This window comes from Microbacterium sp. CH1 (genome assembly GCF_001595495.1).
In the GTDB taxonomy this organism is placed as follows: domain Bacteria; phylum Actinomycetota; class Actinomycetes; order Actinomycetales; family Microbacteriaceae; genus Microbacterium.
The window spans coordinates 393,543-449,464 of the sequence record NZ_LOSO01000015.1; the positions used below are offsets into that span (position 1 = coordinate 393,543).

Genomic DNA, 55,922 nt, shown 5'->3' on the forward strand with positions numbered 1-55,922 from the left:
CGGTGGGGCCGACGACGGGAGAGCGGGGGCCGACCGGACCGTTCCGGCGTCGACCGGTGCGTCGACCGGTGCCATGGCGGCCGCCGTGGGCACCGCCTCCGCACCAGGAGGCGTCGCCGCGGGGGAGGCGGAGTCGATGGCGGGCAGAGGGAGCGCGTCGGTGCCGGAGGTGGCAGGACCCGCCGGAGACGCAGTCGCCGGAGTCTGCTCTCCCTCGGGCGGCGTCGGAACCGCCGTCGGGCCGGCGTCCGGCGGAACGACAGTCGGGATCGCGGGCGGCGCGACCACCGACCCCGAGGGCGACGGGGCCGGGAGCGGAAGCGGCGTGACGACGGCACCGTCGGCGGGAACGGCCGCGGTGCCGTCGCTCCCGGTGGCCGCGTCGGTCGCGGGGTCCTCGGGCGACGCGGGGCCGGCCGGCTCCGTCTCCCGCGCGGCATCGCGCACGGCGTCGGCGAAGGCGGCGGCTCCGGGGGCGCCGCCGCGGCCGGCCGGGGCTGCGGAGCGCGGAGGGCGCACGTCCAGCGCGGCGAGGAGGTCGAGAGCGGTCATGCCGAGCCCTCCGTCCGGGAGCGGGAGGCGATCTCGTCCAGCTCCGCCTGCTCGGCGTGCAGGTCGGCGGCGCGTACCGCCTCGGCGTGGCCGTCCGCGAGACGCTCGAGGCCGCGCAGCGTGCGCCGAGCGTCGGCGTGCGCGGACCGCGCCTCCGCGACCGTCTCCTGCTGGAGGGCGGACAGCGTCGTGAGGTCGGCCAGCAGCGCGCGGCCGGAGACCCGGGCCGCCGCGAGCGCCGCGAGCGCACGCACGTCCACGGCCTCCGTGTCCGTGCCGGCCAGGTGCGCGCGCAGGGCCCGGTCCCTGGCCTCGGTGTGCTGCGCGTCGATCACCGCGCGCGACAGACGCTGCGCGGCGGCGCGTTCCTGGATCTCCCGGACGCGCAGGAGACCGGCGAGCGAGAACCCTCTGCTCATGAGACCCCCTCGAAGGCGGAGACGAGGCTCTCCAGCCGGGCCCAGGAGTCGTCGATCGCGCTCGTCTCGTCGAGCGGCTGGGTGAGGAACGCCGAGATCGGCCGTTCGTGGGCGATCGCCGCGTCGATACGGGCGTCGGCGCCGGCGTGGTAGGCGCCGATGTCGATGAGGTCGTTCGCCCGGCGTCGGGCCGCGAGCACGGCGCGGAGGGTGGCCGCCTGTCCGCGGCGCTCCCGGCTCGTGATCTTGCCGGCCACGCGGGACACGGACCCGAGGACGTCGATGGCGGGGTGGTGACCGGCGAGGGCGAGGGCGCGGTCGAGCACGACGTGGCCGTCGAGGATGGAGCGGACGGCGTCGGCGATCGGCTCGTTGTGGTCGTCGCCGTCGACGAGCACGGTGTAGATGCCCGTGATGGAGCCGGTGCGGTCGGTGCCGGCGCGTTCCAGCAGTCCGGCGAGGAGCGAGAAGGTGGAGGGCGGGTAGCCGCGGGTGGCCGGCGGCTCGCCCGCGGAGAGCCCGATCTCGCGCTGGGCCATGGCGACGCGGGTCAGCGAGTCCATCATGAGGATCGCGTGCGCCCCGTCGTCGCGGAAGGCCTCCGCGATCCGGGTGGCGGTGAAGGCGGCGCGGATGCGGGCCATCGCCGGCTGGTCGGAAGTGGAGACGACGACGACCGAGCGGGCGAGTCCCTCCGGGCCCAGGTCGTCCTCGATGAACTCGCGCACCTCGCGGCCCCGCTCGCCGACGAGGGCGATGACGGTGACCTCGGCCTCGGTGCCGCGGGCGATCATCGACAGCAGCGACGACTTGCCCACGCCCGATCCCGCGAAGAGCCCGACGCGCTGACCGCGGCCGACGCTGACGAGGGTGTCGAGCGCGCGCACGCCGAGGGGGAGCGGGGTGTCGATGCGATCGCGCTCCATGATCGAGGGGGTGTCGTGATCCAGGCTCACCTGCGGCGCCGCGAGCGGACCCTTGCCGTCGATGGGACGCCCGAGGCCGTCCAGGACCCGGCCCAGCAGCGCGCGTCCGGTGGGAACGCGCACCGGGCCGCCCCGGCCGCGCACCGGGGCGCCGACGGTGAGTCCGGCGACCGGGGCGAGCGGCATGCAGCGCAGCCCGTCTTCGCCCGTCGCCACGACCTCGGCGTCGATGCCGTCGAGCGTCACCACGTCCCCGATGGCGCCGTCGAGCCCGCGCACCTGCACGCTGAGTCCGCGCACCTGGGAGACCTCGCCGATGCGCTCCGGCCGCGCCGCCTCGAGCACCGCCGCCCAGGAGCTCACGACGTGCCCTCCGCGAGGGCGCGGCGCGCACGCTCGAACGCCGTCCCGACCCGCGCGTCGATGACGCCGTGCGCGAGCACGGCCACGGCGTCGCCGCGGGCGAGGGTGTCGTCGGCGACGAGCGGGAACGCGGCGAGGTCGTCTCCCGTCTCGGCGGCGAGGAGCCGGAGATCCTCCGGATGGACGCGGAGGCTGCGCACTGCGGCCGGCGCGGTCGCGCTCAGGGCGCGGCGGGCCGCAGCGGCCGCCGCGGCGCCCGCATCGCTCAGCTCTGCCGCGAGGAGGAGCTCCGCGAGGTCGATCGCGTGGGAGAGCACCTGCGTCGTCGCGGCGGCCTCCAGCTCCGCCTCCCGCTCCGCCAAGGAGCGTGCCGCGGCGTGCAGGGCCGCCACCGCGGCGGCCATCTCCTCGGCGCGATGGCGCTCCCGCTCCGCCTGCTCGGCCGCGGCGGCGCGGTGCGCGGCTTCGGCGTCGGCCGTGCCCGCCCGGAAGCCCGCGGCGTGGCCCTCGGCGTACCCGCGGCGGCGCGCGCGCTCCTGCTCCCCGCGGTGGTCCGAGCCGCCGAGCCGGGGGAACGCGGCGGGGGCGAAGGCGTCAGTAGACATACTCGTCCTCGTCGGCCCGCTGCACGGTGATGTCTCCGGCGGCCTCCAGCGCCCGGATCGTGCGGACGATCTCGGCCCGCGCCTCCTCGACCTGGGAGACGCGCACGGGGCCCAGCGTCCTGGCCTCCTCGTCGAGGTTCTCGCGGTTGCGCTCGGACACGTTGCGGCGGATGAGATCGACGATCGGCTGCTGGGCGCCCTTGAGGGCCAGCGCCAGCGACCGGATGTCCATGCCCCGCAGCACGCGCTGGGTGTCCCGGTCGTCGAGCTTGACGATGTCCGCGAACGTGAACATGCGCGAGCGGATGTCCTCCGCGAGGGCGCTGTCGCGGTCCTCGATGCTCGCCAGCAGGGCCTTCTCGATGGTGGCCCCCGAGCGGCCGATGATCTCCACGAGCGGCTCGACGCCGCCGAGCACCTCGGGGCTGTCCCGCGACGCGAGGCTGCCGGTCCGCGCTTTGAGGGCGTCGGCGACGATGGCGATGGCCTCCTGGGAGGCGGTGCCCATGGTGGCGATGGCCTGCGCGACGTCGGTCCGGGCGGGGTCGGGCAGCGCGGCGAGCACGGCGGCGGCCTGATCGGCGGGGAGGTGCGCGAGCACGAGTGCGACGGTCTGCGGCAGCTCGCCGTCCAGGAGCGTGGCGAGATGGGCGGCGTCGGCGGAGGCGAGGAAGTCGAACGAGGCGCTCATCGACGTGGAGCCGACGCGGCCGAGCACGGCGGCCGCCCGCTCCGACCCGAAGGAGGCCTCCAGGAGCCCGGCGGCGATGTCGCGCCCGCCGCGGGCGGGAGGCAGGTGCCCGGCCGCGATGCGATGGAACTGTCCCAGCGCCTGGGCGGTCGTCTCCGCGTCGAGGTCCTGAAGCCCGATGATCTCGGCGGCGACGGCCTCGGCCTCGGTCTCCGAGAGGTGCTTCATGACCTCGACGGCCTGCGCGCGGTCGAGGTTCATGAGGACGATGGCGGCCGTCTGCCGATCGGTGAGTCCGCTCATGCCCGTGACCTGTCGTCGATGAGCGTGCGCAGCAGCTCGGCCGTGCGCTGCGGGTCCTGCCGGGTGAGGGCGTCGATCTCGGCACGGCGGCGCTCGAGGCTGATCTGCGCGGGCTCGGGCTCGGGGTCCGGGTCGAGATCCGGCACCGGCTCGAGGAAGGCGAGCGGGGTGGTCGGAGCCTCCAGCACGGCCGTCGGCGCGTCGGCGGAGAGCGCGGCGAGCTCGGCGGGCCGGTCACCGAAGAGCTGGTCGAACTCCTCCACGCCCGCCGCCTTCCGTCGGGACCGGATGATCAGCGCGGCGATCGCGGCGATGAGCGGGATGGCGATGGCGGCGGCGATGATGACGGTGTTCAGGAGCGCGGCCTGACGGGCGCCCTCTTCGGCCTCCTTCGCCGCCTGCAGCGCGGCCTGGGCGGCCTCGGCGTCCGTCTGGCTGAACGCGACGAGCTCGACGGCGAGTTCGTCGCCGCGGGTGCGGTCGATGCCGGCCGCGGTGGCGACGAGGTCGCTGAGCTGCGCGGAGCTGAGGTCTCCGCCCGCGCCGGCGTCCACGGCGACCGACACCGACTGTCGCAGCAGGTTTCCGGCGGGGGTGGACGTGCTCTCCGTTGCCTTGTTCACCGCGTTGGTGCGCGTCTCCTCGGAGGACCGGTAGGTGCCGTCTCCGTTCCCGTTCGGCACGGCGATGTTGTCCGGACCCAGGACCCCGGCCTCGGAGGTGGAGCCGTTGCTGTTCTGCTCGCGGACCTCTTCGGTGAGAGGTGGTGCGCCCTCGGCCGGCGTGTACGTCTCCTCGACGCGTTCGTTCACCGAGCGGTCGATCTCGGCGACCACCGTCACGGTCGCGTTGCCCGGGCCGACCACGGTGTCCAGCATCTGCTGCACGCTCGCGGCCACGCGGGCCTCGTAGTCGCTCGCCTGCTGATCGAGGCCGCCGGTGGCCCCGCCGCCCACGGTCGACAGCGTCCGCCCGGTCTGGTCCACGACGGCCACGTTCTCCGGCTTCATGCCGCTGACGGCGGCCGAGGTCAGGTGCACGATGGCCTCGACCTGCTTCTGGTCGAGCGTCGTGCGTCCGGCGGTCTCCACGAACACGGAGGCCGTCGCGTCGACGGTCTCCGACACGAAGACGCTCTCCTCGGGGATCGCGAGCTGCACGGAGGCTGCGGAGACGCCGTCGATCGCGGAGATCGTGGCGGCGAGCTCGCCCTCGATCGCGCGCTTGTAGGTGACCGACTGCTGGAACTCGCTCGTGGTGACGCCCATGTCGTCGAGCAGCGAGTACCCGGCCGATCCGGCGCTCGGCAGCCCGGCGGACGCGGCGGCGAGCCGCTGGTCGTAGACGTCCTTCTCGGGGACGAGCACGGTGGCGCCGCCGTCGGCGAGCTCGTAGGGGACGGAGGCGGAGCGCAGCTGCTCCACCACGGCGTTCGCGTCCGTGGCGTTCAGCCCCGAGAACAGCGGCGTGTACGTGGGGCGGGTGAGCCAGCTGGACAGGGCGATGATGCCGAGCGCGAGCACGGCGATGCCGATGATGGCGATGGTCCGCTGCGCGAGCGAGAATCCGGCGATCACCCGCCGCATCCGCTGGAACGCCCCGGTCACTGCCGGGGGCATCAGGCCTGCATCCGCATGATCTCGTTGAACGCGTCGACGCCCTTGTTGCGGACGGCGGCGACGAGTTCGAGGGTGACCGCGGCGCGCGACGAGGCGATCATCGCGGCGTGGATGTCGTCGAGGTCGCCGGTCACGGCGGCGACCTTCAAGGTGTCGGACTCGGACTGCAGCGAGCGCAGCTCGTCGATGGCTCCGGTGACGCTGTTCGCGAAGGCCGTGTCGTCGCCGGTCTTGGCGCCCGTCACGGGCGAGGTGGTCATGCCGAGGGACGAGGCGACGGCCTCGATGCCGGCGACGGCGCTCACGCGTTCCGTCCGATCTGCAGCGCGGCCTCGTAGGAGGTGCGGGCACGGTCCACGATGGCCGCGCTCGCCTGGTATCCGCGCTGCGCGAGGATCAGCTGGCTCATCTGGTCTCCCAGGTCGATGTCGGGGTAGCGCACGTAGCCGTCGGCGTCGGCGAGCGGATGGTCGGGCTGGTGCACGAGCCTGCCCTCGGCGTCGCCCTGGACGGTCCCGGCGACGTAGACCCCGGGGGACTGGTCGCTGGTCTGCGCGAGGATGTAGCGCGCCCGGAACGCCGCGCCGTCGGTCGACGTCGCGGTGTTGATGTTGGCGATGTTGTCGCTGATGGCGTCGAGCCACTTCCGGTGCACGGTCAGTCCCGTGCCGGCGATCCCGATGGCGTCGAAGGTCATGACGTCCTCATCGCGGTGCGCATCGAGGAGAACGAGCCGTTCACGGCCTGCGTCGCGAACTGATAGCGGAGCATGGTGTCGATGCTGGACAGGGTCTCGGTGTCGAGGTTCACGTTGTTGCCGTTCAGCCGCGTCGGCTCGAGCGATGTCCCGACCGTGGCGGACACGTCCCCGTCACCGGCGGCGATCGAGTCGGCGAGCGCGGCCTCGAACTGCACGCGCTTGGCGTGGTAGTCGGGGGTGTTGATGTTGGCGATGTTGTCGGCGATGGCTCGCTGGCGCAGCGAGAGGCCGTTCAGCGCACTGGTCAGTGCGGTGATGGTCACAGAGTCGAACACGAACCGGCTCCCCGTGTGTGGGTGAAGTGGCCGTTCCCTGGCCGAGTCTTGCGAGCCATCCGTGCTCTCGGGAGACTGTCGGCCGTCCGTGCGGTTTCGTTAGGAGGGTTCCTCACCCGTCCACGTCGAGGTAGGCGGGGGCATCGGGAGAGCGGGGCGCCGGCACCCGCCGCACGGCACCGAGGTGCTGCCGCAGCCCCTCGAGCTCGGAGCGGGCGCGCTCCATGGCGGCGTGCTGCCGGTCGATCACCGCGCGGGCGCGATCGGCCAGGTGCGGAGGGAGCGGGGAGGACGGCGGCGCCCAGGGGATGATGTCGTGCACCTCGACGGCTCCCGCCGGCGCGGCCAGGATCCGGTCGGCGTCCGCTTCGAGCCGGTCGAGCAGAGCGGCCCAGTCCTCGTCCGTCATGCGCGGCCCTCCGCGACGGCCAGGGCGGCGGCGTGCCAGGCGTCGCGCAGCGGCACGACGAGTTCGCGGCAGGCATGCGTGCGCTCCGGATCGCGGCCGATGTTGGCGCCGATCAGCGTCTGCGAGAGGAAGACGTACAGCGAGCGCAGCCCGGCGCTGCCGCTCCAGTCGTCGGTGAGGGACGACGACAGCTCGGCCACGATCGCCTGCGCGTGCTGGAGCTGGGTGTTGGCCTCGGTCCAGTCGGCCGCCCGCTGCGCCGTCTCGGCGCGCTCGATGTCGAGCAGGAGCCGGTCGTAGAGCATCGTGACCAGGCGCTCCGGCGGGGCGGACAGGATGGCGTCCTCGCGGTACCGCTGCTGGGCACGCAGGGCGGCGTTCATGCTCACGAGTCCGACCCGGAGCGGCTGCTCGGCAGCGCGTTGATCTGGGAGGCGAGGTACGACGACTGCGACTGCATCTGCGACAGCATCACCTCGAGGCGCGCGTACGTGCGCTCCAGCGACGCCTTGCGCTGCGCGAGGCGCACGTCCCAGCGCTCCATCTGCTCGCCGAGGCTCTTGACCTCGCTCTCCTGTCCCGTGATCCGCGAGGTGAGCAGCCCGTCGTACTTGTCCGAGTACGAGGTCGCCGTCTGCTCCACGCGTGCCGCGACCGCGGAGAAGAGCGCGCCGACGGCCGCGGGGTCCTTCGCCAGCGCCTCGGAGAACTTCTCCTCGTCGAACGTGAGCTTGCCGTACATGTCGGTCGAGATGCCGATCGTGGAGGGCGAGACGCCGTCCACGGGGTGTTGCACGGCGTCGGCGAGGGCCGTTCGCAGACCGCGGATGGTGCTGTCGCCGGTGAAGACGCCGAGCGTGGTCTTCTCGCCCTGTCCCGCGGCGACCGTCGCCTTCGAGCCGTTGTCGATGCGGGTGAAGATGTCGGTGAGGAGGGCGATGAACTCGCCGGAGGCCTTGGTCCTGGCCTCGCCGTCGACGGCGACGGTGACCGTGACAGGGGTCGTCGAGACGGTGGAGACCGTGACGTCGACGCCCTCGAAGAGATCGGTGAAGGTGTTGCCGGAAGAGGTGATGACCTGTTCGGCCGCCGTGCCGGCCCAGAGGCGCAGCTGCGCATCCGTGCCCGTGGCGATGACGGCGGCGCCCGGCTCCGTGGACACGTCCGTGGCGGTGCCGGCGGCCACCGCGGCGAGGTCGCCCGCGTAGACGCGGAAGCGACCCGCCTCTCCGGACTCCTCGGCCCGGAGCTGCAGGCGGTAGACGGGGGTGCCGTCGGCATCCTTGCCGGCGGGGACGGCCGTGGCGAGGACACCGGTGTCGGCGTCGTTGATGGCCTGGGCGATGTCCTGCATCGACGTCGAGTCGGCCTGCACCTGGACGCGCTTCCCCGTGGCGTCCTCGAGCGTCAGGACGGGCGGGTCGGCGGGCCAGCGGCTCGCGGACGCGGAGACCACCGTGTGCGCCTGGGCGAGACGATCGACGACGATGTCGGTCGACACGGGCGCCGCGCCGGTGCGCAGGGCGACCTTCACCGACTCGGACGACGCGCTGCCGGTGAAGCGGTCGAGACCGCCGGGCGCTGCGGCCTTCTCAGCGGCGGCGGCGAGGTTCTGCACGGCCGTGTTGAGGGTGCGCAGCTGCGTCATGACGACGTTCTTGTCGTCGATCTTGGCCTTGAGCAGCGTGCGGGGGATGGCGTGCACGTCCATGAGGGCCTTGATGACCTCGGTGGTCTTGAGCCCCGACACGAGGCCGTCGAGCGAGAGCGACATGCGGCTTCCCTTCTGTGTGCGGCGGGGCCCGGGCGACGGCCGAAGCCGTCACCCGGACCCCCGGAGTGATTCCGTGCGGCGGCGCGGATCAGCGCAGCAGCTGGAGCACGCCCTGGTTGGCCTGGTTGGCCTGGGCCAGCATGGCCGTTCCCGCCTGCGACAGGATGTTCGCCGACGTGAACTTGACCATCTCGGACGCCATGTCGGTGTCGCGGATGCGGCTCTCGGCGGCGGCGAGGTTCTCGGCCGACACGTTGAGGCTGTTGATGGTCGACTCGAAGCGGTTCTGCAGCGCACCGTAGCCGGCACGTGCGGTCGAGACCGCCTGGATCTGCGTGTCGATGCCGGCGAGCGCCGCACCGTACGACGCCGCGTCCGTCATGCCGGCCGCGAGGGTGTCGATCGCCGCACCGAGGCCGTCGAAGTCGGTCAGCTTGACCGAGATCTGGTCCTCGGCGGCGACCGCGCCCGCACCCACCTGGAACGTCAGCGTCGTGCCGCCCGAGAGCAGCTTGATGCCGTTGAAGTTCGTGCTGTCGGCGATCCGGGTGAGCTCGTCGGCCAGGGCGCCGATCTCGGTCTGGATGGCCTCGCGCGACTTCGCGTTGTTCGAGTCGTTCGCGCCCTGGTTGGTCAGGTCGCGCACGCGCTGCAGGATGGAGTGCACCTCGGTCAGGGCGCCTTCTGCGGTCTGGATGACCGAGATGCCGTCCTGGGCGTTGCGGGCCGCGACGTTCAGGCCGTTGACCTGCGAGCGCAGGCCCTCGGAGATCGCGAGGCCGGCGGCGTCGTCCGCAGCGCGGTTGATGCGCAGACCGCTCGAGAGCTTCTCGAGCGACTTCGACAGGTCGTTCTGCGTGTTGGACAGGTTGCGGTAGGCGTTGAGCGCGCCCACGTTGGTGTTGATCTGCATACCCATGAGGGTTTCCTCCGTGATGTGTTGTGCAGGAGACCATCCGTGGTCTCCTGCCCTCACCTATCGGCGGAGGATGCGGACGCGTTAGGCGGGGGCGGCGGCGCGGAAGACGTCGCCGATCCGGACGCCGGCGGCCTCGGCGATGCGGCCGAAGTAGGCGTCGCGGGCGGCGGGCGAGACGCGGGTGGTGGTCGTGGTCTCGGTGCCGCCCTCGGCGAAGTAGCGATCCAGGGCATCGCGGAGCAGGCGCACGGCCTCCGCCCGCTGCTGCGAGACGGCTGAGTGGGTGACGCCCAGCTCCTCGGCGATCTCCTTGACGGGGCGCTCCTCGACGTAGACGGCCACGACGATGCGCCGCATGCGCTCGGGCAGGGCGCCGATGGCGTGCTCGAGCACCTCTCGTCGCTCGCCGACCAGCGCAGACTCCTCCGGCAGGGGGATGTCGGCGACGAGGTCCCGGGTGGCGGGGTCGTCGAGCGGGGCGACGGTGCGCGCGGCGTCGGCGAGGGCCTCCACGACCGCCTCCTTGGGGGAGCCCATGGCGGTGGCGATCTCGGTGGCGGTCGCCGTGCGACCGAGGGCGGCGGTGAGGGTGTCGCGCACGGCGACGGTCTCCTTGATGCGCTTGCGGATGCCGCGGGACGCCCAGTCCATGGCGCGCATCTCGTCGGCGAACGCGCCGAGGATGCGGCGGCGGGCGTATGCGCCGAAAGGGACGCCGAGCGCGGGGTCATAGGCGTCGGCGGCGGTCACGAGGGCGAGCGCGCCGACGGCGGCGAGCTCTTCGCGGGGGATATGGGTAGCCCGAGCATGGGTGTCTGCAGCGAGGTAGCCGACCAGGGGGAGGTTGGCCTCGACGAGGCGGTTGCGCTCAGCGCGCGACGACATGGGGGATGATCCACCTCTCTGGATGCACTCCGGAAGCTCCATGGCGAGGGGTAGATGGTCATATCACAAGGTCCGGGATATGTCCATGGGGAGCACTAACCGCCGCCAGTCCACATAGTAACCTTAGGGGCGCGGTGGCCGATAGAGATTTATGAACCGTTAACAGGCGGGCCGGTCGCACCTGCGTGGGGCGGGGGATCGCTGGGGACAAGGGGATCATGGGAGCCAACGAACTATCGATGCAGCTGTGGCGCGAGCGCGAGCTGCTCGAGATGCTGCTTTTCAAGCTCGACGAGCAACAGCTGCTGCTCGCCGCCGGCCGGTCGCACTGGATCCAGTTCGCGGCCAGGGAGATCGATCAGGTGCTCGACCGCCTGCGCGCCGCGAGCCTGGCCAGGGCCGTCGAGGTCGCCGGCGTCGCCGAGGAGTGGGGGGCTCCTCAGGACGCCACGATCGGCCAGCTCATCGAGCACGCCCCGGACGGGGCCTGGGGCGACGTCTTCACCGACCACATGCGCGCGCTCGTGAAGCTGACGGCGGAGGTCGAGCAGATGCGCGACGCCGCCGCGGAGCAGCTCAGCGGAGTGCTCCGCGCCACCCAGGAGACCATCGCCGCTCTCGGCCAGGAGAGCGGCGAATACACCACCCGCGGCGACCGCGCCCGCGAGGACGCCGCCCGCATCATCGACACCGAGATGTGACCGAGAGGGATTCATGTCGACCTTCAGTGGACTGACCACCGCCGCCAGCGGCCTCGCCGCCGCCCGGCGGGGCATGGATGTGGTGGGGCAGAACATCGCCAACCAGAAGACCGAGGGGTACACGCGGCAGCGCGTCGAGACGTCCTCGATCGCCGCCGTCGCGCAGACGGGGCGCTTCAGCATGGGCGCGCTCCCTGGACACGGCGTCTCCATCGACGGGGTGTCCCGCCTCGGCGACGCGCTGCTCGACGCCCGCGTCCGCGACACCCTCGGCGCCTCCGGTTACTGGGCCACCCGCGCGCTCGCCGCGACGACCGCCGAGTCGGCGCTCGCGGAGCCGACGGACAAGGGCCTCGCGAACCGGCTGACGAACTTCTGGGCGGGGTGGCAGGATCTCGCCAACACTCCCGACTCGGGGGCCGCGGCCGCGAGCATCCTGGAGTCGGCGAAGGAGCTCGCCGCCCACATCTCCGGCGGCTATCGCACCGTCGCCGCGCAGTGGACGGCCGCACGCGGAACGGCCGAGCGCACCGTCAGCCAGGTCAACGCCGCGGCCGACCAGATCGCGGTGCTGAACACCGAGATCCGCGATGCTCTGGCCTCGGGCCGCTCGGCCAACGAGCTCACCGACCGCCGCAACCTGCTCGCCGAGGACGTGGCCCGGCTCGCCGGCGGCACCGCGACGGTGGAGGCGGACGGCACGCTCACGGTCCGCCTCGGCGGCAACGCCCTGGTCTCCGGGGGCGACGCGCGTCGCCTCGCCCTGACCGGTGCGGCGACGATCGACGGCGCACCTCGCGTCGGCGTGGTCTGGGAGTCGGTGCCGGATCTTCCCCTCGTGCTCGACGGCGGAGAGCTCGGCGGCTCGCTCGCGGTGCTCGCCCCGGCCGCCGACGGCGGGATGCTGGCACAGCTCGCCGCCACGTACGACCGGGTGGCCACGGCGCTCGCGGAGTCGCTCAACGCGCAGCACCGCGCCGGTGTCACGACGTCCGGACAAGCCGGGGGCGACTTCTTCACGCTGCCGGCGACCGGCTCCGCCGCGCTCGGGCTGCAGGTGGCCGTCACCTCGGCGGCCGACCTGGCCCTCGCCGCCCGCGGAGCAGGCTCCAAGGACGCGACCAACGCCGACCTCATCTCCCAGATCGGGCAGCGGGCGACCTCTCCGGATGCGCTGTGGACCGACCAGGTGACGCGCTTCGGCGTCGCCACTGCGGCCGATGTGCAGCGTGCGAAGGTGTCGGATGCGGCGGCGGTCGGCGCCGCCGGCGCCCAGCAGTCGGTCGCGGCCGTGGACGGCGACGAGGAGACGATCAGCCTCCTCACCTACCAGACCGCCTATCAGGCGGCGGCCCGCGTGCTCACCGCCGTCGACGAGGCCCTCGACGTCCTCATCAACCGCACGGGCGTCGTCGGACGCTGACCGGAGGAGCCCCATGATCTCTCGCGTGACCCAGACCACGATGACGCAGACGGCGATGCGCCAGCTGCAGTCCAACCTGTCGGAGCTCGCCCGTCTGCAGGAGCAGGCCACGTCGCAGAAGGCGTTCGCCGCGCCCTCGGACGATCCGGCCGCCGCCGCAGCCGCCCTCGCCCTGCACGCCGAGCAGCGGCGCACCGAGCAGTATGCGCGCAACATCGACGACGGCCTGGCGTGGGTGACCGCGGCCGACACGGCGATCACCTCGAGCACCTCGCTGCTCTCACGGGTACGGGACCTCACCGCGCAGGGAGCGAACGACGGGGCGCTGGACGCCGCGGCGAAGGAGGCCCTCGCGGTGGAGCTGGAGGGCATCCGCGATGAGCTGCTCTCGCAGGCGAACACCCGGCTGCTCGGGCGGTCCGTGTTCGCGGGTACCTCGGACACGGCGGCCTTCGCCGCCGACTACTCGTACAGCGGTGTCGCCGGCTCCGAGGTCACGCGACGTGTGTCCGATGCGGCAGCCGTCCGCGTCGACACCGACGGGGCGGCGGTGTTCGGCACGGGCGACGACTCGGTGTTCGCCCTCGTCGACCGCATCGTCGCCGACCTCCGCTCCGGCACCAACGTCGGGCCACGGCTCGCGGAGATCGACGACCGCCGCACGGCGATGCTGGGCGTGCAGGGCGCGGTCGGCACCAGGCAGGCTCAGATCGAACGCGCCAAGGAGGCGGCAGTGCAGAATTCCGTGTCCCTCGAGTCCCGCCGCGCCGCGGTCGAGGACGTCGACTCGGTCGAGGTGCTCATCCGCCTGCAGGCGCAGGAGCTCGTGTACCGCTCGGCGCTCGCGGTGAACGCGCGCGTGCTGCAGCCGTCGCTGATGGACTTCCTGCGATGACCGCCGCGCTCACCTTCACGGCCCCGCCGCCCGGACTGTCCCCCCATGTGGACTTCGCCCTCGCACCGGTCGAGGGCGCGGACGGGCTCTTCGCGATGCGGGCGGTCGAGGACGACGCCCTGCGGCTCTACCTGGTCGACCCGAACACCGTCCTCACGGAGTACGCGCCGACCCTCACGGACGCGCAGGTCGCCGATCTCGCTCTCTCCTCGGCGGACGACGCCTTTGTGCTCGTGGTCGCCCACCCCGCCGCCGAGGGCGTCAGCGTCAACCTGCTGGCGCCGGTCGTCGTGAACCGGGCGACGGGAGCGGCGACGCAGGTCATCCTCGAAGGCCAGGACTACCCCGTGCGGGCGCCGCTGGGCTGACCCGCGCAGGGGCCGCGGCACCGGGCGTGACGGGCGGGGTGACGACTACCCTGGAGAGGTGATCCTCGCCGTCGACACCTCCCTTGGCACCGCCGTCGCCCTCATCGACCCGGACGGGACGCGTCGTGCCGAGGCCGGTACCGCCGACCCGCTGGGCCACGCCGAGGTGATCGGCGACCTGGTGCGCGACGTGCTCCGCGAGGGCGGGTCCGACGGCATCACGCACGTCGTGGCCGGAATGGGCCCCGGCCCGTTCACCGGGCTGCGCATCGGCATCGCGACCGCGCGGGCGTTCGCCCTCGGCCGCGGTGTCCCGGTCGTCCCGGTCCCGAGCCACACGGCGGCCGCTCTCACGATCCAGGCCACCGTGACCGGGCCGTTCGCCGTGGTCACCGACGCCCGCCGCCGCGAGGTCGCCGTCACCGTGTTCGACGGGCAGGACGAGGACGGGATCCCGCGCACGATCGCCGACACGGTGCTCGTGCGCGCCGCCGACGCCGACGAGCATCTCGCGGGCCTCCGCCGGGTGGACGTGGCGACCTTGTCCGCGGTCGACCTCGCCCGGGTGGGGGCGCGGGCGCTCGCCGCCGGCCGGGCGCTCGCCGCCGACGAACCGCTCTACCTGCGGCATCCGGACGTCACCCTGCCCGGTGCCCCGAAGAAGGTGGGCGCATGACCCTCCGGGACGCGCGGCCGGACGACCTCGACGCGATCATGGCCATCGAGCAGCGCTCGTTCCCGACCGACGCGTGGAGCCGGGAGACCATGGCGAGCGAGCTGGCGAGCCCGCACGGGCGGTACCTCGTCGACGAGCTGGACGGGGCGATCGTCGGCTACGGCGGGGTCCGAGCCCTGCAGGGCGGCGCGGACGCCGACATCCAGACCATCGCCCTCCTCGCCGAGGTCCGGGGGCAGGGACGCGGGCGCGCGCTGCTGCGTGCCCTGCTGCGGACGGCTGCCGCCCGGGGCGCGCACGAGGTGTTCCTCGAGGTGCGCGCCGACAACCCGGCGGCCGAGGGGCTGTACCGCGCGGAGGGCTTCGAGGAGATCGGCAGGCGCCCCCGTTACTATCAGCCGGACGACGTCGACGCGATCGTGATGCGTCTGGACCTGCGCCGCCACCCGGCGCCCGCCGATACGCCGGAGGAGGCGACCGCATGAGTGAGCCCCTGGTGCTCGGCATCGAGACGAGCTGCGACGAGACCGGCATCGGCATCGTGCGGGGGCGCACGCTGCTGTCCAACACGATCGCCTCCAGCATGGACGAGCACGCCCGGTACGGCGGCGTCGTACCGGAGGTCGCCGCCCGCGCGCACCTCGAGGCCCTGCAGCCGGCCATCGACGCCGCCCTCGCCGAGGCCGACGTCCGTCTCGCCGACCTCGATGCGGTGGCGGTGACGAGCGGCCCCGGCCTCGCCGGAGCGCTCATGGTCGGCGTGGGAGCGGCGAAGGGACTCGCCGTCGCCCTCGACAAGCCGCTGTATGCGGTCAACCACCTCGTGGGTCACATCGCGGCCGACATCCTCACCCCGGATGCGGCGCCGCTGGAGTACCCGACGATCGCGCTGCTGGTCTCCGGCGGCCACACGTCCCTGCTCCACGTGCGCGACCTCACGACCGATGTCGAGCTGCTCGGCGAGACCGTGGATGACGCCGCGGGCGAGGCGTTCGACAAGGTCGCCCGACTGCTGTCCCTGCCGTATCCCGGCGGCCCCGAGATCGACCGGGCCGCCGTCGGCGGAGCCCCGGACGCGATCCGCTTCCCGCGCGGGCTCTCGCGTGCCTCCGACCTCGCGAAGCATCGCTACGACTTCTCGTTCTCCGGGCTGAAGACCGCTGTCGCCCGCTGGGTCGAGCGCTTCGAGGCGGAGAACGCCGCCGCGGGCGCCGACGCGCGCGAGCTGCCGATCGCCGACGTCGCCGCGAGCTTCCGGGAGGCCGTCGTCGACGTCCTCGTCACCAAGGCGCTCAACGCCTGCGCCGACCTCGGGGTGCCGCGGCTGCTCCTGGGTGGCGGTGTGATCGCGAACCGCCGGCTCCGCGAGGTCGCGCTGTCCAGGGCCGCCGAGGCCGGGGTCACCGTGCGCATCCCGCCGCTGTCCCTCTGCACGGACAACGGCGCCATGATCGCCGCGCTCGCCGCCGAGCTCATCGCATCGGGGCGTCCCGCCTCGACGCTCGGCTTCGGCGCGGACTCGACGCTGCCGGTCACGGAGATCCAGGTCGCGGAGGCGGTGCCGGCGTGACCGGGCTCGCGCAGGAACCGGAACCCGACGGGGCCGCGCCCCGTGCGCGGGTCGAGCGCGCGAGCGGGCAGGTCGAGCGCCCGGCCGGGACCGCGCGCCTTCCCGGAGCTCCTCGGGAGGGCTATACGAAGCTCCCGACGGGTCCGGTGGGCATCGAGCCGGTGGTCGTCAGCGGGCCCGACCTCGACCACGGGGAGGAGGACGCGTGGGAGCCGGCGTCCGAGCCCGAGCCCGTGCCCGTGGACGACACGCGGCTGGCGCCGTGGGCGCTGCTTGCGGCGATCGTCGCGCTCGGCGCATCGTTCTTCGTGGGCTGGGGGATCCCGGTCGCGGTCGTCGCGGTGATCGCGGCCATCATGTCGCTGCGTCGCCCCGTCGAGAACCGCGCGATCGCCCGCTGGGCGCTCGTGCTGGGGCTGTGCGCGACCGTGTACAGCCTCGGATGGCTGGTCTGGGCGGGGATGCAGTTCGAGAGACTCGGCTAGGCGGGATGGTCATGACGGACGACGACGATGTCGAGGAGCGCAGGACCCTGCAGCGCAAGGCCTTCGGCCCCGGCGGAGGCCTCACGGACGCGGAGGCCGCGCGCCTGCGACAGCTCGACGATGCTCGGCGGCGTCCGTCTCCGGGACCGAGCACGCCCTCCCGGGAGTCCGTCGCCACCGTCCAGGACGACGGCGAGACTCCGACAGGAGACGACGCTCCCGTGGTGCCGGACGAAGAGCCCACGGACGGCGCCGCCCGGACCGACGGCCCGGCCCTGAGGGAGGCGCGGGCTCGTTCGCGCGGGATGCTCGTGCTCGCCGCGGTCGTCATGGTCCTCCTCGGGGTCGGCATCGGGTGGCTCGCCTTCGGCCGGACCGGCGGTGCCGCCGTCGCGCTCAGCGCCGAGCAGCAGGGATGGCAGTCCGAGCTCGTCGCCTCCGGGACGTACGACCCCGGATCGGTGCGCGCCGTCGCGGCGGAGGAGGGCGCGGTCATCTGGATGGCGACGAAGAACGGCGGAGCGAGCGTCTGCCTGGTCCTCGGATCGGCGGAGAGCACGACGCCGAGCTGCAATCGGCGCGAAGACGTCCAGAAGGAAGGGCTGTGGGGCGAGGTGACGACGCACCGTGACGAGGACATCACGAGGCAGGTCTCGGCGCAGCTCCTTCTCACTCGCGACGGGGAGCCCGCGGTGAGCGTCGGCGTCTCGGAGTTCGGGTCGGACCGCGGCAGCGGCATCACCTACGCGACCGAGGAAGAGACCCGCACCGCCCGACGCCTGGCGGAGGAGGGGTTCGACCCGAACTCGATTTGGATCGTCGGATACGACGGCGACGTCCCCGTGTGGACGGCGTCTGCGCAGGGGGTGGGGCGGCATTGCCTCGTCTACGACGGGTCGACGTCCGACGCGCCGATGGCCTGCGAGGAGAGTGAGACTCTGCAGGAGCACGAGGGGCGGCTGCGACTGCAGGTGACCGATGCGGAGACCGGGGGAGTGACGACCTACGAGCTGCCGACCGGAGCCGGACTGCCGTCGTTCACGATCATCCGAGAAGGGAGCGACGTCGGTGCGGGAGGAGACTGACCGACCGCAGTCCGGAGCCGACGACGCGGAGCGCAGGGCACTGGAGCGTGCGGCATACGGCCGTGACGGCGGGCTCGACGCTGCCGCGGCCCTCCGGCTGCAGGAGCTCCAGGCGGAGCGTCGCCGCGCAGCCCTGTCCGCGTCCGAGGAACCGGCGACGTCCGCATCCCCGGACCCCGGCGGTGGGAAGGAGGTCGCGGACGCTCTCCCGGCGCCGGAGGGCGAGCCGGTCGCGGAAGACGCCGCGCCGGAGAATCCGGAGGACGTCTCGGCGTCCGAGGCACCGGCCGCGAACCGCCGCGGTCTCGCGAAGGTACTCGTGGCGTCGGCGGCTCTCCTCGCGATCGGCGTGGGGGCCGGGTGGGCGCTGTTCGCCCCGCGGTCGGACGCGTTCCCTCTGACGGAGGCGCAGGAGGACCGGCGGACCGAACTCGCCGACTCGGGCTACGACCCCGGATCCGTCCGCCCTGTGGGGGAGGCGGAGGGGGCTCTCGCCTGGTTCGCCACGCAGGACGCCGGGGAGACGCGGTGTCTGATCCTCGATGCCGGCGCCGACTCCGCGTTTACGTGTCTGCCGAAGGGAGAAGTGGCCCCGGGCCTCTACGCCTCGATCGCCGTGCCCGGGCCGGCGGCAGCCGACGAGGGAGATGCCTACGCCGTGGACAGCATCACCGCGACCATGCTGTTCTCCACCACGGAAGAGCCGATGGTGAGCATCCAGCGCTGGGGGCAGTCCTCGGCACTGGTCGACCAGTTCGGTGCCGAGGACCGCCCCAGGGCGAAGGAGCTGATCGACGACGGTTACACGCTCGGTCTCACGCTCCTCGGGTCCTTCCGGGGGCAGCCGGTCTGGCTCGGTGACCGCGCGTCGGAGGAAGGCCCCACTCAGCGATGCCTCATCGTCGACGTCGACGGTTCACGGCAGTGCGCGGCGATGTCGGAGGCGATCGAGACAGGCCTCGGCGTGCAGGTCGTGGACACCGAGCAGACATCGGGAGAGGTCCTCTCCGTCTCCGTTCTGGAAGTGGCGTTCACCCGCAGGCAGGTGCCCTACCTCACCGTGACGACCGCATCGACCGCGGCGAGGACGCTTTCCGGCGACTCCTACCTCGTGACCACCGGGCCGCCCGGGGATCCGATCCGCGTCGACATCCCGGGCCGCGACCCGCAGGGCTGACGGGCACTCAGTCCGCGGCGGGCACCCGGTCGGCGAGGATCGCGCGGCGCTGATCGCCGAACCGGGCGAGGATCAGGGTCGCCTCGGCGTCGCCGCGCAGGGTCAGCTTGCGCCGGAAGGCCGCTGGATCGACGTCCACCCCGCGCTTCTTGATCTCGATGCGGCCGATGCCGTGGGCCTTCAGGGCCGCGTTGATCGTCTTCGGCGTGATCGGCAGCGCCTCCCGGACGCGGAAGGACTGCACGAACGGGCTCGTCAGGGCGGCGTCGGAGGTCAGGTACGCGATGCGCGGATCGAGCATCCCCGCGTCGAGGCTGCGGGCGACGTCGCCGATGAGCCGGGCCCGGATGACGGCCCCGTCCGGCTCGTGGAGGAAGGCCCCGAGCGCACGGACCGGAGCATCCTCGGCATCCGCGGATCCGGTGAGCTCGTGCGAGCGCTCGCCGCGGATGACGAGGGCGGAGCGCCGCACCCCTTCCCTCGCGAGCTCGCGCGACCACACCACGAGCTCGACCACGCTCCCGTCGGCGCTGACCCACTGCGTCTCCGCGTCCGCGGGCAGGGCGTCGCGGTCGTGGGCGGGGCCGAGCTTGATCCCGGTGGGGCGCTGCGCGGCGACGGCGAACGCCCAGTCGAGCGACGGCGAGTAGTCGTCGGCGGAGACGCGCCGGGTCTCGCTGTGCCCGGAGGTGCGGCGGGCGGGGTCCATCCAGATCGCCTGGCCGGGGATCGGTTCTCCGAGCGCTTCCTCCGCGGTCGCGTGGCGCACCGTGGCGTCGTCGCCGAACGGGGCGAGGTTGTAGGCGGCGAGGGCCGCGGTCACCTCGTCGGCATCCACGGCGTGCACCGCCAGTCCGGCGCCGGCGAATGCGAGGGCGTCGCCGCCGATCCCGCAGCCGAGGTCGGCGACACTCGTGAGGCCGGCCCGGCGGATCCGCTGGGCGTGGCGGGCGGCCACCCCGAGGCGGGTGGCCTGCTCGAGGCCCGCGCGGGTGAACAGCATGCGGGCGGCGAAGGGGCCGAACTTCGCCGTGGCCTTGGCTCGCAGGTGCGCCTGGCCGACGACGGCGGAGACGAGGTCGGGGGAGTGTCCGGCGGCCCGCAGTCGGGAGACCGCGGTCGCCGCCTCGGCGGTGGAGGTGACCGGCCCGAGCGCATCGAGCAGCTCGAGGCCGGCAGGGGTCAGCAGGGCGCGCAGCTCGGACATCTCCACCCTCCCACCCTAGGACGCGGTCGCCGCCGGATCGGGGTTGGCACTCGCATTGCATGAGTGCCAGCCGACCGCCTACACTGGCATTAGCACTCTCGGGTTGAGAGTGCGAACGAGTCTTTCGTGTCAGCGTCAAGAAAGAAGAGGTAGACCGTGTCGGTTTCCATCAAGCCGCTCGAGGACCGCATCGTCATCAAGCAGGTCGAGGCCGAGCAGACCACCGCGAGTGGCCTGGTCATCCCCGACACCGCCAAGGAGAAGCCCCAGGAGGGCGAGGTCGTGGCGGTCGGCCCCGGCCGTATCGACGACAACGGCAACCGCGTTCCGCTCGACGTCGCCGTCGGCGACCGCGTGCTCTACAGCAAGTACGGCGGCACCGAGGTGAAGTTCGGCGCGGACGAGTTCCTCGTCCTGTCGGCTCGCGACGTCCTGGCGGTCGTCGTCCGCTGATCGCACACCCGGTTCCCTCCGCTCGCCGGACGGAACCCGGTCCGGAGAGGGCCCGGATGCTTCGGCATCCGGGCCCTCTTCTGCGCCCCGGACGGCGCGTCGCCCGGCGGCGCAGGCATAGGGTTGTGCGGTGACTGTTGAGACGACCCGCGCCACCCGGACGGCGGGCGTCGCCTACGCCGGCAGCGCGTATCTGCTGTGGGGCGTCCTGCCGCTCTACTTCCTCCTCCTGCAGCCCACCGGTCCCTGGGAGGTCGTGGCCTGGCGGGTGCTGCTCTCCTTCGTCTTTTGCCTCCTGCTGCTCACGGTCATGAGGGGATGGGCCGCCTTCCTCGCCATCGTCCGGAGTCCGCGGCTGCTGGGGTGGACGGCCCTGGCCGGCCTTCTCATCTACGTCAACTGGCAGGTCTTCGTCCTCGGCACGCTGAGCGGGAACGTGGTGGAGACGGCGCTCGGCTACTTCATCAACCCGATCACGACGGTTCTGCTCGGCGTCTTCGTGCTCAAGGAGCGCCTCCGCCGGCTGCAGTGGGCGGCCGTCGGGATCGCGGCCATCGCGGTCGTGGTTATCGTCGTGGCGTACGGCCACGTCCCCTGGATCGCCTTGACGCTCACGGCCTCCTTCGGCCTGTACGGGCTCCTCAAGAAGAAGATCGGCCCCGCCGTCGACGCGGTCAGCGGGCTGACGCTCGAGTCGTTCTGGCTGATCCCCATCGCGGTGGTGCAGCTTGTGATCGTGGCGACGACGCCGGCCGGTTTGACCATGGGGACTGCGGGCTGGCCGCATGCCGTGCTGCTCGCGTTCGCGGGAGTGGCGACGGCCGTGCCCCTGCTGCTGTTCGCGGCCGGCACGCGTCGCGTCGATCTCACCGTCATCGGCATGCTGCAGTTCCTCACCCCGATCCTGCAGTTCGTGATCGGGGTCGTCGTGCTGCACGAGCCGATGCCGCCGGAGCGCTGGATCGGGTTCGTCCTGGTGTGGATCGCGATCGGGGTCTTCGTCGTCGATCTGCTGCTCGCCGCGCGGCGCGGCCGGCGGGACACCCCCGCGGCGGTGCCCTGATCCCGCCCGCCCACAGGCGGAAACAGCGGTCCTGGATCGTTAACGCACCGAGATACTTGCCCCTCCTGCGCGCGGGGTGCACGCCCTAGTGTTAGAGCACCCGACTGTGGTCACCGTCCACGTTCGTTTACGCAAGGGAGCATCATGAACGCACTGAAGGGCTCGCGCAGCGCGAGGATCTTCGCCGGGATCGCGCTGGTCAGCGCCTCCGCCCTCATCATCGCGGGCTGCAGCAGCACGCCGGACGCGGAGCCGTCGGACGGGGGTGGCGACAAGCCCGCCGCCGACCTGACGCTCAAGCTCGGCTCACTGCTGCCCGCCACCGGTACGCTCGCGTTCCTGGGCGCGCCGATGGAGGCCGGCGTCCAGCTCGCCGTGGACCAGATCAACGAGGCCGACGCGGGCATCACGATCGACCTCAGCACGGCCGACGAGGGCGACCTCGACAACAAGGCCTACGAGACCTCCATCACCAACCTGCGCAACGACGGCATCACCGCCATGATCGGCGCGGCGTCCTCCAGCGTCACCAAGCTCATCCTCGACGGCAACGCGGGCGCGGACATCCTGACGGTGTCCCCGTCCAACACCTCGCCGGACTTCACGGGCATCAACCCGATGTACTTCCGCACCGCCCCGAGCGACAACCTCCAGGGCGAGGTCCTCGGCAACGAGATCGCCGAGGACGGCCACAAGACGCTGGGCATCATCTACCAGAACGACCCCTACGGCACGGGTCTGTTCGAGGCGATCAAGGCCACGTTCGAGAGCACCGGCGGCGAGGTCGTCGCCGACGCCTCGTACAACCAGGGCGACGGTCAGTTCAACGCGCAGGTCTCGGAGATCGCTGCGGCCAATCCGGATGCGGTCGCCGTGGTCTCCTACGACCAGTTCGCGACCATCGCTCCGCTGCTCGGCAACGCCGGGGTGGACACGGGCTCGCTGTACCTCGTCGACGGCAACCTCAAGGACTGGGGTACCGACATCCCGATCAGCCTCGAGGGCTCGAAGGGCACCCGCGCCGGCGCCGAGCTTCCGCAGGACTTCCTCGACCAGCTGAACGCGGTCTGGACGGCCGAGGGCAACGACCCGATCGACGCCGTGACGTACTCGTCCGAGGCCTACGACGCGGTGGTGCTGATCGCTCTGGCCGCGCTGAAGGCCGGCTCGGTCGAAGGCCCGGACATCGCCGCGGAGATGATCACCGTCTCCGGTGGTGACGGCGACGGCGAGAAGTGCGACAACTTCGCCGACTGCGCCGCGATCATCAACGACGGCGGCACGCCGGACTACGACGGCCTCTCCGGTGAGATCACGTTCGACGAGAACAACGACCCGAAGGGCGCTGCCATCGGCGTCTACGAGTTCGACTCCGAGAACGTCACCTCGCGCATCAAGTAACGCAGCGACGACGAGGGCCCCGGATGCGTCGGCATCCGGGGCCCTCGTCGTTCCTGGGCCGTGTCTCAGGCCGCGTCGGTCCCGAGGGTGCCGAGGTAGAGGCCGATGACCTTCGGGTCGTTCAGCAGCTCCCGGCCGGTGCCCTCGTAGGCGTCCTTGCCCTGGTCGAGCACGTAGCCGCGGTCGCAGATCTGCAGGCACCGCCGGGCGTTCTGCTCGACCATGATCGTCGTGACGCCCGCCTTGTTGATGTCGGAGACGCGGATGAAGGCGTCGTCCTGCCGCACGGGGGAGAGGCCGGCGGACGGCTCGTCGAGCAGCAGCACCGAGGGGTCCATCATGAGCGCGCGGGACATGGCCACCATCTGCCGCTCACCGCCGGAGAGCGAGCCGGCACGCTGCTTCAGGCGTTTGCCGATCTCGGCGAAGATGCTGCTGACGAACTCGAGCCGCTCCGCGAAGATCTTCGGGTTCTGGTAGAGGCCCATCTCCAGGTTCTCCTGGATGGTGAGCGACGGGAACACGTTGTTCGTCTGCGGCACGAAGGCCACACCGCGGCGCACGAGCTTGTCGGCCTTGAGGCCGACGATGCTCTCGCCCTTGACCGTGATGTCGCCCTCGCGGACGTTCACCATGCCGAAGATCGCCTTGAGGAGGGTCGACTTCCCGGCGCCGTTCGGGCCGATGATGCCGATGAGCTCACCCTGGCGGGCGACGAGGTTCGCGCCGTTGAGGATGTTGACTCCCGGAAGGTAGCCGGCGTGCACGTCCTTGAGCTCGACGACGACATCATCGGGCCGGGCGGCGCTTTCGGCGGGGGTTGCGGTGCTCATGCCTTGTCCTCCTCGGCGGCGTCCTCGGCCTCGACCTCGGCCTCGACCTCCGTCTCGATCTGCTCGCGGATGCGCTCCGCATCGGCGTCGGAGATCACCGGGAGACGGCCGGTGACGGCACCGAGGTCCACGTCCTGATGCGCACCGAGGTAGGCGTCCACGACCGCGGGGTCCTCCATGACGGTCTCCGGCGGCCCCTCGGCCACCACACGCCCCTCAGCCATCACGACCACCCAGTCGGCGATGTGACGGACCATGTGCATGTCGTGCTCCACGAAGAGCACGGTCATCCCGAGGTCCTTGAGGTCGAGGATGTGATCGAGGAGCGACTGGGTGAGGGCGGGGTTCACCCCGGCCATCGGCTCGTCGAGCATGACGAGGCTCGGGTCGCTCATGAGGGCCCTGGCCATCTCCAGCAGCTTGCGCTGACCGCCGGAGAGCGACGCTGCGAAGTCCTGCTCCTTGGCGTCGAGCTTGAAGCGCACGAGGAGTTCGTGCGCGCGCTGCTCGATCTCCTGCTCCTGCTTCCGCCAGAGGAAGGGGAACAGGCCCGCCCAGAAGCCCTCGCCGCGCTGGTCCTTCGCGCCGAGCTTCATGTTCTCCAGCACGGTCAGCAGCGACAACGACTTGGTGAGCTGGAAGGTGCGCACCTGTCCCATCCGGGCGACCTTGAACGACGGGATGCCGGACAGGTTCTTGCCGTCGTAGGACCACGTCCCGCTGTTGGGCTTGTCGAAGCCGCACAGGAGGTTGAACAGCGTGGTCTTGCCGGCACCGTTGGGGCCGATGAGCGCCGTGATGGCGCCGCGGGGGATCTCGAGGTGATCGACGTCGACCGCGGTCAGGCCGCCGAAGCGCCGCTGCACGGCGTCCACGACGAGGATCGGGTCGACCTTCTTGACTCCGGGGGCGGCAGGACCCGCGGCGAGGCCGGTGGTCTTCGCGCGGGGAGCGCTCTTCGCGGGCGTGACGGCCGCGTCGTTCTCACTTGACAAAGGTCATCTCCCTCTTGTTCCCCAGGATGCCCTGCGGGCGGAACACGACGATCAGCATCAGCACGATGCCGATGAGGATGTAGCGCACCACGTCGGCCTGAGCGCTCGTCATGGGCAGGTAGCCGGCCGTGGCCATCGCGGGGAGGAGCGCGCCGAGGAAGGCGAACACCACCCAGAAGAGCACGGCGCCGAGCGTCGGGCCGAACACCGTGGCCGCGCCGCCGAGGAGCAGGATCGTCCACAGGAAGAACGTCAGCGACGTGGAGTAGCTGCCGGGGATGACCGCCGACGGCAGGACGAAGACGATGCCGCCCAGCGCACCGATCACGCCACCGACCACGAGGGCCTGCATCTTGTAGGCGAAGACGTTCTTGCCGAGCGAGCGCACGGCGTCCTCATCCTCGCGGATGCCCTTGAGCACCCGGCCCCACGGGCTGCGCATGAGCGCCCAGACCACGAGGATCGTCAGAGCGAGGGTGAGCAGTCCGAACACCCGTACCCAGAGGTCGTTGGCGTTGTACGTCCACGGGCCGAAGCCGTACGTCCCCGGCGGGAACGGGTTGGCGTCGCGGAAGCTCTGGTGGTACCCGGACAGACCGCCCGCGGAGTTCGTCCAGTCCTTGAAGAGCTCCGTGACGAACATCAGGCGCACGACCTCTGCGGCCGCGATGGTCGCGATGGCGAGGTAGTCGGCGCGCAGCCGCAGGGTCGGGATGCCCAGCAGCAGGGCGAAGAGCGCACCGCCGGTCAGGCCGACGAGCACGCCCAGCCACCACGGGAATCCGAAGGTGAGGATGGAGATCGCGTAGCCGTAGCCGCCGATCGCCATGAACGCCGCCATGCCGAAGTTGAGCAGACCCGTGTACCCGAAGTGCACCGCGAGGCCGGTGGCCGCGAGCGCGTAGGCGATCGTCGTCGGGCTGAACAGGTAGGAGGCGGTGTTGCCGAAGATGCTTCCGAAGTCCATGCGTCAGCCCAACCTTTCCTTGCGTCCGAGGATGCCCTGCGGTCGCACGAGCAGGATGATGATCAGCGCGACGAGGGCGCTGGCGTACTTGAGGTCGGTAGGCACCCCGAGGAGTGTGGAGACCTCGACGGCGAGACCGACGATGATCGAGCCGATCAGCGCGCCGATCGCGGAGCCGAGACCGCCGAGCGTGATGGCGCAGAACATCAGCAGCAGCATCTGCATGCCCATGTCCCACTTCACGCCGGGGCGGAAGTAGGCCCAGAGGATGCCGGAGATCGCGGCCAGCGTGCCGGCGAGGATCCAGACGACGCGGATGACCTTGTCCACGTCGATGCCGGAGGCGGCGGCGAGCTGCGGGTTGTCCGAGATCGCCCTCGTCGCCTTCCCGATGCGGGTGCGGGTGAGGAAGAACGCGACGCCGAGGATCACGATGATGCTCGTGGCCATGCCGATCATGTCGATGTACGACAGGGAGATCGGACCGAGGCGGATCGGCTCCGGACTCGCGCCGGGCAGCTGGTAGGTGTTGCCGCCGATGATGTACTGCAGGCCGTAGCGCAGGGCCAGCGAGAGGCCGATGCTGACGATCATGAGCTGGACGACGCCCAGACCACGGCGCCGCAGCGGCTTCCAGATGCCGGCGTCCAGCGCCCAGCCGAGCGCCGCGCCGCCGATGACCGCGGCGATGATGCCGGCCCACAGCGGGAGCTGCCAGAAGGAGGTGACGACGAGGGTGATCACCGCACCCCACGTCACCATCTCGCCGTGCGCGAAGTTCGACAGCCGGGTGGTGCCGTAGATGAGCGCGGCGCCCATCGAGGCGAGCCCCAGCAGGAGTCCGAAGTTCAGACCGCCCACCAGGCGCGACAGGAGCTGATCGAGGAAGGAGACGGTCACCCGCTCGCCCTCGCCGAGGAAGAGGTTGACGATCTTCGTCCCGGTGAGACCGAACTCCAGCTCGAACGAGGCGGTCGTGCCGGCGACGGGCTGGATGCCCTCGGGAAGCTGCGTCGCGTCGACGATCACGCCGTCCGGAAGCGTGGACTCGTCCACCGTGAGGGTGTACGTCTCCTTCTCCGGCACGTAGAGGCGCCACTTGCCCTCGGCGTCCGTCTCGGTCTCGGCGTCGAAGCCGTTGCCCTCGATCGTCATGACGACGCCCTCGACGGGCTCGTCGCCGTCGGTGACGACACCGGCGAAGTAGAAGTCGGTGACCTCCTGCCCGTCGTCCGTGGTCTCGGCGGAGGCCGCTGAGGGAGGGAGCAGGAGCGATGCCGCGAGCGCCATCAGGATTCCGAAGAAGGCGAAGGCCCAAGGGCGCTTTCGCGGTCCGGCGAGTGCTGTGGGTCCCACGCAACCTCCACTGTGAGTGCTGTCTCCGCGGGCTCGGGTCGAACCGCGGGGATGGACGACGCACTTGAGCGTAATGGGCGATCGGCGAATCACCTATCGTCCCGGCCAACGGTCCGGTAACGACGGGGCCCTGGGAATGTTCTCGGGCGTGTCTCGCTTAGAATCTCCATACGGGTCACGCCCGCGCACCGGCCGACGTCGACCCCCCATTCGCACCCGGATCCGCGCCACTCGCGCAGGAGGAGATTCCATGGACCAGCACGATCCCTTCGGCTTCGTCGGACTGACCTACGATGACGTGCTGCTGCTCCCCGGGCACACCGACGTCATCCCCAGTGAGGCCGACACGTCGTCCCGGATCACCCGACGGATCTCCGTCGCGACGCCGCTGCTCTCCAGCGCGATGGACACGGTGACCGAATCCCGCATGGCGATCGCCATGGCTCGGGAGGGCGGCATCGGCATCCTGCACCGCAACCTCTCGATCGCCGACCAGGCCGCGCACGTCGACCGCGTGAAGCGCAGCGAGTCCGGCATGATCACCGACCCGATCACCACGACGCAGGACGCGACGGTGGAGGAGGTCGACGCGCTGTGCGCCAAGTACCGGATCTCCGGTCTCCCGGTCGTGGACGACGAGGGTCGCCTGGTGGGCATCATCACGAACCGCGACATGCGCTTCGTCTCCGGCTTCGAGCGTCAGAGCACGTTCGTCAAGGACGTCATGACGAGGGAGAACCTCGTCACCGCCCCCGTCGGCGTCGCCGCGGGCGAGGTCATCGCGCTGTTCGCGAAGCACCGCGTCGAGAAGCTGCCCCTCATCGATGAGGACGGCAAGCTCGCCGGACTCATCACCATCAAGGACTTCGACAAGAGCGAGAAGTACCCGCTCGCCACCAAGGACGACCAGGGCCGGCTGCGGGTGGGCGCGGCGATCGGCTTCTTCGGCGACGCGTGGGAGCGCGCCGAGGCCCTCCGCGACGCCGGAGTGGACGTGCTCGTCGTGGACACCGCCAACGGGCAGTCGCAGGGCGTGATCGACCTCGTCAAGCGTCTCAAGGCCGACGAGTCGTTCGCCCACATCGACGTGATCGGCGGCAACGTCGCCACCCGCGAGGGCGCGCAGGCGCTGGTGGACGCCGGTGTCGACGCGGTCAAGGTGGGCGTGGGCCCCGGCTCGATCTGCACCACCCGCGTGGTCGCCGGTGTCGGCGTGCCGCAGGTCACCGCCGTCTACGAGGCCTCGCTCGCGGCGCGCCCCGCCGGCGTCCCGGTGATCGCCGACGGCGGCCTGCAGTACTCGGGCGACATCGCGAAGGCGCTCGTCGCCGGTGCCGACGCCGTGATGCTCGGCTCGCTCCTCGCCGGCACCGACGAGTCGCCGGGCGAGATCGTCTTCCAGTCGGGCAAGCAGTTCAAGCAGTACCGCGGGATGGGCTCGCTCGGTGCCATGCAGACGCGCGGCAAGCAGACGTCCTACTCGAAGGACCGCTACTTCCAGGCCGACGTGCCCAGCGACGACAAGCTGATCCCGGAGGGCATCGAGGGCCAGGTCCCCTACCGCGGCCCGCTCTCGGCCGTCGCCTACCAGCTCGTCGGCGGCCTGCGGCAGTCGATGTTCTACGTCGGCGCCCGCACCATCGAGGAGCTCAAACAGCGCGGCAAGTTCGTGCGCATCACCTCGGCCGGACTCAAGGAGTCGCACCCGCACGACGTGCAGATCGTCGTCGAAGCGCCGAACTACAAGAAGTGACCGCGACCCCCGGTCGGGGACGCACGAGGGGCCGGATGCGCTGCATCCGGCCCCTCGTCGTTCGCGGTGCGGTCAGCCGCAGCGGTAGGTGACGCCGCCGACGTCCCAGACCCCGGGGCCGAGCTCGGCGCACGTCCCGATCACGCCGGCCAGCACGGTCGCCAGCAGGATGATGCCGATGATCGCGAAGATCGTCAGGATGGCGCCGACGATGATGCCGGCGATCGCGATGCCCTTGGGAGCCTTCGCCTTGCCGAGTTGCACGGCGGCGATGATGCTGAGGATGAGGCCGACCGGCGGCAGCAGGAACGCCAGCACGAGGCCTATGATCGACAGCACCCGCCCCGGGGGCGACGTCGGCACGTCCTGCGCGGAGGGGGCGCCGGGCGGGGGAGCGGAGGCGGCGGGATACGGCGAGGGCGTGCTGCGGGGCGGCGGCGGGTTGTAGGGCGGCGGGGCGTCGGGCGGCGGTGCGTCGGTCATGATCTCTCCTCGGTTCCGGTGGTAGCCCAGAGCGTAGCGACGGCGGGACGGGCGTGCCATCCCCCTTCCGCGGGCCGCGGGCCGCGCGTACGGTGCCGGTATGTGCCGAAACATCGTGCCTCTGAACAACCTCGAGCCCGCGGCCACCGACGAGGAGTGCCGCGAGGCCGCACTCCAGTTCGTCCGCAAGATCTCCGGGGCGACGGCGCCGTCGCGGGCGAACCGTGAGGTCTTCGATCGCGCGGTGGCCGAGATCGCCGTGGCCACGCGGCGGCTGCTCGACGATCTCGTGACCTCGGCGCCGCCCAAGAACCGCGAGGAGCAGGCGGCGAAGAGGCGGGCGCGATCGGCGGAGCGGTACGAGGCGATCCGGCTCTACCAGGAGGAGAAGCGGGCGGCGCGCGCGGGCTGAAGCGCTGCGGGCCGGGGGTGGAGCCCTGTGCCAGAATCGACGTACCCCGCTCGACTTTCCCTGCGGCCCGGTGATGAAGGCACCGCGGTCGCATCGCCGAACCCCCTCGGCAGGGAATCTCCCCAAGGAGAGCTGTACATGGCTGAGGTCCCCCCTCGCATCCTCGTCGTCGACGACGACCACGACGTCGCCCTGCTCGTGAAGACCGTCCTGGAACGGCGTGCGGGCTGCGTCGTCGATCTCGCGGACGACGGCCGGTCGGCGCTCGAGAGAGCCGCGGCGGTGAAACCGGACGTCGTCGTCACCGACATCGAGATGCCGGGACTCAGCGGTCTGGAGCTCCTCGCGGAGCTGCGCCGCCTCATGCCCACCGTGCCGGTCATCGTCATGACGGCGCACGTCTCGGTCGAGTACGCCGTCTCCGCGCTCCGGGCGCAGGCCGACGAGTTCCTCACCAAGCCGCTCGACAACGCCCGGCTCGTGGAGTCGGTCACCCGGCTCGTCGAGGAGTCCCGGCGTCGGACGGCGGAGGCGAAGACCGGTGAGGTCGTCCTCGCGATCGGAGCGCACCCGGACGACGTCGAGATCGGTGTCGGCGGCATCCTCGCGGCCCATGCGGCCGCCGGCGATCGCATCACCATCCTCACGCTCTCCCGCGGAGCGCGCGGCGGTGATGCGGACAGCCGCCAGCACGAGTCCCTCGCCGCCGCCGAGCAGGTGGGCGCCCGGCTGTTCGTGAAAGACCTCGTCGACACCGAGATCTCCGGTGGCGGGTCGACTGTCCGCCTCATCGAGGAGGTCGTGCAGGAGATCCAGCCGACCATCGTCTACACGCACTCGCACCACGACCGTCATCAGGATCACCGCGCCGTGAACGAGGCGACGATCGTCGCGACGCGCCGCGTCGGCACGGTCGCGTGCTACCAGAGCCCCTCCGCGACCATCGACTACCGGCCCACGCGCTTCGTCCGCATCGACCGCTTCCTCGACGACAAGCTGCGGCTGCTGGAGTGCTTCCAGTCCCAGGCCGCGGCGAACCGGGAGTACCTCGAGCCGGAGTTCGTCACGGCCACCGCCCGCTACTGGTCGCGGTTCGGCGGCGGCGTGGCCGTCGAGCCGCTGGAGGTCGTGCGCGAGACCGCCGAGTTCATCGGCGCCCATGAACTGACCCGACGGGAGAGCTGATGACGAAGCGCGTACTGGTCACCGGAGCCGGGGGCCCCGCCGGGGTCGCGGTGATCCGCTCCCTGCTGCGCCGGTCCGATCTGACGGTCTTCGCGGCCGACATGGACGGCTGGGCGAGCGGCATCTACCTCGTCCCGCCGGCGCAGCGTCGTCTGGTCCCCCCGGGACGCGACGCGGACTTCGTGCCGGCGATCGCGCGCATGGTCGCCGAGGACGGTCTCGACCTCGTGATCTCCACCGTCGACGTGGAGCTGATCGCGCTCGCGGACCGCCGGGACGAGCTGGCCCCCGCGGTCCTCGCCGCGCCGCCCGCCGACACGCTGCACACCGCCCTCGACAAGCTCGCCCTCGCGGAGCGCTGCGCGCCGACCGGTCGTGTGCCGCGCACCGTGCTCGCCGGCCCGGATGCCGCGGAGGTCGCGTGGGAGTTCCCCGTGTTCGCCAAGCCCCGGCAGGGCGCGGGCAGCCGCGGTGTGCGCCTCGTCCCCGACGCGGAGGCGCTCGCCGCCCTCCCTACGGATGAGGGCCTGATCGTGCAGGACTTCCTCCCGGGCGAGGAGTACTCGGTCGATGTGATCGCCGACGCCTCCGGCGGCGTGGTCGCCGCGGTGCCGCGCACCCGTGCCCGTGTGGACTCCGGGGTCGCGATCGCCGGCCGCACCCTCCGCGACCCCGAGCTCGAGGAGACCGCCGCCGCCATCGCGCGGGCGATCGGCCTCGTCGGCGTCGCCAACGTACAGCTCCGCCGCAATCGGGACGGGCGGGCCGTGCTGCTCGAGGTCAACCCGCGCTTCCCCGGGGCGCTCCCGCTGACGATCGCCGCCGGGGTCGACATCCCGTCGCTCGTCGCCGACCTCTTCCTCGGCCGGGAGATCCCGGTGCAGGTGCCCTTCCGTGAGGTCGCCTCCGTGCGCTTCCTGGAGGACGTGATCGTCGAGGTCGACGACCTGCTCGTGTCGGCGCACGCCGGTCACCAGGAGGAGCTGTGAGTCATCCCGCCCTGCGCGGAGACCACCACGTCCACTCCACGTTCTCCGACGACGCGGTCTCCACCCTGGAGGAGAACGTCGCCGCGGCTGCGGCCGTCGGTCTCGACACCGTCCGTCTCGTCGACCACGTGCGGCAGACCACGACCTGGGTACCCGAGTACCTCGCCGCCGTCCGCCGCCTGCCCGTCCCGGACGGATTGACGGTGCTCACCGGAGTGGAGGCGAAGATCCTCGACGCCTCGGGCGCGCTCGACATCCCGGCGCTTCCGGCGGGCATCGACCGGATCCTCATCGCCGATCATCAGTTCCCCGGCGTGGACGGGCCGCTCGGACCCACCGCGGTCCGCGAGCGCATCGCCGCGGGCTGGGCGCAGGCCGACGTCCTCGACCAGTTCGTGGACGCCGTCATCGCCACCATGCGCCGCCATCCGGGCAACCAGCTCGCGCACTGCTTCTCGATCCTGCCGAAGATCGGTCTCGCGGAGGAGGAGCTCGGGGTCGAGCGCCTCGACGCGTGGGCGCGAGCCGCCGCCGAGACGGACACGCTCGTCGAGGTCAACGAGAAGTGGGTGTGCCCCGGCGCGGAGGCGCTGAACGCCCTGGAGCGCGCGGGCGCCGGCATCGTGGCCTCCACCGACAGCCACGTGGCCGCGGACGTCGGCCGGTACTCCCGCATCGTCCCGCTGCTCACCGGGACGGAAGGACACTGATGCCCGAACTGACCTGGATCGAGACGGTCGTCGTCGTCATCCTCCTCCTCTGCGTGCTGATCGGCACGCTGCCGGTCGTCAACACCGGTCTGCAGTTCCTCATGCTGCCGCTGCACGCCTTCCGCAATCACTACGGCAAGGCCGCCCCGTACCACCCGAACGTGGCCGTGGTCATCCCGGCATGGAACGAGGGCCTCGTCATCGGCCCCGCGATCGAGCGGCTGCTCCAGCTCGAGTACCCCGCCGAGCGCCTCCGCGTCTTCGTCGTCGACGACGCGTCCACGGACGACACCCCGGCCATCGTCCAGCAGAAGGCGGCGACCTATCCGGGGCGGGTCGTCCACCTGCGACGCGAGAAGGGCGGCGAGGGCAAGGCGCACACGCTGAACCACGGCCTCGACGTCGTGCTCGCCGACCCGTGGACCGAGGCGGTGCTCATCATGGACGCCGACGTGATCTTCGCGCGCAACTCCCTGCGCAAGCTCACCCGGCACCTCGCCGACGAGGAGGTCGGGGCCGTCACGGCCTACATCGCGGAGGGCAGCAGGGACCGCAACTACCTCACCCGGTTCATCGCGATCGAGTACGTCATCGGCCAGCTCTCGGCACGGCGCACGCAGAACGTCGGGGGAGCGATCGCCTGCCTCGCCGGGGGCGCCCAGCTGCATTCCCGCGCGAACCTCGAGGCGATCGGCGGACGCATCCCGACGGGCACGCTCGCCGAGGACACCATGACGACCTTCGAGAGTCAGCTCCACGGCCGCCGGATGGTGTTCGAGCCGCACGCCGTGGTGCTCGCCGAGGAGCCGCGGACGATCGACAGTCTCTGGAAGCAGCGGCTGCGCTGGGCGCGCGGCAACGTGCAGCTCACCTCGATCTACAAGAAGCTCTGGTTCCGTCCGAGTCGCGACCACAACCTGGGCAGCATCCCCTTCGGGCTGGCCTGGTTCACGATCCTGCTGATGCCGGCGCTCCTGCTCCTCGCCGCCACCGCGATGATCGTCCTCCTGCTCCTGCACAGCGACGTCGCGGAGTTCGTGTTCCGGTTCATGTGGATCGCCGCGGCGGCCATCTACATCTTCTCGATGCTCTACTCCGTCCAGCTCGATCCGCGCATCGGGCGGCAGTCCTGGCGCGAGGCGATCATGTTCCCGGGGCTCGGGGCGCTGATCCTCATGGCCCTGGCGCTGTTCCCCTGGGCCCTGGACGGCCTGATCGGCGCGGCGGGGCAGGAGTCGACGGAGCAGACGCGTGTGCTGTGGCTGATGGCGTTCGCCCTCTGGGGGCCGGTGTCGATGCTCGGCATCTGGCTCGCGCGGGCGGTCGAGCCGCTTCCGGCCGGACGCTTCTTCGCGGGCCTGCTGCTCTACGTCTGCGGGTACGGATCGCTGCTGTGCGCGATCACCGCCGACTCGTACCTCAAGGAGTGGCGTCGCGCGGACGCCTCCTGGATCAAGACCGAGAAGATCGGACGGGTCGACTCATGACCGACGCACCATCGCACGACGCCGAGGTGGAGGAGATCGCGGCCGATGCTAGGAAGGAGCGCCGCCTCATCCCGCAGGCGCTCATCTCCCTCGCCGTCGTGGTCGTGATCGTCGTCGTCCGAGAGCTGCTCCTGCGATGACCGGACGGCCGCTCGCCCTGGTCGTCGAGGACGCTCCGGATCAGGCGACCCTCCTGGGGCGGTACCTCGACCGGGAGGGCTTCGACGTGTTCGTCGCGCCCGATGCGGAGTCGGCCATCGCCGCCTTCCCGGACATCGACCCCCAGGTCGCCGTCCTGGACCTGCTGCTGCCCGGCATCTCCGGGCAGGCCTGCTGCCGCCTGATCCACGAACGCTATCCGGAGTGCTTCCTCATCGTCAGCTCGGTGCTGGACGTCGCGGAGTACCCGCCGGCGGACGCGGCCCTGCCGAAGCCGATCACCGGGGCCGACCTGCATCGCGCCGTGGAACGGGTCCCGCGATGAGGGCGACACCGCTGGAGCGCGCCGAGAACCGCTGGTATCGGGTCGTCGACAACCCGAACCCGATCGTCAAGCAGATCCCGACGCTCGTCGCCGCCGCGATCGCCGGCGTGATGACCTGGGCCATCCCCAGCCTGCCGTTCACCGATCTCACCCTCGCCCTGGCCGGCCTCGCGATCGTCCTCGTCGCGACGCTCCATGCCGGAGTGCTCAGCGCGCTGCACATCCGGGAGGGCTGGATCGTGCTCCTGGTCCCGATGGTCGACATCCTGGGATTGGGTCTCTTCCGCGCGGGGACGGGAGGGGCGGCGTCGCTCTTCGGCTCGCTCGTGCTGCTCCCCGTGATCTGGATCGCAGCGGCGCCCGGCATCCGCTGGGTCTTCGTCGTCGGCGCGTTCACGTCTTTCGCGCTGCTGATCCCCTACGTCATCGAACCGCCGACGAACGCGGTCGTGTGGCTCCGCGGCGTCGTCGGGCCTCTCGTCTTCGCGGCCGTCGCGGCCGTGGTGAATGAGCTCTCCCGGCAACAGCGCCTGCGGGTGCAGCAGGCGGAGGAGCTGGTCACGGAGCGGACCAAGGCGCTGTCCGAGAACGTCTCGATGATCGTGCAGCTGCGGCAGAAGGAGCACGAGTACCGCGTGCTGCTCGACTCGTTCGAGGGCCTGTGGGCGTCGATCACCGCGCAGGCCGTGATCGGCACCGATCGCGAGGGGCGCGTCACGGCGTGGAACCCCGGGGCCGTCCGCCTGCTCGGGCTCTCTCATGACGAGGCTCTCGACGACGTGCGTGTCGATCGCTTTTTCTCGTCGTCGGCGTTGACCATGCTGGCCGAGGACACCGCCGCACGCGAAGGGGACGCGGGGGCGGTGAGCGATCCGACCGCGCGCACCGGCGTCTCGGACGGACTCCGGGAGCTCTTCGCCCAGGCGGACGCCGGGCATACCGTCGACGGCGACATCGAGGTCAAGACCGCGGGCGGCACGACGGTACCCGCCCGGGTGACCGTGACGCCGCACAAGGATCCGTCCGGCGCGCAGCAGGGCTACCTGTTCGTGCTCACCGATGAGACGAGAGCCGTCGAGGTCGCGCGCATGAAGGACGAGTTCGTGGGGATGATCTCCCATGAGCTGCGGACGCCGCTGAGCGCGATCATCGGCTTCCTCGACCTGCTGCAGAACGATCCGGGTCAGCCGCTGACGGAGGACCAGCAGGAGTTCGTCGGCATCATCGAGCGCAACGCGAAACGCCTGCTGAACCTCGTCGGCGACCTGCTCTTCACGGCGCAGGTGGAGTCGGGGCGCTTCCCCCTGGAACGGGACGAGGCAGACGTCGCGGCGCTCGTGCGTTCGGCCGTGGCCTCGGCGGGACCGCACGCGCAGCGCGAGGGGATCGAGCTGGACCTGCAGGTCGGCGACGAGCCTATCCCGCTGCTCGTCGATCCCGGACGCCTCGGGCAGGCGGTGGACAACCTTCTCTCGAACGCCATCAAGTTCACCCCGCGCGGGGGTCGGGTGACGGCCGCCGTGCGTCGCCTGGACGGCGGGGTGCAGGTCGCCATCGCCGACACCGGGGTCGGGATCCCGCAGGACGAGCAGCGCATGCTCTTCACCCGGTTCTTCCGGGCCTCGACGGCCACCCGCAACGCCGTGCCGGGGGTGGGGCTGGGGCTCACGATCACGCGGGCGATCGTGCTGGCCCACGGCGGGTCCATGGACGTGACCAGCGAGGAAGGGGTGGGCACCGAGTTCCGTTTCTTCCTCCCAGCGGCGCCCAAGACCGAGGTGCTGCAGACCCTCAGCCGCGCGGACTGATAGCCTGGTCGGCTCGCTGTCCGCGGGCGGAAGGACGGCCACGCCTGTGGGGTACATCGACGCATCCGGGATCTCGCTGACGCTTCCCGATGGCAGACCGCTTCTCGACGAGGTGTCGTTCCGTGTCGGGGCGGGCTCGACGAGTGCTCTCATCGGGCCGAACGGGGCGGGGAAGACGACGCTGCTGCGGATCATCCGCGGCGAGCAGCCGGCCGACGACGGGGTGGTGACGATCGACGGAGGCCTCGGCGTCATGGACCAGTTCGTCGGACACGGCGAGCCGGGCCAGACCGTGCACGAGCTGCTCGTGCGGGTGGCTCCCATGCGCCTCCGTGCCGCCGCGGAGGCGCTGGAGGCGGCGGAGAACGCCCTCATCGACCGCGACGAGCACGACACCCAGATGGCCTACGCCTCCGCGATCGCCGAGTACGCGGACGCCGGCGGCTACGAGCACGAGACGGTGTGGGACCAGTGCACCGTGGCGGCGCTCGGCGTGCCGTTCGAGCGGGCGCGCTACCGCGAGCTCACCTCCCTCTCCGGCGGCGAGCAGAAGCGGCTCGCCCTGGAAGCGCTGCTGCGCGGCCCGGACGAGGTGCTGCTGCTCGACGAGCCGGACAACTACCTCGACGTGCCGACCAAGCGCTGGCTCGAGGAGCGGCTGCGCGCCACCGACAAGACCGTGCTGCTGGTCTCGCACGACCGTGAGCTCCTCGCCAGGGCCGCCGATCGGCTGATCACGCTGGAGCCCGGCGCGGCGGGGTCGACCGCCTGGGTGCACGGCGGGAGCTTCGCCACCTATCACCAGGCGCGCACCGACCGGATGGACCGGCTCGACGAGCTGCGCCGGCGGTGGGACGAGCAGCACGAGAAGCTCCGCGTGCTCGTCGCGAACCTCAAGGTCAAGGCGGCCGCGAACGACGGCTTCGCGTCCCGCTACCAGGCGGCGCAGACGCGGCTGCGGAAGTTCGAGGAGGCGGGCCCGCCCGAGGAGCGGCCCCCGGCGCAGGAGTTCGACATGCGCCTCCGCGGCGCCAGGACCGGCAAGCGGGCCGTCGTCGCGGACCGGCTGGAGCTGACCGGCCTCATGCGTCCGTTCGACACCGAGATCTGGTACGGCGACCGCGTCGGCGTGCTCGGCTCCAACGGGTCGGGCAAGTCGCATTTCCTGCGGCTGCTGGCCCGCGGCGGCACCGACCCGGACCCGTCCCTCGGGCACGTGACCGCGGTCGCGGGGGAGCTCCGTCCCGTCGCGCACACGGGGCGTGCGGTGCTGGGCGCCCGCGTGGTGCCGGGGCTCTTCGCACAGACCCACGCGCATCCGGAGTTCGTCGGCCGCACCCTGCTCGAGATCCTGCACCGCGGAGACGACCTCCGAGACGGGATGCCCCGCGACGCGGCGAGTTCGGCCCTGGACAGGTACGGCCTCGTCCGTCAGGCGCAGCAGCCGTTCGAGTCGCTCTCCGGGGGACAGCAGGCGCGGTTCCAGGTGCTCCTGCTCGAGCTCTCCGGCGCGACCCTGCTCCTCCTCGACGAGCCCACCGACAACCTCGACCTCGAGTCGGCCGAGGCGCTGGAGGAGGCGCTCGGACGCTTTGAGGGCACCGTGGTGGCGGTCACGCACGACCGGTGGTTCGCGCGCTCCTTCGACCGGTTCCTCGTGTTCGGCACGGACGGCGAGGTCTACGAGTCCGACGAGCCGGTGTGGGACGAGCGGCGGGTGGCGCGTGCGCGCTGACCGCCGCGGAGGCCGCCGGGCGCCGGGTAGGCTGGACGGGTGACCATGGAGATCGAGCTCGGCCGAGGAAAGCGCGCGCGTCGCGCGTACACGTTCGACGACATCGCGGTGGTGCCCTCGCGGCGCACGCGCAACCCGGAGGACGTGTCCACCGCGTGGACGATCGACGCCTTCGGCTTCGAGATCCCGGTGCTCGGTGCGCCGATGGACTCGGTCGTCAGCCCGCGCACCGCGATCATGCTCGGGCAGCTCGGCGGTCTGGGGGTGCTCGACCTGGAGGGGCTCTGGACCCGCTACGAGGACCCGGAGCCGCTGCTCTCCGAGATCGCGGGCCTCGCGGAGGACCGGGCGACCGTGCGCATGCAGGAGCTCTACTCCGAGCCCATCAAGCCCGAGCTCATCACCCGCCGCCTTGCCGAGATCCGGGAGGCGGGCGTCACCGTCGCCGGCTCCCTCACCCCGCAGCGCACGCAGGAGTTCTACGACACCGTCGCCGCGGCCGGGGTCGACCTGTTCGTCATCCGCGGCACGACCGTCTCCGCGGAGCACGTGTCGAGCGTGGCAGAGCCGCTGAACCTCAAGAAGTTCATCTACGACCTCGACGTGCCGGTGATCGTGGGCGGAGCGGCCACCTACACCGCGGCGCTCCACCTCATGCGCACCGGCGCGGCCGGCGTGCTCGTGGGCTTCGGCGGCGGTGCGGCGTCCACCACCCGTGCCACCCTCGGCATCCACGCCCCCATGGCGACCGCGGTGTCGGACGTGGCGGCCGCGCGTCGGGACTACCTCGACGAGTCCGGCGGGCGCTACGTGCACGTGATCGCCGACGGCGGCGTCGGCACCTCGGGCGACATCGTGAAGGCGCTCGCCATGGGCGCCGACGCGGTCATGCTCGGTGTCGCCCTGGCCCGTGCCACGGACGCCCCCGGCCAGGGGTTCCACTGGGGTCCCGAGGCACACCACCCCAAGCTCCCGCGCGGACGACGCGTCGAGGTGGGCGGCATCGGCACGCTGGAGGAGATCCTCTACGGTCCCGCTCCGGTCGCCGACGGCACCGCGAACCTCATCGGCGCGCTGCGCAAGTCGATGGCCACCACCGGATACTCCGATCTCAAGGAGTTCCAGCGGGTGGAGGTCGTGCTGGCTCCGTACGAGGCCTGAGGTCTCCGCATCACCGTGACCGCACCTGCTCCCTTCCCGCCGACCCTCCGTGAGGTCATGCTGCGGGGACGCTGGATCGCGATGCTGCTGCTGTGCCTGGTCGTCGCCGGCGTGTTCGCCTGGCTCGGACAGTGGCAGCTGGAGCGGGCGATCGAGACCGATCCTCCGGCGCCGGGGGCGACGGAGCAGGTCCGACCGCTCGACGAGGTCGCGGAGCCGGGGGAGTACCTGCCCGAGCCCCTCGTCGGACAGCGCGTGGAGACCGAGGGCGTCTGGATCCCCGGAGACTTCCTCGTCGTGGGCAGCCGCTTCAACGACGGCGCCGAGGGGTACTGGGTCACCGGTCAGCTCCGCGTCGACGAGCGCGTCTCGCTGGCGGTGGCGATCGGCTGGGCGCCGGATCGCGAGGCCGCCGATGCCGCGGTGGAGCGCCTCGAAGCCGAGGCGGAAGGCGGCGTGGTCCCCGTCGCCGGTCGCATCATCTCGGATGAGGGGCCGGCGGTGCCTCCGCGCTCGGATCCGGAGCAGATGGACCGGATGTCGCCGGCCGCTCTCCTGAGCCGCTGGCACGACACCGAGCAGCTCGACGTCTACCGTCCCTACCTGGCCTCCACGACCGCGACCGCGGGACTCGTCGACATCGCCTCCCCGGCGCCCGACGAGCAGTCGCCGGTCAACTGGCTCAACGTGTTCTACGCCGCCGAGTGGGTCATCTTCGCCGGCTTCGCGTTCTACCTCTGGTACCGCCTGGCGAAGGATGCCTGGGAGCGCGAGGTGGAGGAGTTCGACGAGGCGCAGGGCTCCGCGACTCCCTGACACCCGCTGCGCATCCGCGCGTCTGATGCTGCGCTTCTGCGCGTCGGCTCGGCCCGGTGTGAACCTTCGTCAGGGGGTGTCGCGGCCATTCGGTGAGCGCTCGGTGACCAATGGGAAAACTCCGTTGAGGATGTCCGAACCGCTCCGTATGCTCGCTCCATGTGCGCACGCTGGGAGTTCCCGATGTGTGCGATGACAGCGTCCTGAGCAGCGCCGGAACACGATCGAGGAGACAGCACCGATGATGTCCGCTCCTGAGCACGGGGAGACCCTGACCCCCGTCTCGCACCGCAGAATCCGAGGGCGCGTGGGCGCTCTCGCCGCGACGTGCGTCGCCGCCCTGAGCCTCGGCTCGCTGGTGGCCGCGCCCGCGTCGGCGAACACCGACGGCACCGGGGTGGTGATCAACGAGGCGTATCTGTCCGGCGGCAGCGCCGGGGCGGCGTTCACGAACAAGTTCGTGGAGCTGTACAACCCCACGGCGGCGCCCGTCACCCTGGACGGCCTGTCCCTGCAGTACCGCTCCGCGACCGGGACCGGCGCCTTCAACGGCGTCGCACCGCTGAAGGGGACGATCCCCGCGGGCGGCTACTTCCTCGTGCAGGGGAACAGCAATGGCACGAACGGCGCCGCCCTTCCGACCCCCGACGCCACCACGACGCTGAGCCCGAGCGGCACCAACGGCACGCTGGCACTCGTCGAGGGCACCGCGGCGGTCACCCTGACCCCCGGGTCGGCGGTCGGCGTCGACGGCGTGATCGACCTCCTCGGCTACGGCACCTCGAACACCTTCGAGACGGCAGCCGCCACCGCTCCCACGAGCAACACCGACGTCCGGTCGCTGAACCGCACGGACGGCGCGGACGCGGACGACAACAAGACGGACTTCGCGCTGTCGGCGACCATCACCCCGCAGAACTCCGGCGGCACCGATCCCGGCACCGACCCGGGCGAGGAGCCGGGGACGGAGCCCACGACCGCCACGATCGCCGAGGTCCAGGGCACCGGCGACGTCTCGCCGCTGGCCGGACAGCGCGTCCGCGTCGAGGGCGTCGTCACCGCCGATCACCGGACGGGCGGCTACAAGGGCATCGTGATCCAGACGCAGGGTTCGGGCGGCGAGACCGACGCGACTCCCGGCGCCTCGGATGGCGTGTTCGTCTTCCTGAACGCGCTGGCGCCCACGCTCGAGATCGGCGACCTCGTCTCGGTGACCGGCACCGTGAGCGAGTACTACGGCCAGACCCAGATCGCTCCCGCTGCGGTGGCCGACGTCTCCGTCGTCACCGCCGGTGTGGGCGTGCCTGCGCTCACGCCGCTCCCGGACACCGTGCGCGGTGCCGACCGCGAGCAGTACGAGAACATGTACGTCGCCCCGACCGGCACCTATCGGCTCGCGTCGAGCCACCAGCTGTACAACTACGGGGCGCTGTGGCTGAACGCCGGCGACGACCTCAACGTCAAGAGCACCGAGACCACGCGTCCCGGGGCCGACGCGGCTGCCATCGCGGCCGAGAACCGCGCCAACCGCATCCTGCTCGACGACGCCTGGTCCATCCAGGTGACCAACAACGGCCACCCGGGCCAGCAGCCGTACTTCACGGAGGACACGGTGGTCCGCAACGGCGACACCGTCGACTTCGGGTCCAACGGCTACGTGCTCCAGTGGGGCTTCGACGACTGGCGCCTGCAGCCGGTCGTCCCGATCGACGACGCCTCCCCGGCGGAGCGCAAGGTCACCTTCGAGCCGACGAACCCGCGCCCCGCGAAGGCCCCCGAGGTGGGCGGCGACGCGCAGGTGGCGTCGTTCAACGTCTACAACTACTTCACGACGCTGAAGAGCGAGAACGCGGATGCCCGCGGTGCGGCGAACGCCGCCCAGTTCGCGATCCAGAAGTCCAAGATCGTCTCGGCCATCAACGGCCTCGACGCGGAGATCGTGGCGCTGATGGAGATCGAGAACTCGGTCAAGCTCGGCAAGCCCGTCGACACCGCCCTGAAGGACCTCGTCGCGGGCCTCAACGCCGACGCGGGCGCGGACGTGTGGGACTACGTCCGCACGCCGAAGGCGCTGCAGGACCCGGCGACGACGGACTACATCACCAACGCGATCATCTTCAAGAAGGACGCCGTGAGCACGGTGGGCGACAGCGCCACCGTCACCGACGAGTCGGTGTGGGGCAACGCCCGCGAGCCGATCGCGCAGGCGTTCGACATCGACGGCCGCGTCGTCACCGTCGTCGCCAACCACCTGAAGTCGAAGTCCCCGCCTCAGGGTGCCGGCGCGGAGCCGGCCGACGGCCAGGGGTTCTTCAACGCCGACCGCGTGAAGCAGGCGCAGGCCGTCCTCGCCTTCACGGATGAGCTGGCCGAGAGCAGCGGCAGCAGCGACATGCTGCTGATCGGCGACTTCAACGCCTACGGGCAGGAAGACCCGATCGACGTGTTCACCTCGCAGGGGTGGAGCGACGTGGCCGCCGACAAGGCCGCAGGGCAGTACACGTACACGTTCGACGGGGAGCTCGGCTCGCTCGACCACGTGATCGCCTCGCCGTCGCTCGTCTCCTCGATCACGGGCGCCGGTGTGTGGGGCATCAACTCGCCGGAGTGGAGCGACCGCGGCTACGCGTTCGGCGCCACCGAGGAGGGCACCCCGTACCGGTCCAGCGACCACGACCCGATCCTCGTCGGCGTCTCCTCGGAGATCCCACCGGTGAACATCGACGTCGTGACGGTGAACGACTTCCACGGCCGTATCGAGGCCGACGGGGCCGCGGCCGGCGCCGCCGTGCTCGCGGGGGCGGTGCAGCAGTTCCGCGCGGCGAACCCGAACACGATCTTCGCCGGAGCCGGCGACCTCATCGGTGCGTCGACGTTCACCTCCTTCATCAACGACGACAACCCGACCATCGACGCGCTCAACGCCGCCGGCCTGGACGTGAGCGCCGCGGGCAACCACGAGTTCGATCAGGGCTGGGAAGACCTGCGCGACCGGGTGCAGGAGCGCGCGGACTGGGAGTACATCTCCTCGAACGTGTTCCTCACCGAGACCGGTGAGCCCGCGCTCGCCCCGGCGTGGGTCAAGGAACTCGACGGCGTGCGCGTCGGCTTCGTCGGCGCCGTCACGGAGGATCTCGACTCGCTCGTCTCGCCCGAGGGCATCGCGGATCTCGAGGTGCGTAGCATCGCCGACTCGGTGAACGCCGTGGCCGACGACCTGCGTGACGGGGATCCGGCCAACGGCGAAGCGGACGTCGTGATCCTGCTCGTGCACGAGGGTGCGGAGAGCACCGCGCTGTCCGCGATCACCGAGGACTCGCCGCTGGGCGAGATCGTCTACGGAGTCGACGACGACGTGGACGCGATCGTCTCGGCGCACACGCACCTGGCCTACAACCACGTCATCGACGGCCGACCGGTCGTCTCGGCGGGGCAGTACGGCGAGAACCTCGGCCTCATGAACATCCAGGTCGACCCGAAGACGAAGGAGCTGCTCTCGATCACCAACGAGATCAAGCCCCTCACGTCCGCGGGCAAGCCGCTGTACCCGGCGGTGCCGGAGGTGCAGGCCATCGTCGACAAGGCGAAGGCGGAGGCCGACGTGCTGGGAGCGGTGAAGGTGGGCGACATCACCGCCGACTTCAACCGCGCGCGGCAGACCAACGGCTCCGAGAACCGCGGCGGCGAGTCCACGATCGGCAACTTCGTCGCCGACGTGCAGAAGTGGTCCACGGGTGCGGACATCGCTCTCATGAACCCGGGTGGCATCCGTGCCAACCTGACCTACGCGTCGAGCAACCCCGAGGACCCCGACGGCAACGTCACCTATCGGGAGGCGGCGACCGTCCAGCCGTTCGCCAACACGCTCGTCACGCTGACCCTCACCGGCACGCAGCTGAAGGGTGTGCTGGAGGAGCAGTGGCAGCCCGCCGGATCGGCCCGACCGTTCCTCAAGCTCGGCGTCTCCGAGGGTCTGGTCTACACGTACGACCCGACGGCGGCCGCGGGTTCGCGGATCACCTCGATCACGCTGAACGGCACCGCGATCGACCCGAACGGGGAGTACACGGTGGCGGCGAACTCCTTCCTCGCGGCGGGTGGCGACAACTTCGCCACCTTCAAGGAGGGGGCGGGCAAGCGGGACACCGGCAAGATCGACCTCCAGTCGATGGTCGACTGGTTCGACGCGAACAAGACGGCCTCGCCGGACCTCGCCCAGCGTGCGGTCGGTGTGACCGTCAGTCCGGCGGACGCCGACGGCTACCGCGCCGGCGACCAGGTGACGGTCTCGCTCTCCTCGCTGGCGTTCAGCGGTGGCGAGGCGGCGCCGGGAGCGGTCACGCTGTCGCTCGGCGACACGCAGCTCGCGGCCGGCACGGTCGACCCCACCATCGTGGACACCACCGACGAGGGCGGCCGCGCCACCCTCACCTTCACGGTGCCGTCCGGGGTGTTCGGTGACCAGCAACTCACGGTCGACGTCCCGGCGACGGGCACGACGGTGCAGGTGCCGTTCACGATCGCCGGCGAGGAGGAGTTCGCGGGGACCATCGCGCTCGGCTCCTCGAAGGTGGCCGCGGGCAAGAAGCTCGACGTCACCGGCGAGGGCTACCAGCCCGGCGAGACCGTCACGGTGGAGCTCCGGCCGAAGAAGGGCCAGGGCGTCCAGGTGGGCACGGTGCAGGTCCGGGAGGACGGCACCTTCAGCACCTCGGTGACGGTGCCGAAGAACGCCCAGCCCGGCAAGTACACCGTCGCGGTGGCGCAGGCCGACGGGGACGAGGCCACGGCCTCCGTCACCGTCAACCGCGCCGGCGGCATCGGCGGGATCATCAAGGACATCGTCGACTGGCTGTGGGACCTCCTGACCGGATGGTTCTGATGCCGATCGGCGATTGACGAGGCGGAGGCCGTCGGGGCGACCCGGCGGCCTCCGTCGTTTCCGCGGGGTCGGGGCCTCGCCCGCCGCCGACTAGACTGGGGGCATGCCCGAACCGAAAGTCGCCAGCTTTCCGGCGATCCGCGGTGCGCTGAAGTTCTACCAGATCGCGTCGATCATCACGGGAGTCATGCTGCTCCTGCTGCTCGCCGAGATGGTGCTGAAGTACACGCCGATCCACCTCGAGCTCTTCGCCGGAGGATCGGGCGGCCCGCTCTGGTTCGCCGGCGTCATCGCGGGGCCGGACTGCCAGTGGTGGTCGCTGTTCGCGCCGTGGACGAACTCGTGCGAGATGACCTCCCTCGGGGACGGCTTCAACATCTCGCTGTTCATCCTCGTCGCCCACGGCTGGTTCTACGTGGTCTACCTCTTCGCGTGCTTCCGCATGTGGAGCCTGATGCGCTGGCCGTTCCGCCGGTTCATCCTCCTCGCGCTCGGCGGCGTCATCCCGCTGCTGTCGTTCTTCATGGAGGCGATCGTCGCCCGTGAAGTCAAGACCTATCTCGCCACCCGGGAGGCCGCCGAGGCCTCCGCGATCGCCCCGGAAGGTGTCCGTTGACCGAACAGTCCGAGACCCAGCAGCGCCCCGCGCTCGTCGTCGACTTCGGCGCCCAGTACGCGCAGCTCATCGCCCGCCGCGTCCGCGAGGCCGGCGTCTACAGCGAGATCGTGCCGCACACCGCCACGGCCGAGGAGATCGCCGCCAAGAACCCCGTCGCGATCATCCTCTCCGGCGGACCTTCGTCGGTGTACGAGGAGGGCGCGCCGAAGCTCGACCCGTCGGTCTTCGATCTGGGCGTCCCCACCCTCGGAATCTGCTACGGCTTCCAGTACATGGCCCAGACCCTCGGCGGCGAGGTCGCGCACACCGGCCTCCGCGAGTACGGCGCCACGGATGCCGTCATCTCCGGTGACGGCGGCACGCTGCTCAGCGGGCAGCCGACCGAGCAGAACGTGTGGATGAGCCATGGCGACCAGGTCGCGAAGGCACCGGAGGGCTTCGAGGTGCTCGCGACGACGGAGGCCACGAAGGTCGCCGCCTTCGCGAACGAGGAGCGCGGCTTCTACGGCGTGCAGTGGCACCCGGAGGTCAAGCACTCCGACCACGGTCAGCGCGTGCTCGAGAACTTCCTCCACAAGGGTGCGGGCCTCGCGTCCGACTGGAACCCCGACAACGTGATCGCCGAGCAGATCGAGCGCATCCGCGAGCAGGTCGGCGACGCCCGGGTCATCTCCGCGCTGTCCGGCGGCGTGGACTCCGCCGTCTCGACCGCTCTCGTGCACAAGGCCATCGGCGACCAGCTCACGGCCGTCTTCGTCGACCACGGTCTCCTCCGCAAGGGCGAGCGCGAGCAGGTCGAGAAGGACTACGTCGAGTCCACCGGTGTGCGGCTCATCACGGTCGACGCCGCGGAGACCTTCCTCGGTCACCTCCAGGGCGTGACCGACCCCGAGGAGAAGCGCAAGATCATCGGCCGCGAGTTCATCCGCGCGTTCGAGAAGGTGCAGCTCGACCTCGTGGAGGAGGCGAAGGCCGACGGCGGCGCCCCGGTGAAGTTCCTCGTGCAGGGCACGCTCTACCCGGACGTGGTGGAGTCGGGCGGCGGTGCGGGCACCGCCAACATCAAGTCGCACCACAACGTGGGCGGTCTTCCGGACGACCTCGACTTCGAGCTCATCGAGCCGCTGCGGGCCCTGTTCAAGGACGAGGTCCGCGCGATCGGCCGCGAGCTCGGCATCCCCGAGGCGATCGTCGGGCGTCAGCCGTTTCCGGGGCCCGGTCTCGGCATCCGGATCATCGGTGAGGTCACCGCTGACCGTCTCGAGATTCTGCGTGAGGCCGACGCCATCGCCCGCGAGGAGCTGACCAAGGCCGGCCTCGACCAGGAGATCTGGCAGTGCCCGGTCGTGCTCCTCGCCGACGTGCGCTCGGTGGGCGTGCAGGGCGACGGCCGCACCTACGGCCACCCGATCGTGCTGCGTCCGGTCTCCAGCGAGGACGCGATGACCGCCGACTGGACCCGTCTGCCGTACGACGTGCTCTCGAAGATCTCGAACCGGATCACCAACGGCGTCCGCGACGTCAACAGGGTCGTTCTGGACGTCACGTCGAAGCCGCCGGGGACGATCGAGTGGGAGTAGGGGGCGCGATGCCCCCGGTCTCGGCACCGGTCCTCCCGGACGCCGAGTACCTGGTGCTGTCCAGCCGTCTGATCCCGGGGCTGGACGGCGGGTACACGATCGCGACACTCGCGCGAGCCCGGCTGCTCGCCGGAGCGGGCGCCGGCGAGGGCCGGGGTCCGCAGCTGCTGACCTTCGATCCGGGGACGATCGCCGATCACGCCGAGCATCGCCGCGTGTTCGCCGACCGCGGCGCGCTTGCGGACCCGGATCGTCTGCGGAACCTCTTCGACGAGGCCGTCGCCCCGGAGGGCGGAGCCGCCGCCTGGCTGCGGGACGCGGCCGATGACGCGGTGACGGCCGACCCCGACGTGGAGTACCGGGTGCTCGCGGACCCGGAGGGTCGTCCCTTCGTGGCCCTCCCGGTGATCCCCGGCGACCCGGACTGGCACCTCACGGACGAGCCCGTCCTCGTCCACGACGAGAGCGGTGCGGTCGTCGGGGCGCTGCACGGCTTCCGCGGGCTCTACGGCGCTTGGCTCGACCACGTCACGGCGGCGCTGGACGACCGGCCGATCGTCGTGATCTGCGAATCCCGTCAGCTCGGCGAACTGGTCGCCGACTGGGACGACCCGCGCGTGCGCATCCTGCACCCCATCCACACCATGCACGTTGAGGCTCCCTACACGCCGGACGCACCCATGAACACGCTCTGGACGCGGTGGTTCCGCCTGGCCGACCGCTTCGACGCGGTGATCTGGCCGACGGCCACGCAGCGCGACGACGTGGTGGCGCGATTCGGATCCTCCGCGAACCACGTCGTGGTGCCGAACCCCATCGAGCCCGTGGAACGTCGGGAGAGTCTGCGCGAGGACGGCCTCGTCGTCGTGCTGGGCCGACTCGCGGCGGGCAAGCGCGTCGACCACGCGATCCGCGCCTTCCTGGCGGCGGGCGTGCCGGGCACCCGGATGGAGGTCTGGGGCACGGGTGCGGAGGAGCAGCGACTGGCGGCGCTGATCGCCGAGCTCGACGGCGCCGACCGCGTGCGGCTCTGCGGGTACACCGACGATCCGGCGACCGTGCTCGATCGTGCGTCCGTCCTGGTGACCTCGACCGCGTTCGAGGGACAGCCGCTCGGCGTGGTCGAGGCGCTGCTGCACGGCACCCCTGTGGTGTCGTACGACGTGCGGTACGGCATCCGCGATGTGCTCGGCGCCGGCGGAGGTGTGCTCGTGCCCGCCGGTGACGTCACGGCGCTGGGGGAGGCCCTGCGGGACCTCCTGACCGATCCGGACCGGCTCGCGGCGCTCCGCACGGAGGCGCCGCTCGTCGCGGCGGCCTGGAGCCCGGCGCGCTCCGTGGAGGCGCTGACCGCGACGATCGCCGCGGCCGTCCGGGCTCCCTCGCGGCGCTGACCGTCCGCGGCCCGGCCGACCGCCGGGGAGTCGCGGACGACGCCCCAGCGGTCGACGGTCCTATCGCGTGCGCCGCCGGAAGGCGGTCACTCCGACCGTGACGGCGCCGGCGGTCAGCAGCAGTCCGCCCAGGAGCAGCGCCATCATCGGGACATCGCCGCCGGTCGTGGCCAGGTCGCCGCGGTCGCCGCGCGACGCGCCGCCGACGGGAGAGGCGGCGGCGTCTTCGCCGGCTCCGGAGTCCGGGCCCTCCGGCGTGGCGGGGTCGGTGGGATCCGTCGGAGTTCCCGGATCGGTGGGATCCACCGGCTCGTGCACCGCGACAGCAACCGGCGCGCTCTCGACGGCGGCCGCGTCCAGCGCGGTCACCACCCAGGTCTCCGTCGCGGCGCGCGCGGCGGCCGGGGCCTCGTCGGCGGGGAGGGGGAAGCGGAACGATGCCGCACCGCCTGCCCAGACCGTGTCGACCAGCGCGCCCGGGGTGGTGACGATCTGCGCCGGATCGCCGGTACCGCGATAGATCGCATACTGGCGGGCCTCCCGCGCGTCGCCGGCCTGCCAGCGGAGCTCGCCGTCGACGACCTCGGGGGCCACCGGGGCGGCCACCTGTCCGTCCGAGAGCCAGGGCTTGGCCGGAACGAGCGTGGGGTGGGCGAAGGCCTCGCCCTCGAGGAGCTCGATCGCGGTGTTCTTCGCCTGGTGCTTGGGCTGCTGATCCGCGGGTAGAGCGGCCAGGTCGCTCGGCTTCATGTCGTTGTAGCTGAACAGGACGCTGCCCTCGATGCCGTCGAGCTTCTGGTTGTACCGGATCTGGTTCGGCACCTCCTCCGGGTTCATCCAGGCCTGCTCCCAGCCCCCGTTGTTGACGTGCTTGTAGAGCGCATGCCCCACGTAGACCTGGGTGCGGCTGCCGGCGGCCACGTCGCTCCACCACTGCGCCAGCTCCCCGTAGGGGGCGGCTGCCTGATCGAAGCTCCAGTAGATCTGCGGCACGATGTAGTCGATCAGCTCGTCCTGCACCCACCCGCGGGTATCGGCGAAGACCGCCTGGCTGTACGTCTGCGACGAGCTCGTGGGCGTGTGGGACCCGGCCGGGTCGAGCGCCTCGTGCTCCCAGATCCCGAACGGGCTGATGCCGAGCTGCACGGCGGTGCCGCGCGCCGCGTTGCCGGCGTCGATCGCGTCGCCGACGAGGGTGATCAGACCCGTGATGTTGTCGCGCCGCCACGCCTCGATGCCGGCGACGGTGTCGGGATAGCCCGCTGTGAGGCCGAACTCCTCGAACGTCGCACGGTCCTCGCCCTGCGCGCCGAAGAACACGTTCTGGCCGTCGACGGTGATCCGGTACGGGTAGAAGTAGTCGTCGAAGTGGATGGCGTCGACGTCGTAGTTCTCCGTGATCTCGGCGACGGTGGCCGCGACGTACGCGGGGACCTCGGGCTGGCCGGGGTCGAGGAACAGCTTCTCCTCGAACGAGAGGACCCAGTCGGGGTGCTGCACGGCGAAGTTGTCGTCGGCGAGGATGCCGGCGTCGTTCAGTGCCGCGATGTACTGCGGGATGGAGAGTGCCTTCACCTGGTCCGCGGTGAGGCCGAGGGCGGTGAGGATCCCCGGCGAGGTCATCTTCGCGTTGGTCACGCGATAGGGGTTCAGCCACGCGTGGAACTCCATGCCGCGGGCGTGGGTGGCCTCGACCATGCGCTGCAGCGGGTCATAGCCGGGATCGGCGCCCTGGGTGCCGGTGAGGAACTCGGACCACGGGTTGAGTGCAGACGGGTAGTAGGCGTCCAGCAGCGGACGCACCTGGAAGATCACGGCGTTCATGTTCCAGGAGGCGAAGTCGTCGAGCACCGTCGCGTAGCGGGCGTCGAAGTCCGCCGCGTCGGCGGGTTTGCCGAAGTTCAGGTTGCCGATCGTCCCGACCCAGGCGCTGGAGAAGCGGCGGTTCTCCGGCGTCAGCGTCGTGGGGATGGCGACCTGCTCGCCGGATCCCGGATAGGTGTACACGGGCTCCGTGCCGTAGCCGGAGGTGCCGGAGGCGTCCTTCACGTACCGGGTCAGCGGCTCCTCGTCGGGTGCCGCACCGGCGGTCGTGGGGAGCGCCAGCAGGAGCAGGGCGGCCGCGGCGGTGGCGGCGATGCGTCTCTTCATCGAGTCCTCGTTCGATCTGGAAAAGAATTTCCACTGAAAGGGGTTGAAATGAAACTCTATGCCGATGGGGCTCTCGGCAGAAGCCCGGGAGGAATTTCCGCCCCGATGTCGATCTCCGCCGTTCCCGTTCGACGTCTGTGATGAGAGGGTCGAGGAACGGCCCTTCGGAACAAGGAGAACATCATGAAGTTCATGCTCATCATGCGCGCGACCGACGACGCGGTGGCGGCCTATCAGGAGATGCCCTTCGAGCAGGTCATCGAGGCCATGGGCCGCTACAACGAGTCGATGATGAAGGCGGGCGTCCTCGTCGCCGGAGAGGGCCTGACCGACGCGGCGGAGGGCTTCGTCGTCGACTTCAGCGCCGAGAAGCCGCTCCTCACGGACGGCCCCTACGGGGAGACGAAGGAGCTCTTCAACGGCTTCTGGATCATCGAGGTCTCCTCGCGGGAGGAGGCCGCGGAATGGGCGAGCCGGGCGCCGCTCGGACCGGGATCGTTCCTCGAGGTGCGCCGGGTGACCGGGCCGGAGGACTTCCCCGCCGACAACGAGTGGATCGAGAAGGAGGCGGGCTGGCGGGAGGAGCAGGCCCGCCGCGCCGAGCAGGCGTGACGCCGCTCCGCTGATGGACCGCTCACCCGACCCCGTGACGAGCTCGGCCGCCTCCGCGCAGGAGGCGGCCGAGCGGGCCGTCGCGGCGGTGTGGCGCATCGAGTCCGCGCGCATCGTCGGCGCACTGACGCGGATGGTCGGCGACTTCGGCCTGGCCGAGGATCTCGCGCAGGAGGCCCTGGTCACCGCGCTGCGGCAATGGCCCGCCGAGGGCGTGCCGCAGAACCCCGCCGCGTGGCTGACGGCCGTGGCGAAGCGGAAGGCGGTGGACGGATGGCGCCGCCGCGAGCGGCTGGACGACCGCCTGGCGCTGATCGCGCACGACCTGGAACAGGAGCAGGCGCAGGGGCCCGAGCTGCTGTGGGACCCGGATGCCGTGGACGACGATGTGCTGCGCCTTCTCTTCATCGCGTGCCACCCGGTGCTCTCCCGGGAGGCCCAGGTCGCGCTGACGCTGCGGGTCGTGGGCGGTCTGACGAGTGAGGAGATCGCCCGCGCCTTCCTCGTCCCCACGGCGACCGTGCAGCAGCGGATCGTGCGCGCGAAGAAGACGCTGGCGGCCGCGCACGCGCCGTTCGAGGTGCCACCGCGGGAGGAGCATGCGGCGCGGCTCGGCGCTGTCCTCGGGGTGCTCTATCTCATCTTCAACGAAGCGCACGCGGCCAGCAGCGGTCCGGAGTGGATGCGGCCGGAGCTGAGCGACGAGGCCATCCGGCTCGCCAGGGTGCTCGCCGCGCTGCAGCCCCGGGAACCGGAGGTGCACGGTCTGCTCGCGCTCCTGGAGCTCACGGCCGCACGCTTCCCGGCGCGGACCGACCGGAACGGAAACCCGGTGCTGCTCGCGGATCAAGACCGTCGGCGGTGGGACCGCAGCCGCATCGCGCGGGGGAGAGCAGCCCTGGCGCGGGTGGACGGGCTCGGCCGCGGACGCGGCCCCTACAGTCTGCAGGCCGCCATCGCCGAATGCCATGCCGTCGCGCCGTCCGTGGACGAGACCGACTGGGACCGCATCGTCGTCCTCTACGAGGCGCTGGGCCGGCTCACCCCGTCCCCGGTGGTGGAGCTCAATCGCGCGGCCGCCGTGGCCATGGCCACCGGGCCCGCCTCCGCGCTGCGGCTGCTCGACGACCTGGCCGGGTCCGGCGCGCTGCGCGGCTACCATCTGCTCCCGGCTACGCGGGGCGAGCTGCTGCGCCGACTCGGGCGGGAGAGCGAGGCGCGCGGCGAGTTCGCGACCGCCGCGGCACTGGCGGGCAACGACCGCGAGCGCGAGCTACTGGAGCGCAAAGCACGAGGGCCCGAGCGCTGACCGTCCGCGGCACGAAAAGACCCGCCCCTCACGGATGCTCTCGCAGCCGTGAGGGACGGGCGTGGGTGACGCGGAGCGCGTCGAGTGGGGTCTGCGTCAGTCGTTGACCCGCTGGCCGCGGCCGGCGATGAGACCGTAGATCAGCAGCACGATGATCGAACCGCCGATGGCGAGGAGCCAGGTGCCGAGGTCCCAGAACTCGGTGAGCGGACGGTTGAGGATCAGGCTGCCGAGCCAGCCGCCGAGCAGGGCGCCGACGACGCCGAGCAGCAGGGTGATGAACCATCCGCCGCCCTGCTTGCCGGGCAGGATCAGCTTCGCGATGGCTCCGGCGATGAGGCCGAGAAGAAGAAAGCCGAGAAAACTCATGGTCAGCTCCTTGGGTCAGGAGCCCCGGGGTGCCGGGGCTTCGTGACACCTACTGTGCCCGGCCGCGGAATCGCGTGCCAACCCCTTGCGCGCTCCCTCCCGGATATGGCAAGAGGCCCGCCTCCGCAGGGAGACGGGCCTCTGGTGCGCGGCGAGAGTCAGTCGCTGCCGCGGACGATCGCGATGATCCGGAGGATCTCCACGTAGAGCCAGACGACCGTGACCATGATGCCGAAGGCCCCGAGCCAGCCGTAGGTGCGGGGAGCGCCGTTGCGCACGCCCTGCTGGATCTGGTCGAAGTCGAGCACCAGCGAGTAGGCCGCCATGATGACGACGAGGACGCCGATGATGAGGCCGAGCGGGATGCCCGCGATCTCGGCGCTGTACATACCGAACGCCTGGTCCCGGGGCAGAACGCCGGTCCACATGAGGACGAGGTTCAGGAGCGAGAAGACCAGGTAGCCGATCATCGCGATCATGAAGATCTTCGTGGCCTTCTTGGACGCGCGGATCTTGCCGCTCGCGAACAGGGCCAGGGTCACGCCGACGACCGAGACGGTCGCGAGCGTCGCCTGGAACACGATGCCCGGCCACAGCACCTCGAAGTACGAGGAGATGCCACCGATGAACAGGCCTTCGAAGGCGGCGTAGGCGAAGATCAGCGCGGGGCGGACCTTCTTGCGCGAGGTGAAGGTGATGACCATCGCGAGCACGAAACCGCCGAGCGCGCCGACGATCCACGGCAGCAGGTTGGGGGCGTAGTCGCTGTACGGGTCGCGCTCGGGGACGGTGATACCGCCCAGGGTCAGCACCCAGCCGATGGCGGCGGTGACGAGGAGGATGCCGAACAGGCCGGCGGTCTTCCACACGGTGTCCTCGACGGACATCCGGTCGGTCTCGAGAGAGCCGGCAGCGGGGGCGGCGTACATGCCCTCGAGCTGCGCGTTGGCGGCGGCATCCATCGCACCGTGCTGGAGCGACGCGGCCTGGGCGCCCTGAGCACCCTGGGGGGCGCCCGGGTAGGTCGCGACGTTGCGCGGGTCCTGCTGCTGGAAAGCAGGATTGTTGAAAGCGAAGTTGCTCATCAGGTGGGCCTCACTCCAAAAGGGGGGTCGTAGGTCGCTTTCCTCCACGATACCCGTGAGGCGACACTCCCGGGGTGCCTTACGCTGTGAGCGTGCCCAGCAAATCCCCGCTCGTCATCGGGCATCGCGGTGCCCCGGGCCACCGACCGGAGCACACCCGTTCGTCTTACGAGCTCGCTCTCGCGATGGGGGTCGACGCGGTCGAGCCGGACGTGGTCGCCACCCAAGACGGCGTCCTGGTCGTGCGGCACGAGAACGAGATCTCCGGCACCACGGACGTCGCCGATCACCCGGAGTTCGCGGATCGCCGCACGACGAGGCGCGTGGACGGTGCCGCACTGACCGGCTGGTTCACGGAGGACTTCACCTGGGCGGAGCTGTCCACGCTGCGGTGCCGGGAGCGGCTGCCGAAGGTCCGGGCGTCCAGCGCCTCCTTCGACGGCACGGAACCCATCCTGCGCCTGCGCGACGTCCTCGACCTCGTGCGGGCGGCCGCGCAGGAGCAGAACCGGTCGATCGGCGTCGTGCTCGAGGTGAAGCACGCCACGCATTTCGCGAGCATCGGACTCGACCTCGCGCCCCTCATCGCGCGGGAGCTGCGCGACGCCGGATGGGCGGCGGGGGAGCTGCCGCTGATCGTGGAGAGCTTCGAGTCGACCGTGCTCGGGCAGCTCCGCGCCGCGGGCGTCGATGCGAGCTTCGTGTACCTCATCGAGGCGGCCGGACAGCCGTACGACCTGCTCGTCGCCGAGGGATCGAAGGCCCTGAGCTACCCGGAGACCGTGACCCCAGGGAATCTGGATCGCCTGGTCGGCCAGATCGACGGGATCAGCGTCGACAAGAAGATGCTCCTCGTGCCGGGCACGACGCTGGTCGCCGATGTGCATGCCCGCGGCCTGACCCTCTTCACCTGGACCTGCCGTCCGGAGAACGCCTTCCTCGCGGCGCCCTACCGCGGTCCGGGAGGCAAGAGCGCGTTCGGGGACTACGAGGCCGAGTGGGGCGTGATCGCCCGGCAGGGCGTGGACGGCGTCTTCGTCGACCACCCCGATCTCGGCGTGGCGTTCTTCCGCAGCTGACCCGTCGGGTCAGAGCGTGCGGTCGAACGCGCCCTGACGGGTGGAGACGATCTCCTTGCCGAGGGGCATGAGTGACACCGGGACCATCTTGAAGTCGGCGATGCCCATCGGGATGCCGATGATGGTGATGCACAGCGCGAGTCCCGACACGATGTGGCCGAGCGCGAGCCACCATCCCGCGAGGATGACCCAGAGCACATTCCCGACGAACGACCCGACGCCGGCCGTCGGCTTGCTGACGACCTCGCGCCCGAACGGCCAGATGGCGTAGGCGGCGATGCGGAACGAGGCGATGGCCCAGGGGATCGTGATGATCGGGATGCACAGCAGCAGGCCGGCCAGCACGTAGCCGAGGAAGAGCGCCCAGCCCGCGAGGATGACCCAGATGATGTTGAGGATCGTGCGCATACTGCGATTGTGTCACCCGCGAGGCGGCACGGCTGGGCATCAGCCCGGAGGTCCCCGGCGCTCGCGCCCGGCGATGCCAGACTGACCGCATGACCGGAATAGTGGTGGACGACGTCAGCAGGGCGTTCGGGGACGTGCAGGCCGTGCGAGGGGCCACGCTGCGCGCGGAGGTGGGAAGGGTGACGGGCCTGGTGGGCCCGAACGGCGCGGGCAAGACGACCCTGCTCCTGATGCTCGCCTCGTTGCTCGCCCCCGA

Annotated in this window: 56 protein-coding genes and 1 pseudogene (1 of these 57 only partly in view); 33 read left to right on the plus strand and 24 right to left on the minus strand. The window is 71.2% G+C overall.

The features are described 5' to 3' along the window. From AUV07_RS17820 to AUV07_RS10305, 14 genes and pseudogenes are all read right to left on the minus strand, one after another. Positions 1-552: pseudogene (locus AUV07_RS17820) on the minus strand (hypothetical protein); the annotation flags it as partial. Next, entirely contained in the window at positions 549-971 is a 423-nt protein-coding gene (locus AUV07_RS10245) for a hypothetical protein (protein ID WP_025104354.1), read from the minus strand. The pseudogene AUV07_RS17820 and the gene AUV07_RS10245, both read right to left, overlap by 4 nt. After that, a complete protein-coding gene (locus AUV07_RS10250) occupies positions 968-2,260 on the minus strand; it encodes a FliI/YscN family ATPase (RefSeq protein ID WP_062635817.1) in 1,293 nt (430 codons plus the stop codon). Before AUV07_RS10250 ends, AUV07_RS10245 begins: the two co-directional genes overlap by 4 nt. After that, positions 2,257-2,865: a FliH/SctL family protein gene (locus tag AUV07_RS10255; RefSeq protein WP_062635819.1), complete on the minus strand. Its 609-nt coding sequence runs from the start codon at positions 2,863-2,865 to the stop codon at positions 2,257-2,259. Before AUV07_RS10255 ends, AUV07_RS10250 begins: the two co-directional genes overlap by 4 nt. After that, complete coding sequence (gene fliG, locus AUV07_RS10260; RefSeq protein WP_062635821.1) at positions 2,855-3,859, minus strand: flagellar motor switch protein FliG; 1,005 nt, start codon at positions 3,857-3,859, stop codon at positions 2,855-2,857. The genes AUV07_RS10255 and fliG overlap by 11 nt, the downstream gene beginning before the upstream one ends. Continuing rightward, positions 3,856-5,478, minus strand: a complete 1,623-nt coding sequence (gene fliF / locus AUV07_RS10265; protein ID WP_062635824.1) for a flagellar basal-body MS-ring/collar protein FliF — start codon at positions 5,476-5,478, stop codon at positions 3,856-3,858. The genes fliG and fliF overlap by 4 nt, the downstream gene beginning before the upstream one ends. Continuing rightward, positions 5,478-5,738, minus strand: coding sequence for a flagellar hook-basal body complex protein FliE (fliE, locus tag AUV07_RS10270; RefSeq protein WP_051582258.1), 261 nt, complete (start codon positions 5,736-5,738; stop codon positions 5,478-5,480). The genes fliF and fliE overlap by 1 nt, the downstream gene beginning before the upstream one ends. 41 nt (positions 5,739-5,779) lie before the next feature. Then, on the minus strand, positions 5,780-6,175 hold the full coding sequence (locus tag AUV07_RS10275) for a flagellar basal body rod protein FlgC (protein ID WP_025104348.1): 396 nt from the start codon (positions 6,173-6,175) through the stop codon (positions 5,780-5,782). Further along, the gene (gene flgB, locus AUV07_RS10280; protein ID WP_025104347.1) at positions 6,172-6,513 is read right to left on the minus strand and encodes a flagellar basal body rod protein FlgB; all 342 of its coding nucleotides are present in this window, start codon (positions 6,511-6,513) and stop codon (positions 6,172-6,174) included. The genes AUV07_RS10275 and flgB overlap by 4 nt, the downstream gene beginning before the upstream one ends. A 112-nt stretch (positions 6,514-6,625) precedes the next feature. Then, positions 6,626-6,922, minus strand: coding sequence for a hypothetical protein (locus AUV07_RS10285; protein ID WP_062635827.1), 297 nt, complete (start codon positions 6,920-6,922; stop codon positions 6,626-6,628). Then, the gene (gene fliS, locus AUV07_RS10290; RefSeq protein ID WP_062635829.1) at positions 6,919-7,305 is read right to left on the minus strand and encodes a flagellar export chaperone FliS; all 387 of its coding nucleotides are present in this window, start codon (positions 7,303-7,305) and stop codon (positions 6,919-6,921) included. The genes AUV07_RS10285 and fliS overlap by 4 nt, the downstream gene beginning before the upstream one ends. A 2-nt stretch (positions 7,306-7,307) precedes the next feature. Further along, positions 7,308-8,696 (minus strand): flagellar filament capping protein FliD, encoded by a 1,389-nt coding sequence (gene fliD, locus AUV07_RS10295; RefSeq protein ID WP_025104344.1) that lies wholly within the window; start codon positions 8,694-8,696, stop codon positions 7,308-7,310. 88 nt (positions 8,697-8,784) lie between these two features. Then, the gene (locus AUV07_RS10300; protein ID WP_062635831.1) at positions 8,785-9,615 is read right to left on the minus strand and encodes a flagellin N-terminal helical domain-containing protein; all 831 of its coding nucleotides are present in this window, start codon (positions 9,613-9,615) and stop codon (positions 8,785-8,787) included. Between the two features lie 81 nt (positions 9,616-9,696). Beyond that, positions 9,697-10,500 (minus strand): sigma-70 family RNA polymerase sigma factor, encoded by an 804-nt coding sequence (locus AUV07_RS10305; protein WP_062635832.1) that lies wholly within the window; start codon positions 10,498-10,500, stop codon positions 9,697-9,699. 218 nt (positions 10,501-10,718) lie between these two features. Between AUV07_RS10305 and flgN the strand changes: the two genes are divergently transcribed. The 10 genes from flgN to AUV07_RS10355 are packed head-to-tail and all read left to right on the plus strand — an operon-like array spanning position 10,719 to position 18,880. Then, on the plus strand, positions 10,719-11,201 hold the full coding sequence (flgN, locus tag AUV07_RS10310; protein WP_025104341.1) for a flagellar export chaperone FlgN: 483 nt from the start codon (positions 10,719-10,721) through the stop codon (positions 11,199-11,201). A 13-nt stretch (positions 11,202-11,214) separates the two neighbouring features. Next, positions 11,215-12,624 (plus strand): flagellar hook-associated protein FlgK, encoded by a 1,410-nt coding sequence (gene flgK / locus AUV07_RS10315; protein ID WP_062635834.1) that lies wholly within the window; start codon positions 11,215-11,217, stop codon positions 12,622-12,624. Between the two features lie 13 nt (positions 12,625-12,637). Next, positions 12,638-13,519 carry a flagellar hook-associated protein FlgL gene (gene flgL / locus AUV07_RS10320; RefSeq protein ID WP_060923324.1) on the plus strand — a complete coding sequence of 294 codons (882 nt, stop codon included), beginning with the start codon at positions 12,638-12,640 and terminating at the stop codon, positions 13,517-13,519. Next, on the plus strand, positions 13,516-13,887 hold the full coding sequence (locus AUV07_RS10325) for a flagellar assembly protein FliW (protein WP_062635836.1): 372 nt from the start codon (positions 13,516-13,518) through the stop codon (positions 13,885-13,887). Before flgL ends, AUV07_RS10325 begins: the two co-directional genes overlap by 4 nt. 58 nt (positions 13,888-13,945) lie before the next feature. After that, on the plus strand, positions 13,946-14,563 hold the full coding sequence (tsaB, locus tag AUV07_RS10330; RefSeq protein WP_062635838.1) for a tRNA (adenosine(37)-N6)-threonylcarbamoyltransferase complex dimerization subunit type 1 TsaB: 618 nt from the start codon (positions 13,946-13,948) through the stop codon (positions 14,561-14,563). Next, complete coding sequence (gene rimI, locus AUV07_RS10335) at positions 14,560-15,048, plus strand: ribosomal protein S18-alanine N-acetyltransferase (protein WP_062635840.1); 489 nt, start codon at positions 14,560-14,562, stop codon at positions 15,046-15,048. The genes tsaB and rimI overlap by 4 nt, the downstream gene beginning before the upstream one ends. Then, positions 15,045-16,133, plus strand: a complete 1,089-nt coding sequence (gene tsaD, locus AUV07_RS10340) for a tRNA (adenosine(37)-N6)-threonylcarbamoyltransferase complex transferase subunit TsaD (RefSeq protein ID WP_062635842.1) — start codon at positions 15,045-15,047, stop codon at positions 16,131-16,133. Before rimI ends, tsaD begins: the two co-directional genes overlap by 4 nt. Then, the gene (locus AUV07_RS10345) at positions 16,130-16,618 is read left to right on the plus strand and encodes a hypothetical protein (protein ID WP_062635844.1); all 489 of its coding nucleotides are present in this window, start codon (positions 16,130-16,132) and stop codon (positions 16,616-16,618) included. The genes tsaD and AUV07_RS10345 overlap by 4 nt, the downstream gene beginning before the upstream one ends. Positions 16,619-16,629: 11 nt before the next feature. Further along, a complete protein-coding gene (locus tag AUV07_RS10350) occupies positions 16,630-17,703 on the plus strand; it encodes a hypothetical protein (protein ID WP_157524006.1) in 1,074 nt (357 codons plus the stop codon). Then, entirely contained in the window at positions 17,687-18,880 is a 1,194-nt protein-coding gene (locus tag AUV07_RS10355) for a hypothetical protein (RefSeq protein WP_062635848.1), read from the plus strand. Before AUV07_RS10350 ends, AUV07_RS10355 begins: the two co-directional genes overlap by 17 nt. Positions 18,881-18,887: 7 nt before the next feature. Here the strand turns inward: AUV07_RS10355 and AUV07_RS10360 are convergent, their stop codons facing one another. After that, a complete protein-coding gene (locus AUV07_RS10360) occupies positions 18,888-20,093 on the minus strand; it encodes a THUMP-like domain-containing protein (RefSeq protein ID WP_062635849.1) in 1,206 nt (401 codons plus the stop codon). Between the two features lie 150 nt (positions 20,094-20,243). Between AUV07_RS10360 and groES the strand changes: the two genes are divergently transcribed. The 3 genes from groES (at position 20,244) to AUV07_RS10375 (ending at position 23,004) form a co-directional block, all read left to right on the plus strand. Further along, positions 20,244-20,540: a co-chaperone GroES gene (gene groES, locus AUV07_RS10365; protein ID WP_017203655.1), complete on the plus strand. Its 297-nt coding sequence runs from the start codon at positions 20,244-20,246 to the stop codon at positions 20,538-20,540. 130 nt (positions 20,541-20,670) lie between these two features. Beyond that, positions 20,671-21,603, plus strand: coding sequence for an EamA family transporter RarD (gene rarD / locus AUV07_RS10370; RefSeq protein ID WP_062635850.1), 933 nt, complete (start codon positions 20,671-20,673; stop codon positions 21,601-21,603). Positions 21,604-21,747: 144 nt separating this feature from the next. Next, positions 21,748-23,004, plus strand: a complete 1,257-nt coding sequence (locus AUV07_RS10375; RefSeq protein ID WP_062635851.1) for an ABC transporter substrate-binding protein — start codon at positions 21,748-21,750, stop codon at positions 23,002-23,004. A gap of 65 nt (positions 23,005-23,069) precedes the next feature. Here AUV07_RS10375 and AUV07_RS10380 read toward each other — a convergent pair whose 3' ends face one another. Genes AUV07_RS10380 through AUV07_RS10395 form a run of 4 tightly spaced genes read right to left on the minus strand, consistent with a single transcriptional unit; the run spans position 23,070 to position 27,089 of the window. Then, the gene (locus AUV07_RS10380) at positions 23,070-23,837 is read right to left on the minus strand and encodes an ABC transporter ATP-binding protein (protein WP_062635852.1); all 768 of its coding nucleotides are present in this window, start codon (positions 23,835-23,837) and stop codon (positions 23,070-23,072) included. After that, positions 23,834-24,832, minus strand: a complete 999-nt coding sequence (locus AUV07_RS10385) for an ABC transporter ATP-binding protein (protein ID WP_060923109.1) — start codon at positions 24,830-24,832, stop codon at positions 23,834-23,836. Before AUV07_RS10385 ends, AUV07_RS10380 begins: the two co-directional genes overlap by 4 nt. Then, positions 24,822-25,799, minus strand: a complete 978-nt coding sequence (locus AUV07_RS10390) for a branched-chain amino acid ABC transporter permease (protein ID WP_062635853.1) — start codon at positions 25,797-25,799, stop codon at positions 24,822-24,824. The genes AUV07_RS10385 and AUV07_RS10390 overlap by 11 nt, the downstream gene beginning before the upstream one ends. Before the next feature lie 3 nt (positions 25,800-25,802). Next, positions 25,803-27,089: a branched-chain amino acid ABC transporter permease gene (locus tag AUV07_RS10395; RefSeq protein WP_062635855.1), complete on the minus strand. Its 1,287-nt coding sequence runs from the start codon at positions 27,087-27,089 to the stop codon at positions 25,803-25,805. A 316-nt stretch (positions 27,090-27,405) separates the two neighbouring features. Here AUV07_RS10395 and guaB point away from each other — a divergent pair, with 316 nt between their 5' ends. Further along, positions 27,406-28,908: an IMP dehydrogenase gene (gene guaB, locus AUV07_RS10400; protein ID WP_025103734.1), complete on the plus strand. Its 1,503-nt coding sequence runs from the start codon at positions 27,406-27,408 to the stop codon at positions 28,906-28,908. A gap of 72 nt (positions 28,909-28,980) precedes the next feature. Here the strand turns inward: guaB and AUV07_RS10405 are convergent, their stop codons facing one another. Next, the gene (locus AUV07_RS10405) at positions 28,981-29,391 is read right to left on the minus strand and encodes a hypothetical protein (protein ID WP_062635857.1); all 411 of its coding nucleotides are present in this window, start codon (positions 29,389-29,391) and stop codon (positions 28,981-28,983) included. A 100-nt stretch (positions 29,392-29,491) separates the two neighbouring features. On the opposite strand from AUV07_RS10405, the gene AUV07_RS10410 reads away from it, so the two are divergent. From AUV07_RS10410 to AUV07_RS10475, 15 genes are all read left to right on the plus strand, one after another. Beyond that, complete coding sequence (locus AUV07_RS10410) at positions 29,492-29,803, plus strand: DUF2277 domain-containing protein (protein ID WP_062635859.1); 312 nt, start codon at positions 29,492-29,494, stop codon at positions 29,801-29,803. Between the two features lie 138 nt (positions 29,804-29,941). Beyond that, positions 29,942-30,988, plus strand: a complete 1,047-nt coding sequence (locus AUV07_RS10415) for a response regulator (protein ID WP_062635861.1) — start codon at positions 29,942-29,944, stop codon at positions 30,986-30,988. Continuing rightward, complete coding sequence (locus AUV07_RS10420) at positions 30,988-31,977, plus strand: ATP-grasp domain-containing protein (protein WP_062635863.1); 990 nt, start codon at positions 30,988-30,990, stop codon at positions 31,975-31,977. The genes AUV07_RS10415 and AUV07_RS10420 overlap by 1 nt, the downstream gene beginning before the upstream one ends. Further along, on the plus strand, positions 31,974-32,687 hold the full coding sequence (locus AUV07_RS10425; RefSeq protein ID WP_062635865.1) for a PHP domain-containing protein: 714 nt from the start codon (positions 31,974-31,976) through the stop codon (positions 32,685-32,687). The genes AUV07_RS10420 and AUV07_RS10425 overlap by 4 nt, the downstream gene beginning before the upstream one ends. Next, positions 32,687-34,174 (plus strand): glycosyltransferase family 2 protein, encoded by a 1,488-nt coding sequence (locus AUV07_RS10430; protein ID WP_025103740.1) that lies wholly within the window; start codon positions 32,687-32,689, stop codon positions 34,172-34,174. The genes AUV07_RS10425 and AUV07_RS10430 overlap by 1 nt, the downstream gene beginning before the upstream one ends. Continuing rightward, the gene (locus AUV07_RS17625) at positions 34,171-34,314 is read left to right on the plus strand and encodes a hypothetical protein (protein WP_157524008.1); all 144 of its coding nucleotides are present in this window, start codon (positions 34,171-34,173) and stop codon (positions 34,312-34,314) included. Before AUV07_RS10430 ends, AUV07_RS17625 begins: the two co-directional genes overlap by 4 nt. Beyond that, a complete protein-coding gene (locus AUV07_RS10435; protein ID WP_025103741.1) occupies positions 34,311-34,658 on the plus strand; it encodes a response regulator in 348 nt (115 codons plus the stop codon). The genes AUV07_RS17625 and AUV07_RS10435 overlap by 4 nt, the downstream gene beginning before the upstream one ends. Continuing rightward, the gene (locus AUV07_RS10440; protein ID WP_062635867.1) at positions 34,655-36,466 is read left to right on the plus strand and encodes a sensor histidine kinase; all 1,812 of its coding nucleotides are present in this window, start codon (positions 34,655-34,657) and stop codon (positions 36,464-36,466) included. The genes AUV07_RS10435 and AUV07_RS10440 overlap by 4 nt, the downstream gene beginning before the upstream one ends. A gap of 46 nt (positions 36,467-36,512) precedes the next feature. Next, positions 36,513-38,201: an ABC-F family ATP-binding cassette domain-containing protein gene (locus AUV07_RS10445; RefSeq protein WP_062635869.1), complete on the plus strand. Its 1,689-nt coding sequence runs from the start codon at positions 36,513-36,515 to the stop codon at positions 38,199-38,201. A gap of 45 nt (positions 38,202-38,246) precedes the next feature. Then, positions 38,247-39,362, plus strand: a complete 1,116-nt coding sequence (locus AUV07_RS10450) for a GuaB3 family IMP dehydrogenase-related protein (RefSeq protein WP_062635871.1) — start codon at positions 38,247-38,249, stop codon at positions 39,360-39,362. 57 nt (positions 39,363-39,419) lie between these two features. Further along, complete coding sequence (locus AUV07_RS10455; protein WP_082802923.1) at positions 39,420-40,178, plus strand: SURF1 family protein; 759 nt, start codon at positions 39,420-39,422, stop codon at positions 40,176-40,178. A gap of 307 nt (positions 40,179-40,485) precedes the next feature. Then, positions 40,486-45,060: an ExeM/NucH family extracellular endonuclease gene (locus AUV07_RS10460; RefSeq protein WP_231868241.1), complete on the plus strand. Its 4,575-nt coding sequence runs from the start codon at positions 40,486-40,488 to the stop codon at positions 45,058-45,060. Between the two features lie 103 nt (positions 45,061-45,163). Beyond that, positions 45,164-45,676, plus strand: coding sequence for a DUF3817 domain-containing protein (locus AUV07_RS10465; protein ID WP_062635876.1), 513 nt, complete (start codon positions 45,164-45,166; stop codon positions 45,674-45,676). Continuing rightward, a complete protein-coding gene (guaA, locus tag AUV07_RS10470; RefSeq protein ID WP_062635878.1) occupies positions 45,673-47,259 on the plus strand; it encodes a glutamine-hydrolyzing GMP synthase in 1,587 nt (528 codons plus the stop codon). Before AUV07_RS10465 ends, guaA begins: the two co-directional genes overlap by 4 nt. Positions 47,260-47,267: 8 nt before the next feature. Continuing rightward, a complete protein-coding gene (locus AUV07_RS10475) occupies positions 47,268-48,653 on the plus strand; it encodes a glycosyltransferase (RefSeq protein ID WP_062635880.1) in 1,386 nt (461 codons plus the stop codon). 60 nt (positions 48,654-48,713) lie between these two features. Here AUV07_RS10475 and AUV07_RS10480 read toward each other — a convergent pair whose 3' ends face one another. Then, on the minus strand, positions 48,714-50,804 hold the full coding sequence (locus AUV07_RS10480) for a glycoside hydrolase family 10 protein (RefSeq protein WP_062635882.1): 2,091 nt from the start codon (positions 50,802-50,804) through the stop codon (positions 48,714-48,716). Positions 50,805-50,987: 183 nt separating this feature from the next. On the opposite strand from AUV07_RS10480, the gene AUV07_RS10485 reads away from it, so the two are divergent. Continuing rightward, positions 50,988-51,416, plus strand: coding sequence for a YciI family protein (locus tag AUV07_RS10485; RefSeq protein ID WP_062635884.1), 429 nt, complete (start codon positions 50,988-50,990; stop codon positions 51,414-51,416). A gap of 13 nt (positions 51,417-51,429) precedes the next feature. Further along, positions 51,430-52,725: an RNA polymerase sigma factor gene (locus AUV07_RS10490; RefSeq protein ID WP_062635886.1), complete on the plus strand. Its 1,296-nt coding sequence runs from the start codon at positions 51,430-51,432 to the stop codon at positions 52,723-52,725. Between the two features lie 96 nt (positions 52,726-52,821). Here the strand turns inward: AUV07_RS10490 and AUV07_RS10495 are convergent, their stop codons facing one another. Together AUV07_RS10495 and AUV07_RS10500 are read right to left on the minus strand one after the other, a co-directional pair. Beyond that, a complete protein-coding gene (locus AUV07_RS10495) occupies positions 52,822-53,094 on the minus strand; it encodes a GlsB/YeaQ/YmgE family stress response membrane protein (RefSeq protein WP_025103755.1) in 273 nt (90 codons plus the stop codon). Between the two features lie 158 nt (positions 53,095-53,252). Further along, positions 53,253-54,179: a Bax inhibitor-1/YccA family protein gene (locus AUV07_RS10500; RefSeq protein ID WP_062635888.1), complete on the minus strand. Its 927-nt coding sequence runs from the start codon at positions 54,177-54,179 to the stop codon at positions 53,253-53,255. Between the two features lie 92 nt (positions 54,180-54,271). Here AUV07_RS10500 and AUV07_RS10505 point away from each other — a divergent pair, with 92 nt between their 5' ends. Next, complete coding sequence (locus AUV07_RS10505; RefSeq protein WP_062636082.1) at positions 54,272-55,258, plus strand: glycerophosphodiester phosphodiesterase family protein; 987 nt, start codon at positions 54,272-54,274, stop codon at positions 55,256-55,258. Positions 55,259-55,267: 9 nt separating this feature from the next. Here the strand turns inward: AUV07_RS10505 and AUV07_RS10510 are convergent, their stop codons facing one another. Next, positions 55,268-55,666, minus strand: coding sequence for a YccF domain-containing protein (locus AUV07_RS10510; protein ID WP_062635890.1), 399 nt, complete (start codon positions 55,664-55,666; stop codon positions 55,268-55,270). An 89-nt stretch (positions 55,667-55,755) separates the two neighbouring features. Between AUV07_RS10510 and AUV07_RS10515 the strand changes: the two genes are divergently transcribed. Further along, positions 55,756-55,922, plus strand: partial view of an ABC transporter ATP-binding protein gene (locus AUV07_RS10515; protein WP_062635892.1) — the beginning only. 823 nt of this gene lie beyond the right edge of the window; only the first 167 of its 990 coding nucleotides appear in the window; the start codon lies at positions 55,756-55,758; its stop codon lies beyond the right edge, outside the window.

Bases quoted from the DNA above. Each gene is read 5' to 3' on its own strand.
- AUV07_RS10245 (WP_025104354.1), bottom strand. From the start codon at position 971: ATGAGCAGAGGGTTCTCGCTCGCCGGTCTCCTGCGCGTCCGGGAGATC.
- AUV07_RS10255 (WP_062635819.1), bottom strand. From the start codon at position 2,865: ATGTCTACTGACGCCTTCGCCCCCGCCGCGTTCCCCCGGCTCGGCGGC.
- fliG (WP_062635821.1), bottom strand. From the start codon at position 3,859: ATGAGCGGACTCACCGATCGGCAGACGGCCGCCATCGTCCTCATGAAC.
- fliF (WP_062635824.1), bottom strand. From the start codon at position 5,478: ATGCCCCCGGCAGTGACCGGGGCGTTCCAGCGGATGCGGCGGGTGATC.
- fliE (WP_051582258.1), bottom strand. From the start codon at position 5,738: ATGACCACCTCGCCCGTGACGGGCGCCAAGACCGGCGACGACACGGCC.
- AUV07_RS10275 (WP_025104348.1), bottom strand. From the start codon at position 6,175: ATGACCTTCGACGCCATCGGGATCGCCGGCACGGGACTGACCGTGCAC.
- AUV07_RS10285 (WP_062635827.1), bottom strand. From the start codon at position 6,922: ATGACGGACGAGGACTGGGCCGCTCTGCTCGACCGGCTCGAAGCGGAC.
- fliS (WP_062635829.1), bottom strand. From the start codon at position 7,305: ATGAACGCCGCCCTGCGTGCCCAGCAGCGGTACCGCGAGGACGCCATC.
- fliD (WP_025104344.1), bottom strand. From the start codon at position 8,696: ATGTCGCTCTCGCTCGACGGCCTCGTGTCGGGGCTCAAGACCACCGAG.
- AUV07_RS10300 (WP_062635831.1), bottom strand. From the start codon at position 9,615: ATGGGTATGCAGATCAACACCAACGTGGGCGCGCTCAACGCCTACCGC.
- AUV07_RS10305 (WP_062635832.1), bottom strand. From the start codon at position 10,500: ATGTCGTCGCGCGCTGAGCGCAACCGCCTCGTCGAGGCCAACCTCCCC.
- flgN (WP_025104341.1), top strand. From the start codon at position 10,719: ATGGGAGCCAACGAACTATCGATGCAGCTGTGGCGCGAGCGCGAGCTG.
- flgK (WP_062635834.1), top strand. From the start codon at position 11,215: ATGTCGACCTTCAGTGGACTGACCACCGCCGCCAGCGGCCTCGCCGCC.
- flgL (WP_060923324.1), top strand. From the start codon at position 12,638: ATGATCTCTCGCGTGACCCAGACCACGATGACGCAGACGGCGATGCGC.
- AUV07_RS10325 (WP_062635836.1), top strand. From the start codon at position 13,516: ATGACCGCCGCGCTCACCTTCACGGCCCCGCCGCCCGGACTGTCCCCC.
- rimI (WP_062635840.1), top strand. From the start codon at position 14,560: ATGACCCTCCGGGACGCGCGGCCGGACGACCTCGACGCGATCATGGCC.
- tsaD (WP_062635842.1), top strand. From the start codon at position 15,045: ATGAGTGAGCCCCTGGTGCTCGGCATCGAGACGAGCTGCGACGAGACC.
- AUV07_RS10350 (WP_157524006.1), top strand. From the start codon at position 16,630: ATGACGGACGACGACGATGTCGAGGAGCGCAGGACCCTGCAGCGCAAG.
- AUV07_RS10375 (WP_062635851.1), top strand. From the start codon at position 21,748: ATGAACGCACTGAAGGGCTCGCGCAGCGCGAGGATCTTCGCCGGGATC.
- AUV07_RS10380 (WP_062635852.1), bottom strand. From the start codon at position 23,837: ATGAGCACCGCAACCCCCGCCGAAAGCGCCGCCCGGCCCGATGATGTC.
- AUV07_RS10390 (WP_062635853.1), bottom strand. From the start codon at position 25,799: ATGGACTTCGGAAGCATCTTCGGCAACACCGCCTCCTACCTGTTCAGC.
- AUV07_RS10395 (WP_062635855.1), bottom strand. From the start codon at position 27,089: ATGGCGCTCGCGGCATCGCTCCTGCTCCCTCCCTCAGCGGCCTCCGCC.
- guaB (WP_025103734.1), top strand. From the start codon at position 27,406: ATGGACCAGCACGATCCCTTCGGCTTCGTCGGACTGACCTACGATGAC.
- AUV07_RS10405 (WP_062635857.1), bottom strand. From the start codon at position 29,391: ATGACCGACGCACCGCCGCCCGACGCCCCGCCGCCCTACAACCCGCCG.
- AUV07_RS10410 (WP_062635859.1), top strand. From the start codon at position 29,492: ATGTGCCGAAACATCGTGCCTCTGAACAACCTCGAGCCCGCGGCCACC.
- AUV07_RS10415 (WP_062635861.1), top strand. From the start codon at position 29,942: ATGGCTGAGGTCCCCCCTCGCATCCTCGTCGTCGACGACGACCACGAC.
- AUV07_RS10420 (WP_062635863.1), top strand. From the start codon at position 30,988: ATGACGAAGCGCGTACTGGTCACCGGAGCCGGGGGCCCCGCCGGGGTC.
- AUV07_RS10430 (WP_025103740.1), top strand. From the start codon at position 32,687: ATGCCCGAACTGACCTGGATCGAGACGGTCGTCGTCGTCATCCTCCTC.
- AUV07_RS17625 (WP_157524008.1), top strand. From the start codon at position 34,171: ATGACCGACGCACCATCGCACGACGCCGAGGTGGAGGAGATCGCGGCC.
- AUV07_RS10435 (WP_025103741.1), top strand. From the start codon at position 34,311: ATGACCGGACGGCCGCTCGCCCTGGTCGTCGAGGACGCTCCGGATCAG.
- AUV07_RS10440 (WP_062635867.1), top strand. From the start codon at position 34,655: ATGAGGGCGACACCGCTGGAGCGCGCCGAGAACCGCTGGTATCGGGTC.
- AUV07_RS10450 (WP_062635871.1), top strand. From the start codon at position 38,247: ATGGAGATCGAGCTCGGCCGAGGAAAGCGCGCGCGTCGCGCGTACACG.
- AUV07_RS10455 (WP_082802923.1), top strand. From the start codon at position 39,420: ATGCTGCGGGGACGCTGGATCGCGATGCTGCTGCTGTGCCTGGTCGTC.
- AUV07_RS10465 (WP_062635876.1), top strand. From the start codon at position 45,164: ATGCCCGAACCGAAAGTCGCCAGCTTTCCGGCGATCCGCGGTGCGCTG.
- AUV07_RS10475 (WP_062635880.1), top strand. From the start codon at position 47,268: ATGCCCCCGGTCTCGGCACCGGTCCTCCCGGACGCCGAGTACCTGGTG.
- AUV07_RS10480 (WP_062635882.1), bottom strand. From the start codon at position 50,804: ATGAAGAGACGCATCGCCGCCACCGCCGCGGCCGCCCTGCTCCTGCTG.
- AUV07_RS10485 (WP_062635884.1), top strand. From the start codon at position 50,988: ATGAAGTTCATGCTCATCATGCGCGCGACCGACGACGCGGTGGCGGCC.
- AUV07_RS10490 (WP_062635886.1), top strand. From the start codon at position 51,430: ATGGACCGCTCACCCGACCCCGTGACGAGCTCGGCCGCCTCCGCGCAG.
- AUV07_RS10495 (WP_025103755.1), bottom strand. From the start codon at position 53,094: ATGAGTTTTCTCGGCTTTCTTCTTCTCGGCCTCATCGCCGGAGCCATC.
- AUV07_RS10500 (WP_062635888.1), bottom strand. From the start codon at position 54,179: ATGAGCAACTTCGCTTTCAACAATCCTGCTTTCCAGCAGCAGGACCCG.
- AUV07_RS10510 (WP_062635890.1), bottom strand. From the start codon at position 55,666: ATGCGCACGATCCTCAACATCATCTGGGTCATCCTCGCGGGCTGGGCG.